This window comes from Streptomyces sp. CB01249 (assembly GCF_001905735.1).
Lineage (GTDB): Bacteria > Actinomycetota > Actinomycetes > Streptomycetales > Streptomycetaceae > Streptomyces.
Genome location: NZ_LISW01000005.1, coordinates 143,312 through 199,127, shown reverse-complemented (window position 1 = coordinate 199,127; position 55,816 = coordinate 143,312). Strand labels below are relative to the sequence as shown.

The 55,816-nt window shown below is 72.5% G+C and carries 55 protein-coding genes and 7 tRNA genes (2 of these 62 cut by a window edge); 45 read left to right on the top strand and 17 right to left on the bottom strand.

What is annotated here, in order from left to right:
* From argH to AMK18_RS23545, 4 genes are all read left to right on the top strand, one after another.
* Nucleotides 1-791: the 3' portion of an argininosuccinate lyase gene (gene argH / locus AMK18_RS23560; protein WP_241836631.1), read on the top strand. Its footprint begins 643 nt before the window's first position; the window shows 791 of its 1,434 coding nt (coding positions 644-1,434); its start codon lies off the left edge, out of view; it ends in the stop codon at nt 789-791.
* Between the two features lie 64 nt (nt 792-855).
* Nucleotides 856-1,827, top strand: coding sequence for an aldo/keto reductase (locus tag AMK18_RS23555; protein WP_073864394.1), 972 nt, complete (start codon nt 856-858; stop codon nt 1,825-1,827).
* A gap of 66 nt (nt 1,828-1,893) precedes the next feature.
* Nucleotides 1,894-2,445 (top strand): TetR/AcrR family transcriptional regulator, encoded by a 552-nt coding sequence (locus AMK18_RS23550; protein ID WP_073864393.1) that lies wholly within the window; start codon nt 1,894-1,896, stop codon nt 2,443-2,445.
* Nucleotides 2,442-3,986, top strand: a complete 1,545-nt coding sequence (locus AMK18_RS23545) for an MFS transporter (RefSeq protein WP_018103828.1) — start codon at nt 2,442-2,444, stop codon at nt 3,984-3,986. Before AMK18_RS23550 ends, AMK18_RS23545 begins: the two co-directional genes overlap by 4 nt.
* A 59-nt stretch (nt 3,987-4,045) precedes the next feature.
* On the opposite strand, the gene AMK18_RS23540 is transcribed toward AMK18_RS23545, so the two are convergent.
* Nucleotides 4,046-4,717, bottom strand: coding sequence for a lysophospholipid acyltransferase family protein (locus tag AMK18_RS23540; protein WP_026171616.1), 672 nt, complete (start codon nt 4,715-4,717; stop codon nt 4,046-4,048).
* Nucleotides 4,718-4,951: 234 nt separating this feature from the next.
* Here AMK18_RS23540 and AMK18_RS23535 point away from each other — a divergent pair, with 234 nt between their 5' ends.
* Together AMK18_RS23535 and AMK18_RS23530 are read left to right on the top strand one after the other, a co-directional pair.
* Entirely contained in the window at nt 4,952-6,127 is a 1,176-nt protein-coding gene (locus tag AMK18_RS23535) for a glycerophosphodiester phosphodiesterase (RefSeq protein ID WP_073864391.1), read from the top strand.
* Between the two features lie 204 nt (nt 6,128-6,331).
* Entirely contained in the window at nt 6,332-6,838 is a 507-nt protein-coding gene (locus tag AMK18_RS23530) for a GNAT family N-acetyltransferase (protein ID WP_018103831.1), read from the top strand.
* A gap of 24 nt (nt 6,839-6,862) precedes the next feature.
* Here AMK18_RS23530 and AMK18_RS23525 read toward each other — a convergent pair whose 3' ends face one another.
* Together AMK18_RS23525 and AMK18_RS23520 are read right to left on the bottom strand one after the other, a co-directional pair.
* Entirely contained in the window at nt 6,863-7,297 is a 435-nt protein-coding gene (locus AMK18_RS23525) for a hypothetical protein (RefSeq protein WP_018103832.1), read from the bottom strand.
* 2 nt (nt 7,298-7,299) lie between these two features.
* Complete coding sequence (locus tag AMK18_RS23520; RefSeq protein WP_018103833.1) at nt 7,300-7,659, bottom strand: hypothetical protein; 360 nt, start codon at nt 7,657-7,659, stop codon at nt 7,300-7,302.
* Between the two features lie 550 nt (nt 7,660-8,209).
* Here AMK18_RS23520 and AMK18_RS23515 point away from each other — a divergent pair.
* From AMK18_RS23515 to AMK18_RS23480, 8 genes are all read left to right on the top strand, one after another.
* Nucleotides 8,210-9,268, top strand: a complete 1,059-nt coding sequence (locus AMK18_RS23515) for a methionine ABC transporter ATP-binding protein (RefSeq protein WP_018103834.1) — start codon at nt 8,210-8,212, stop codon at nt 9,266-9,268.
* A complete protein-coding gene (locus AMK18_RS23510) occupies nt 9,265-9,933 on the top strand; it encodes a methionine ABC transporter permease (RefSeq protein WP_018103835.1) in 669 nt (222 codons plus the stop codon). Before AMK18_RS23515 ends, AMK18_RS23510 begins: the two co-directional genes overlap by 4 nt.
* Nucleotides 9,934-10,005: 72 nt before the next feature.
* On the top strand, nt 10,006-10,863 hold the full coding sequence (locus AMK18_RS23505) for a MetQ/NlpA family ABC transporter substrate-binding protein (RefSeq protein WP_018103836.1): 858 nt from the start codon (nt 10,006-10,008) through the stop codon (nt 10,861-10,863).
* Nucleotides 10,864-10,965: 102 nt separating this feature from the next.
* Complete coding sequence (locus AMK18_RS23500) at nt 10,966-11,643, top strand: GNAT family N-acetyltransferase (RefSeq protein WP_073864390.1); 678 nt, start codon at nt 10,966-10,968, stop codon at nt 11,641-11,643.
* Nucleotides 11,644-11,751: 108 nt separating this feature from the next.
* Nucleotides 11,752-12,990, top strand: coding sequence for a precorrin-6y C5,15-methyltransferase (decarboxylating) subunit CbiE (gene cbiE, locus AMK18_RS23495; protein ID WP_018103838.1), 1,239 nt, complete (start codon nt 11,752-11,754; stop codon nt 12,988-12,990).
* A gap of 331 nt (nt 12,991-13,321) precedes the next feature.
* A complete protein-coding gene (gene cobT / locus AMK18_RS23490; protein ID WP_073864388.1) occupies nt 13,322-16,495 on the top strand; it encodes a nicotinate-nucleotide--dimethylbenzimidazole phosphoribosyltransferase in 3,174 nt (1,057 codons plus the stop codon).
* A 280-nt stretch (nt 16,496-16,775) separates the two neighbouring features.
* Entirely contained in the window at nt 16,776-18,014 is a 1,239-nt protein-coding gene (gene cobA, locus AMK18_RS23485; protein WP_073864387.1) for a uroporphyrinogen-III C-methyltransferase, read from the top strand.
* Nucleotides 18,007-18,825, top strand: coding sequence for a TrmH family RNA methyltransferase (locus tag AMK18_RS23480; RefSeq protein ID WP_073864556.1), 819 nt, complete (start codon nt 18,007-18,009; stop codon nt 18,823-18,825). Before cobA ends, AMK18_RS23480 begins: the two co-directional genes overlap by 8 nt.
* A gap of 1 nt (nt 18,826) precedes the next feature.
* On the opposite strand, the gene AMK18_RS23475 is transcribed toward AMK18_RS23480, so the two are convergent.
* The gene (locus AMK18_RS23475; protein WP_073864383.1) at nt 18,827-20,116 is read right to left on the bottom strand and encodes a serine/threonine-protein kinase; all 1,290 of its coding nucleotides are present in this window, start codon (nt 20,114-20,116) and stop codon (nt 18,827-18,829) included.
* 205 nt (nt 20,117-20,321) lie between these two features.
* On the opposite strand from AMK18_RS23475, the gene AMK18_RS23470 reads away from it, so the two are divergent.
* From AMK18_RS23470 to AMK18_RS23455, 4 genes are all read left to right on the top strand, one after another.
* Nucleotides 20,322-20,582, top strand: coding sequence for a hypothetical protein (locus AMK18_RS23470; RefSeq protein WP_018103843.1), 261 nt, complete (start codon nt 20,322-20,324; stop codon nt 20,580-20,582).
* Nucleotides 20,583-20,768: 186 nt separating this feature from the next.
* The gene (locus tag AMK18_RS23465) at nt 20,769-20,960 is read left to right on the top strand and encodes a hypothetical protein (protein WP_026171618.1); all 192 of its coding nucleotides are present in this window, start codon (nt 20,769-20,771) and stop codon (nt 20,958-20,960) included.
* Between the two features lie 239 nt (nt 20,961-21,199).
* Complete coding sequence (locus AMK18_RS23460) at nt 21,200-22,165, top strand: phosphotransferase enzyme family protein (RefSeq protein ID WP_073864381.1); 966 nt, start codon at nt 21,200-21,202, stop codon at nt 22,163-22,165.
* 68 nt (nt 22,166-22,233) lie between these two features.
* Complete coding sequence (locus tag AMK18_RS23455) at nt 22,234-22,512, top strand: TFIIB-type zinc ribbon-containing protein (protein WP_026171619.1); 279 nt, start codon at nt 22,234-22,236, stop codon at nt 22,510-22,512.
* A gap of 50 nt (nt 22,513-22,562) precedes the next feature.
* Here AMK18_RS23455 and AMK18_RS23450 read toward each other — a convergent pair.
* The 5 genes from AMK18_RS23450 to AMK18_RS23430 all read right to left on the bottom strand — a co-directional run bounded on the left by AMK18_RS23450 (nt 22,563) and on the right by AMK18_RS23430 (nt 23,022).
* Nucleotides 22,563-22,634, bottom strand: a tRNA-Val gene (locus tag AMK18_RS23450).
* A 22-nt stretch (nt 22,635-22,656) separates the two neighbouring features.
* Nucleotides 22,657-22,728: transfer RNA gene (locus AMK18_RS23445), tRNA-Val, on the bottom strand.
* Between the two features lie 37 nt (nt 22,729-22,765).
* A tRNA-Val gene (locus tag AMK18_RS23440) sits at nt 22,766-22,837 on the bottom strand.
* A 1-nt stretch (nt 22,838) separates the two neighbouring features.
* A tRNA-Cys gene (locus tag AMK18_RS23435) sits at nt 22,839-22,912 on the bottom strand.
* Nucleotides 22,913-22,949: 37 nt separating this feature from the next.
* Nucleotides 22,950-23,022, bottom strand: a tRNA-Gly gene (locus tag AMK18_RS23430).
* A 163-nt stretch (nt 23,023-23,185) separates the two neighbouring features.
* Here AMK18_RS23430 and AMK18_RS23425 point away from each other — a divergent pair.
* The 3 genes from AMK18_RS23425 (at nt 23,186) to AMK18_RS23415 (ending at nt 25,942) form a co-directional block, all read left to right on the top strand.
* Nucleotides 23,186-24,223 carry a chorismate-binding protein gene (locus AMK18_RS23425; RefSeq protein ID WP_073864379.1) on the top strand — a complete coding sequence of 346 codons (1,038 nt, stop codon included), beginning with the start codon at nt 23,186-23,188 and terminating at the stop codon, nt 24,221-24,223.
* Nucleotides 24,220-25,041: an aminotransferase class IV gene (locus AMK18_RS23420; protein ID WP_073864378.1), complete on the top strand. Its 822-nt coding sequence runs from the start codon at nt 24,220-24,222 to the stop codon at nt 25,039-25,041. The genes AMK18_RS23425 and AMK18_RS23420 overlap by 4 nt, the downstream gene beginning before the upstream one ends.
* A 64-nt stretch (nt 25,042-25,105) precedes the next feature.
* Nucleotides 25,106-25,942 carry a GNAT family N-acetyltransferase gene (locus AMK18_RS23415; RefSeq protein WP_073864376.1) on the top strand — a complete coding sequence of 279 codons (837 nt, stop codon included), beginning with the start codon at nt 25,106-25,108 and terminating at the stop codon, nt 25,940-25,942.
* Between the two features lie 9 nt (nt 25,943-25,951).
* Here AMK18_RS23415 and AMK18_RS23410 read toward each other — a convergent pair whose 3' ends face one another.
* A complete protein-coding gene (locus AMK18_RS23410; protein WP_073864374.1) occupies nt 25,952-26,467 on the bottom strand; it encodes a DsbA family protein in 516 nt (171 codons plus the stop codon).
* 158 nt (nt 26,468-26,625) lie between these two features.
* On the opposite strand from AMK18_RS23410, the gene AMK18_RS23405 reads away from it, so the two are divergent.
* The 3 genes from AMK18_RS23405 to AMK18_RS34935 all read left to right on the top strand — a co-directional run bounded on the left by AMK18_RS23405 (nt 26,626) and on the right by AMK18_RS34935 (nt 28,608).
* A complete protein-coding gene (locus AMK18_RS23405) occupies nt 26,626-27,087 on the top strand; it encodes a hypothetical protein (RefSeq protein ID WP_073864372.1) in 462 nt (153 codons plus the stop codon).
* Between the two features lie 239 nt (nt 27,088-27,326).
* The gene (locus AMK18_RS23400; RefSeq protein WP_018103852.1) at nt 27,327-28,298 is read left to right on the top strand and encodes an acetylxylan esterase; all 972 of its coding nucleotides are present in this window, start codon (nt 27,327-27,329) and stop codon (nt 28,296-28,298) included.
* Nucleotides 28,299-28,452: 154 nt separating this feature from the next.
* Nucleotides 28,453-28,608 carry a hypothetical protein gene (locus AMK18_RS34935; RefSeq protein WP_018103853.1) on the top strand — a complete coding sequence of 52 codons (156 nt, stop codon included), beginning with the start codon at nt 28,453-28,455 and terminating at the stop codon, nt 28,606-28,608.
* Nucleotides 28,609-28,612: 4 nt separating this feature from the next.
* On the opposite strand, the gene AMK18_RS23395 is transcribed toward AMK18_RS34935, so the two are convergent.
* Nucleotides 28,613-29,188, bottom strand: coding sequence for a CGNR zinc finger domain-containing protein (locus tag AMK18_RS23395; protein ID WP_073864370.1), 576 nt, complete (start codon nt 29,186-29,188; stop codon nt 28,613-28,615).
* 195 nt (nt 29,189-29,383) lie between these two features.
* Entirely contained in the window at nt 29,384-29,797 is a 414-nt protein-coding gene (locus tag AMK18_RS23390) for an SsgA family sporulation/cell division regulator (protein WP_003959770.1), read from the bottom strand.
* 190 nt (nt 29,798-29,987) lie between these two features.
* On the opposite strand from AMK18_RS23390, the gene AMK18_RS23385 reads away from it, so the two are divergent.
* Together AMK18_RS23385 and AMK18_RS23380 are read left to right on the top strand one after the other, a co-directional pair.
* Nucleotides 29,988-30,479 (top strand): TIGR02611 family protein, encoded by a 492-nt coding sequence (locus tag AMK18_RS23385; protein WP_073864368.1) that lies wholly within the window; start codon nt 29,988-29,990, stop codon nt 30,477-30,479.
* Between the two features lie 66 nt (nt 30,480-30,545).
* Nucleotides 30,546-30,617: transfer RNA gene (locus AMK18_RS23380), tRNA-Val, on the top strand.
* A gap of 62 nt (nt 30,618-30,679) precedes the next feature.
* On the opposite strand, the gene AMK18_RS23375 is transcribed toward AMK18_RS23380, so the two are convergent.
* Entirely contained in the window at nt 30,680-33,151 is a 2,472-nt protein-coding gene (locus AMK18_RS23375; protein WP_241836630.1) for an SCO7613 C-terminal domain-containing membrane protein, read from the bottom strand.
* An 83-nt stretch (nt 33,152-33,234) separates the two neighbouring features.
* Between AMK18_RS23375 and AMK18_RS23370 the strand changes: the two genes are divergently transcribed.
* The gene (locus AMK18_RS23370; RefSeq protein WP_073864365.1) at nt 33,235-33,681 is read left to right on the top strand and encodes an SRPBCC family protein; all 447 of its coding nucleotides are present in this window, start codon (nt 33,235-33,237) and stop codon (nt 33,679-33,681) included.
* A 39-nt stretch (nt 33,682-33,720) separates the two neighbouring features.
* Nucleotides 33,721-33,792 (top strand) — tRNA-Val (locus AMK18_RS23365).
* 68 nt (nt 33,793-33,860) lie between these two features.
* Here the strand turns inward: AMK18_RS23365 and AMK18_RS23360 are convergent.
* Nucleotides 33,861-34,586, bottom strand: coding sequence for a 3'-5' exonuclease (locus AMK18_RS23360; protein ID WP_018103858.1), 726 nt, complete (start codon nt 34,584-34,586; stop codon nt 33,861-33,863).
* 189 nt (nt 34,587-34,775) lie between these two features.
* Between AMK18_RS23360 and AMK18_RS23355 the strand changes: the two genes are divergently transcribed.
* The 3 genes from AMK18_RS23355 (at nt 34,776) to thrS (ending at nt 38,758) form a co-directional block, all read left to right on the top strand.
* A complete protein-coding gene (locus AMK18_RS23355) occupies nt 34,776-35,342 on the top strand; it encodes a DUF4365 domain-containing protein (RefSeq protein WP_073864363.1) in 567 nt (188 codons plus the stop codon).
* Nucleotides 35,342-36,529: a hypothetical protein gene (locus tag AMK18_RS23350; protein ID WP_073864361.1), complete on the top strand. Its 1,188-nt coding sequence runs from the start codon at nt 35,342-35,344 to the stop codon at nt 36,527-36,529. Before AMK18_RS23355 ends, AMK18_RS23350 begins: the two co-directional genes overlap by 1 nt.
* A gap of 252 nt (nt 36,530-36,781) precedes the next feature.
* Nucleotides 36,782-38,758, top strand: coding sequence for a threonine--tRNA ligase (gene thrS / locus AMK18_RS23345; protein WP_073864359.1), 1,977 nt, complete (start codon nt 36,782-36,784; stop codon nt 38,756-38,758).
* A gap of 30 nt (nt 38,759-38,788) precedes the next feature.
* On the opposite strand, the gene AMK18_RS23340 is transcribed toward thrS, so the two are convergent.
* A complete protein-coding gene (locus tag AMK18_RS23340; RefSeq protein WP_073864358.1) occupies nt 38,789-39,472 on the bottom strand; it encodes a potassium channel family protein in 684 nt (227 codons plus the stop codon).
* A 66-nt stretch (nt 39,473-39,538) separates the two neighbouring features.
* Between AMK18_RS23340 and AMK18_RS23335 the strand changes: the two genes are divergently transcribed.
* The gene (locus tag AMK18_RS23335) at nt 39,539-40,099 is read left to right on the top strand and encodes an HIT family protein (RefSeq protein ID WP_073864357.1); all 561 of its coding nucleotides are present in this window, start codon (nt 39,539-39,541) and stop codon (nt 40,097-40,099) included.
* A gap of 68 nt (nt 40,100-40,167) precedes the next feature.
* Here the strand turns inward: AMK18_RS23335 and AMK18_RS23330 are convergent, their stop codons facing one another.
* Complete coding sequence (locus AMK18_RS23330; protein ID WP_018103864.1) at nt 40,168-41,838, bottom strand: hypothetical protein; 1,671 nt, start codon at nt 41,836-41,838, stop codon at nt 40,168-40,170.
* A 154-nt stretch (nt 41,839-41,992) separates the two neighbouring features.
* Nucleotides 41,993-44,203: an elongation factor G-like protein EF-G2 gene (locus AMK18_RS23325; protein WP_073864555.1), complete on the bottom strand. Its 2,211-nt coding sequence runs from the start codon at nt 44,201-44,203 to the stop codon at nt 41,993-41,995.
* 225 nt (nt 44,204-44,428) lie between these two features.
* On the opposite strand from AMK18_RS23325, the gene pgsA reads away from it, so the two are divergent.
* The 13 genes from pgsA to secF all read left to right on the top strand — a co-directional run.
* Entirely contained in the window at nt 44,429-45,079 is a 651-nt protein-coding gene (gene pgsA, locus AMK18_RS23320; RefSeq protein WP_018103866.1) for a phosphatidylinositol phosphate synthase, read from the top strand.
* The gene (locus tag AMK18_RS23315) at nt 45,076-46,023 is read left to right on the top strand and encodes a phosphatidylinositol mannoside acyltransferase (RefSeq protein ID WP_073864355.1); all 948 of its coding nucleotides are present in this window, start codon (nt 45,076-45,078) and stop codon (nt 46,021-46,023) included. Before pgsA ends, AMK18_RS23315 begins: the two co-directional genes overlap by 4 nt.
* Nucleotides 46,020-47,180, top strand: a complete 1,161-nt coding sequence (locus tag AMK18_RS23310) for a glycosyltransferase family 4 protein (RefSeq protein WP_018103868.1) — start codon at nt 46,020-46,022, stop codon at nt 47,178-47,180. The genes AMK18_RS23315 and AMK18_RS23310 overlap by 4 nt, the downstream gene beginning before the upstream one ends.
* A 37-nt stretch (nt 47,181-47,217) precedes the next feature.
* Nucleotides 47,218-47,766, top strand: coding sequence for a membrane protein (locus tag AMK18_RS23305; RefSeq protein WP_018103869.1), 549 nt, complete (start codon nt 47,218-47,220; stop codon nt 47,764-47,766).
* A 150-nt stretch (nt 47,767-47,916) separates the two neighbouring features.
* Complete coding sequence (gene pdxS / locus AMK18_RS23300; RefSeq protein ID WP_018103870.1) at nt 47,917-48,837, top strand: pyridoxal 5'-phosphate synthase lyase subunit PdxS; 921 nt, start codon at nt 47,917-47,919, stop codon at nt 48,835-48,837.
* Nucleotides 48,838-48,843: 6 nt separating this feature from the next.
* Entirely contained in the window at nt 48,844-49,437 is a 594-nt protein-coding gene (pdxT, locus tag AMK18_RS23295; protein ID WP_018103871.1) for a pyridoxal 5'-phosphate synthase glutaminase subunit PdxT, read from the top strand.
* A gap of 61 nt (nt 49,438-49,498) precedes the next feature.
* A complete protein-coding gene (locus AMK18_RS23290; RefSeq protein ID WP_026171624.1) occupies nt 49,499-50,251 on the top strand; it encodes a YebC/PmpR family DNA-binding transcriptional regulator in 753 nt (250 codons plus the stop codon).
* Between the two features lie 130 nt (nt 50,252-50,381).
* Complete coding sequence (gene ruvC, locus AMK18_RS23285; protein WP_018103873.1) at nt 50,382-50,951, top strand: crossover junction endodeoxyribonuclease RuvC; 570 nt, start codon at nt 50,382-50,384, stop codon at nt 50,949-50,951.
* Nucleotides 50,948-51,574: a Holliday junction branch migration protein RuvA gene (ruvA, locus tag AMK18_RS23280; RefSeq protein ID WP_018103874.1), complete on the top strand. Its 627-nt coding sequence runs from the start codon at nt 50,948-50,950 to the stop codon at nt 51,572-51,574. The genes ruvC and ruvA overlap by 4 nt, the downstream gene beginning before the upstream one ends.
* A 77-nt stretch (nt 51,575-51,651) precedes the next feature.
* Nucleotides 51,652-52,725, top strand: a complete 1,074-nt coding sequence (gene ruvB / locus AMK18_RS23275) for a Holliday junction branch migration DNA helicase RuvB (protein ID WP_073864353.1) — start codon at nt 51,652-51,654, stop codon at nt 52,723-52,725.
* A gap of 165 nt (nt 52,726-52,890) precedes the next feature.
* On the top strand, nt 52,891-53,358 hold the full coding sequence (yajC, locus tag AMK18_RS23270) for a preprotein translocase subunit YajC (protein WP_073864351.1): 468 nt from the start codon (nt 52,891-52,893) through the stop codon (nt 53,356-53,358).
* 148 nt (nt 53,359-53,506) lie between these two features.
* The gene (gene secD, locus AMK18_RS23265; RefSeq protein ID WP_073864349.1) at nt 53,507-55,261 is read left to right on the top strand and encodes a protein translocase subunit SecD; all 1,755 of its coding nucleotides are present in this window, start codon (nt 53,507-53,509) and stop codon (nt 55,259-55,261) included.
* A 1-nt stretch (nt 55,262) separates the two neighbouring features.
* Nucleotides 55,263-55,816 carry the 5' portion of a protein translocase subunit SecF gene (secF, locus tag AMK18_RS23260; protein ID WP_018103878.1) on the top strand. It continues 541 nt past the right edge of the window, so the window shows 554 of its 1,095 coding nt (coding positions 1-554); it begins with the start codon at nt 55,263-55,265; the stop codon falls past the right edge of the window.

Sequence of the window (55,816 nt, the reverse complement as noted above, 5' to 3'; positions counted from 1 at the left end):
GCCTCGACCCGGAGGCGGTCGCGGCCGACCTCGGCTTCGAGCGGGGCTCGGTGGGCAACTCGATCGACGGCACGGCGTCCCGGGACTTCGTCGCCGAGTTCGCGTTCGTCACCGCGATGATCGGCGTCAACCTCTCCCGGATCGCCGAGGAGATCATCATCTGGAACACGAAGGAGTTCTCCTTCGTCACCCTGCACGACGCCTTCTCGACCGGCTCCTCGATCATGCCGCAGAAGAAGAACCCGGACATCGCCGAGCTCGCCCGGGGCAAGTCGGGCCGGCTCATCGGCAACCTCACGGGCCTGATGGCCACGCTGAAGGCCCTGCCGCTCGCGTACAACCGCGACCTCCAGGAGGACAAGGAGCCGGTCTTCGACTCCTGCGACCAGCTGGAGGTCCTGCTCCCCGCCTTCACCGGCATGATGGCGACGCTCACCGTCAACCGGGAGCGCATGGAGGAGCTGGCCCCGGCCGGATTCTCGCTCGCCACCGACATCGCGGAGTGGCTGGTCAAGAAGGGCGTGCCGTTCCGCGTCGCCCACGAGGTCGCCGGTGAGTGCGTCAAGGAGTGCGAGCACCACGGCATCGAGCTGGACGAGCTGACGGACGAGCAGTTCGCGAAGATCTCCGAGCACCTGACCCCCGAGGTCCGCACCGTCCTCAACGTGGCCGGCGCCCTCGCCTCCCGCAGCGGGCGCGGCGGCACCGCACCCTCAGCCGTCGCCACCCAGCTGGCCGAGGTCAAGGCCGACCTGGCCGTGCAGCACGCCTGGGCGGACGCGCACAAGTAGTCGAAAGCGCATCGCGGGCTACGTTGAGGGTAGGCGCGTCCTGCCCGACGACGAGGAGCCCGCGATGCCGTTCGCCCGACTGTCCGAAGCGACCACCCCCACCGCCCACATCGGGCTCGGCCTGGCCGCCGTCGGCCGGCCCGGCTACATCAACCTCCACCGCGACCGCGACCTGCCCGGGGAGCGCTCGCCCGACGCCCTGCGCGACCGTACGCACGAACTCCTCGACGCCGCCTACGCGCAGGGCGTCCGCTACTTCGACGCCGCCCGCTCCTACGGGCGCGCCGAGGAGTTCCTGGCCGGCTGGCTGGCCGCGCACCCCGAGGCGGACGACGTGGTCGTCGGCAGCAAATGGGGCTACACCTACACCGCCGACTGGGGCCTCGACGCGGAGGTGCACGAGGTCAAGGACCACAGCCTCGCCGCGTTCGAGCGCCAGCGCGCCGAGACCGCCGCCCTGCTCGGTGACCGGCTCGACCTCTACCAGATCCACTCGGTGACCCCGGACAGCCCGGCGCTCGCCGACAAGGAGCTGCACGCCCGCCTCGCCGAACTGGCCGCGCAGGGCGTCAGCGTCGGCATCTCCACCAGCGGCCCCGCGCAGGCCGAGGCGATCCTCGCCGCCCTCGCCGTCACGGTCGACGGCGCCCCCCTCTTCCGTACGGTCCAGGCCACCTACAACGCACTGGAGACCTCGGCGGGACCCGCGCTTGCCGAGGCGCACGCCGCCGGGCTCACCGTCATCGTCAAGGAGGGCATGGCCAACGGCCGGCTCGCCGGTGACCAGGCGCCCGCCGTCGTGCGGGAGATCGCGGACGAGGAAGGGCTCGGGAGCGACGCGGTCGCCCTGGCCCTGGTGCTCCACCAGCCGTGGGCCGGCGTCGTGCTCTCCGGCGCGGCCACCGTCGCCCAGCTCTCCGGCAACCTCCACGCGGCCGTCCCCGTCCTCGACGAGGAACGGCGGACCAGGCTGGAGGCCCTGGTCGAGGAGCCGGAGGCGTACTGGCGGCACCGCGCCTCGCTGCCCTGGAGCTGACCGGCGGAATGGGACGCCACTCACCCGAATGAGACGTTGATGTCTCATTCGGGTTAGTGTTGTCCCATGACTCTTGATCGTGAGCAGGTGCTGCGCAGTGCCGCCGCCCTGCTGACCCGTAAATCCACCGCGACCATGGACGAGGTCGCCAAGGCGGCCGGGATCGGGCGCGCCACCCTGCACCGCCACTTCGCCGGGCGGGACGCCCTGGTCAGGGCGCTGGAGGAGTTGGGCATCCAGGAGTTCGAGGCCGCGCTCGACGCCGCCGCGATGGACGAGGGCACGAGCGAGGAGGCGCTGCGCCGGTTCGTCGTCGCCGTCGAGCCGAGCGCCGGACTGCTCTCGTTTCTCGTGACGGAGAACCAGCTCTGGGAGGACGGCGACCAGAACGCCGGCTGGGACCGGCTGGACGCCCGTGTCGCCGCCTTCTTCCGGCGCGGCCAGGAGCGCGGCGAATTCCGCATCGACCTGACCCCGGCCTGGCTGACCGAGGCGCTGTACGGGCTCATCGGCAGCGGGGCGTGGGCCGTTCAGGCGGGCCGGGTGGCCGCCCGGGACTTTCCGTACATGATCGCCGAGTTGCTGCTCGGCGGCGCACGCCGGAGCGTGGAGCAATGAGCAGCGTCGAAGAGCACCCGGAGCCCCCCGTCGATCCGTACCGCCCCGGGCGGTGGATCGCGCTGGCCGTCCTCGTCCTCGCCGTGCTGCTCGTGGCCGTCGACGCGACCGTGCTCGGCCTGGCGACCCCCTTCCTCAGCGAGGACCTGGAGCCGACCGGCACCCAGCTGCTCTGGATCGGTGACGTCTACTCCTTCGTGATCGCCGGACTCCTGGTCTCCATGGGCAGCCTCGGCGACCGCATCGGCCGCAAGAAGCTGCTGCTCTGCGGTGCCACCGCCTTCGGCGCGGTCTCGGTGCTCAACGCCTACGCGCACACGCCCGAGATGATGATCGTGGCGCGGGCCCTGCTCGGCGTCGCGGGCGCCACCCTGATGCCGTCCACCCTCGCGCTGATCCGCAACCTCTTCCACGACCCTCGCGAGCGCAGCCTCGCCATCGGCATCTGGGGCGCGATGGCCTCGGCCGGTGCCGCCGTCGGGCCCGTCGTCGGCGGATTCCTCCTCGAACACTTCTGGTGGGGCTCGGTCTTCCTGATCAACCTGCCCGTCATGGCCGTGCTCGTGGTGGTCGGCATCAAGATGATCCCGGAGTCCAAGAACCCGGCGCCCGGGCCCTGGGACCTGCCGAGCGTGGGCCTCTCGCTGGTCGGCATGATCGGGGTCGTCTACGCCATCAAGGAGATGGCCGCGCACGGCGTGGGCTGGACCCCCGCCCTGGTGGGCGTCGCCGGGCTGCTGGCGCTGATCTGGTTCGTACGCCGTCAGTTCCGGCTCCCCGCCCCGCTGCTGGACATGCGGCTCTTCCACCACCGGGGCTTCTCCGGCGCGGTCCTCGCCGACCTGCTGACCATCCTCGGCCTGTCCGGGATCGTCTTCTTCCTCTCCCAGTTCCTCCAGCTGGTCCAGGGCCGCGGCCCTCTGGAGGCCGGGCTCGCCGAACTGCCCGCCGCCATCGGCGCCGTCACCGCGGGCCTGCTGGCGGGCACGGTCGCCCGGCGGTTCACCGTACGGACCGTGGTGGCCGGCGGGCTCGGCGCGATCGGCCTGGCGCTGGCCGCGGTCGCCGCCGTCCACCGGGACACGGCCTACCCGCTGATCGGGGCGCTGCTCCTGATCGTCGGCGTGGGCGCGGGCTTCGCGTTCACCGTGACGTCGGACGTCATCCTGTCCAGCGTGCCCAAGGAGCACGCGGGCTCCGCCTCCGCGGTCTCCGAGACGGCGTACGAGCTCGGCGCGGCGCTCGGCATCGCGCTGCTCGGCTCCATCGTGACCGGCGCCTACAAGAGCTTCCAGGCCCCGCCCGGCACCCCGTCCGCCGTCTCGGACGCCGCGCACGAATCGCTGGGCGGCGCCGTGGAGTCCTCGCACCTGCTGCCGCCGCACGAGGCCCACGAGCTGGTCTCCTCGGCGCAGGACGCGTTCGTGGACGGGCTGCACCTCGCCTCCGTCGTCGGCGCGGTCGTCCTCGTGGCGACGGCCGTAGCCGCCTGGTTCCTGCTGCGCGGCCAGGAGCTGGAGGAGGGCATCGTGCACGACTGACACACGCGTGAGGGCCCGCCCCCGGACCGGGGGCGGGCCCTCACGTATGCGTCAGCGAATCAGGCGGCCTTCGCCTTGGTCGCGTACATGTCCACGTACTCCTGGCCGGACAGCCGCATCACCTCGGCCATCACGGAGTCGGTCACCGCGCGCAGCACGTAGCGGTCGCGGTCCATGCCCTCGTAGCGCGAGAACTCCATCGGCTCACCGAAGCGCACCGTCACCTTGCCCGGACGGGGCAGACCGGAGCCGCCCGGCTGGAGCTTGTCCGTGCCGATCATCGCGAACGGCACCACCGGCGCGCCCGTCATCAGCGTCAGCCGCGCGATGCCCGTACGGCCCCGGTACAGGCGGCCGTCGGGGGAGCGGGTGCCCTCGGGGTAGATCGCGAACGCCTTGCCCTCTTCGAGGATCCGGCGCCCCGTCATCAGCGCCGCGACACCGCCGCGCCCGCCGTCCCGGTCCACCGGGATCATGCCGACGCCCGTGAAGAACCAGGCCATCAGGCGGCCCTTGAGCCCCTTGCCCGTCACGTACTCGTCCTTGCCGATGAAGTAGACCGGACGGTCGCAGCAGATCGGCATGATCATCGAGTCGATGAACGTCAGGTGGTTGCCCGCCAGGATCACCGGCCCGCTGCCCGGAATGTTCTCGATGCCCTCCATCCGGGGACGGAACATCAGGCGCAGGATCGGTCCGAGCACTGCCTTGATGAGTGCGAGACGGGACAACGCTTCCTCCGGTGTAGTGGCCGGGCCGGCCGGGGCGACGGATTGTAAAGGTCCATGCAGGTGAGGACGATACTCGCGGGTACCGGCCGATCGCACATCGGGTTCACACACCGGATACGCCGTGTTGACATGTGTTCGCGCCATGTTCGTCCAGGTGCCGCCCTCAGGACCGTACCCCTGCCTACGCTCGATCCTCGCTCGACAGGTGCCGTACATCACATGCGAGGAGCATTCATGACAGAGCGTGCGCAGGCCGCGCCGGGACGCCGGACCGTCATCGGGGCGGGGGCCGCCGTCCTCGGAACCGCCGCCCTGGGCGTCACCACAACGGCGCAGGCGGCCGACCGCAACGGCGGACACGGGGACCACGGCGGCCACCGCCTCGACCTGCCCGTCCCCACGGTCATCGGCCACCGGGGCACCAGCGGCTACCGCCCCGAACACACGCTGGGCTCCTACCAGCTCGCCCTGGACATGGGCGCGCACATCATCGAGCAGGACCTCGTCCCCACCCGCGACGGCCACCTCGTCTGCCGCCACGAGAACGACATCACCGCCACCACCGACGTCTCCGCGCACCCCGAGTTCGCGAACCGCAGGACCACCAAGAGCGTCGACGGCGTCTCCCTCACCGGCTGGTTCACCGAGGACTTCACCCTCGCCGAGCTCAAGACGCTCCGCGCCAAGGAGCGCATCCCGGCCAACCGCCAGAAGAACACGCTGTACGACGGCCGCTGGGAGATCCCCACCTTCGAGGAGGTCCTGCGCTGGGCCGACCGCGAGGGCCGCCGCCGCGGCAAGCCCGTCTGGCTGTACGTCGAGACCAAGCACCCCACCTACTTCCGGGGCCTCGGGCTCGGCCTGGAGGAACCGCTCGCCAAGCTGCTGCGCCGGTACGGACGCCACCGCGCCCAGTCCCCGGTGATCCTCCAGTCGTTCGAGCCCGGCAGCGTCCAGCGGCTGGCCCGGCTCGTCGCGACCCCGCGCATCGTCCTGCTCTCCGGCACGGGCACCAAGCCCTGGGACTTCGAGGTGTCCGGCGACCCGCGCACCACGGACGACCTGGTGAAGCCGGCCGGCCTGAAGTGGATGGCCTCCTTCGCACAGGGCATCGGTCCCACCCTGGACCTGATCATCCCCAAGGACGCCGCCGGCCGGCTCACCGAGCCCACGACCCTGGTGCGCGACGCCCACGCGCAGGGCCTCGTCCTCCACCCGTACACGATGCGCAACGAGAACACCTTCCTGCCCGCCGACTTCCGGCGCGGCAGCGATCCCAACGCATACGGGGACGCGTTCGGCGCGTTCTCCGCGTACTTCGCGACCGGGATCGACGGCATCTTCTCCGACAACCCGGACACCGCCCTGCTCGCGGCGGCGGACTTCACGGCGAAGAAGGCGACGAGGTAACGCGGCGGGCCCGACTCCCCGTCAGCCCCCCGCTTCCGTCACATCGCAGGGGAGTTGGCTATGTCACAGGGGAGTTTGGGCCCCATCCGTTCCCGATGCCTTGGATGTCTGCGCAGAATGCTCGCGGCGGAGGTTGTCGCTCCTGAACCGTGGGAAAGGAGCGGGAGACAACCGGCGGATCAGGTGAGCGGGAGGCATGCGCACATGGGCATGAGCGTGACCATCTCGGCGGCGGACGTGCGGGACGCCGAAGAGATTCTGAAGCTGCAGTACCTCTGTTTCCAGAGCGAGGCGGAGTTGTACGGCAATTACCGCATCGACCCGCTCGTCCAGACCCTCGACTCGGTGCGCGCCGAGATCGCGGAGAACCTGGTCTACGTGGCGCGCCTCGGCGACGAGGTCGTCGGCTCGGTGCGGGGCTCGACCGACGAGGAGGGCACCGGCCAGATCGGCAGGCTCTGCGTCCACCCCCGCCTGCGGGGCCACGGCCTCGGCGCCCGGCTGCTGCGCGCGGCGGAGTCCGGCCTCGCCGACGAGCGCGCCGCCACCCGCTTCCGGCTGCACACCGGCCACCGCAGCGAGGGCAACCTGAGGCTCTACCAGCGCGCGGGCTACGCCGCCGTGGGCAACGCCCCGGGCAACGACGGGGTCATGATGATCCTGCTGGAGAAGGAGGCCCCGGCGCCGGCCGCGTACGTGGCAAGCGCCTAGGGGTACGGGTGCCGCGCCCCGCCGTTACGCGGTCCGGGCGCGGCGCAGCCACATCATCCCGGTCACCGGCAGGATCACCGGGATGAACAGGTAGTCCCGGCCGCAGTACGACCACACGGTCGCGTCGGCGAACGCGGACGGCTCCACCAGCGTCCACGTCCCCACGATCAGCACCCCGGCCAGCTCGGCGGCGCAGCACACCAGCGCCGTCCGGCGCGCCCGCTCACCGCCGCGCACCAGCGAGTACGTGATGAAGCCGTAGACGAGCGCGGCGACCGCCGACAGCACGTAGGCCAGGGGCGCGCGGCCGAAGTCCAGGATCATCTGGACGATCGAACGGGACGCCGCCGCCACGGTGAACACGCCGTAGAACCAGACGAGGACCCGGCCGGGACCGGTGCCGAGGTCGAAGGGCCGCTTCTCGCCGGCCGTCGCCTGCGTGGTGTCGGTGTCGGTCACGGTCAGCTTCCCCAGATGTCGTAGAGCCGTACTTCGAGGACGGCCAGGACGACCGCGCCCGCCGCCACCGTCACCGAGCCCCAGCGGGTCCGCTCGCTCAGCGACAGGAACCCCGCCGCCGGTACGGCGAGGAACGCCCCGGCGAGGTACGCGATGAAGATGGTCATGCCCTGCTCGGGCCGCTCGCCCCGGGCCAGCTGCACGATCCCCGTCACCAGCTGCGCCAGGGCCAGCAGCGAGACGACGGCCATGCCGATGAAGTGCCAGTCCTTGGTGGGCTGGTCCCGGTAGGCGGCGTATCCGCACCAGGCGGCGAGGGCGAGGGCGGCCACGGCGACCGCGACCGTCAGGGCGTCGAGCATGAGCCGAGGGTATTACGGCGCGCCGGGCCCGCCGCCCTCGCCCCCGGTTCGCCGGGGATCGTGGCCTTGACCACAGGGCGCGCTGCTCCCGGGTGCCGGGGGAGTGGCGGAGCCGGGGCCACCACGGGTGCATCACCGCAGGTCAGAGCCGTATGGCTGGAAAGTTTCGGCCGATACGAGACCGTCGCAGCACCCCATCCATGACTGTCCGCTATCCGGACAACCGGTCCGGTGGTGAACTCACGTCTGTTTTACTTGTGCCCATGACCACGACGAGCAGCCGCATCCTTGCGACCGAGGCGATCACGACGCCCGGTGCTCGTTGTATGGGTCGAATGCGCGCCTTCTGAGGGCCCACGACCGAGCCTCGCGCCCCGAAGCGAGATCCTTCCCGGCCGCCCGTACGGGCCCGGCCCGCGGTGACCGCCGCGCCCGGACGCCCCGGGAATCCGCTCGGAACGTCCGATCGAAATCGTCCGGATCACCCCCGGACGCATGCCCCGTGCCCGGCGGACACCGCGCCGCGCACTCGACAGTGACGGAAACCCCTGTGATCACCACGACGGGCCTCACGAAGGTCTACCGTTCGCGCGACCGCGAGGTCACCGCCCTGGACGGCGTCGACCTGCACGTACGCGAGGGCGAGGTGTACGGCGTCATCGGCCGCAGCGGCGCCGGCAAGTCGTCCCTCATCCGCTGCGTCAACCTCCTGGAACGCCCCACCTCCGGCACCGTGACCGTGGCCGGCCAGGACCTCACCGCCCTCGCGGGCCGGGGCCGCCGGGCCGGCAAGGAGCTGCGCGAGGCACGCAGCCGCATCGGCATGGTCTTCCAGCACTTCAACCTGCTGGCCTCCCGCACCGTGCAGCGCAACGTCGAACTCCCCCTGGAGATCCTCGGCGTCACCGGCCGCGAACGCACCCGCAAGGCCCTCGAACTCCTCGACCTGGTCGGCCTCGCCGACAAGGCCAAGTCCTACCCGGGCCAGCTCTCCGGCGGCCAGAAGCAGCGCGTCGGCATCGCCCGCGCCCTCGCCGGCGACCCCAAGGTGCTCCTGTCCGACGAGGCGACCTCCGCCCTGGACCCCGAGACCACCCGCTCCATCCTCCAGCTCCTGCGCGACCTCAACCAGCAGCTCGGGCTCACCGTCCTGCTCATCACGCACGAGATGGACGTCGTCAAGACCATCTGCGACTCCGCCGCGCTGATGCGGGGAGGCCGGGTGGTCGAGTCCGGCACCGTCGGCGAACTGCTCGCCACCCCCGGCTCCGAACTGGCCCACGAGCTGTTCCCCGTCGGCGGCACCGCCTCCGCGCCCGACCGCACCGTCGTGGACGTCACCTTCCACGGCGAGGCCGCCGCCCGCCCGGTGATCTCGCAGCTCTCCCGTACGTACAACATCGACATCTCGATCCTCGGCGCCGCCATGGACACCGTCGGCGGCCGGCAGATCGGCCGCATGCGCATCGAACTGCCCGGCCGGTTCGAGGAGAACGTCGTCCCGATCGGCTTCCTCCGCGAACAGGGCCTCCAGGCCGAGCTCGTCGATGGCGCAGACGCCGCCCCCGTGTCCGTCCCCGCACCGCTCACCAAGGAGGTGGCGAAGTGACCTGGTCCGAAATGCAGCCGCTGCTGACGCAGGGCACCGTCGACACCCTCTACATGGTGCTCTGGTCCGCCCTCGTCACCGTCCTGGTCGGACTGCCCCTCGGCGTCCTGCTCGTCCTCACCGACAAGGGCGGACTGCTCCAGAACACCCCGGTGAACAAGGTCGTCGGCGTGATCGTGAACATCGGCCGCTCGCTGCCGTTCATCATCCTGCTGATCGCCCTGATCCCGTTCACCACCTGGGTCGTCGGCACCTTCATCGGCCCCACCGCGATGATCGTGCCGCTCGCCGTCGGCGCCATCCCGTTCTTCGCCCGGCTGGTCGAGACGGCGGTGCGCGAGGTCGACCACGGGCTCGTGGAGGCCGTCCAGTCGATGGGCGGATCGATCCCGACGATCGTCCGCAAGGTGCTGCTCCCGCAGGCCCTGCCGTCCCTGGTCTCGGGGATCACCACCACCGTCATCGTGCTCATCGGCTACTCCGCGATGGCCGGCGCGGTCGGCGGCGAAGGGCTCGGCTCCAAGGCCGTCACCTACGGATTCCAGCGCTTCGACAACCGCTTCATGCTGATCACGGTCGCGCTCCTGATCGTCATCGTGACCCTCGTCCAGCTGATCGGCGACCTCGCCGGCCGCCTGCTGGCCCGCCGGGGCCGCACCTCCTGACTTCCCTTCCCCACCAAGCCCGCACTCCTTGTCCGGGCGCTCCACCATCACCACCTGAAAGAGGCACTTTTCGTGCGTACCAGCATCAAGATCACCGCCGCCGCCGCGGCCACCACCGCCCTCGCCCTCGGCCTCACCGCCTGCGGCACGGACTCCGACCCGTCCGCCAAGAGCGGCGGCAACACCGACACCTCCAAGACCCTTGTCGTCGCCGCGTCCCCGACGCCGCACGCCGACATCCTCGGCTTCGTCAAGAAGAACCTCGCCGAGAAGGCCGGGCTCAAGCTGGAGGTCAAGGAGTTCACGGACTACGTCCTGCCGAACACCGCCACCGAGACCGGCCAGGTCGACGCCAACTTCTTCCAGCACCAGCCCTACCTGGACGACTTCAACCAGAAGAACAACACCCACCTGGTCTCCGTCGGCACCGTCCACCTGGAGCCCCTCGGCCTCTACTCCAAGAAGGTCAAGAGCCTCGACGCCATCAAGGCCGGCCAGACCATCGCCGTCCCCAACGACACCACCAACGAGGGCCGCGCGCTCCAGCTGCTCGCCGAGAACGGCCTCATCACCCTCAAGTCCGGCGTCGGCACCAGCGCCAAGCTGAGCGACATCACCGACAAGAAGGGCCTGGAGTTCAAGGAGCTGGAGGCCGCCACGGTCCCGCGCGCCCTCAACGACGTGGACGCCGCCGTCATCAACGGCAACTACGCCATCGAGGCCAAGCTCAAGCCCGCGAAGGACGCCCTCGTCCTGGAGAAGGCCGACGGCAACCCGTACGCCAACATCATCGCCGTGAAGAAGGGCAACGAGAAGGACCCCCGCGTCCAGAAGCTCGTGAAGCTCCTCCACTCCGACGAGGTCAAGAAGTTCATCGAGGACACCTACCAGGGCTCGGTCGTCCCGGCCTTCGGTGACGCCAAGTCCTGACCCGTACGCGGCACTTGCGCCAGGAGCCCCGCACACCCCGCCCGGGGGGTGCGGGGCTCCGCCGTACCCACCCGGCCATGCACGCGCCCCCCGCGATGCTGCATGCTGTGCATTTACACGGTCTTCGGCATGGAGCTGCGCATGACTTCCACCTTCCCGGACATCTCCATCAGCACGGACCGGCTGGTGATGCGCCCATTCGACATGGCGGACCTCCCCGCGTACATCGAGATGATGAACGACGAACTGGTCACCGCCTGGACCGACGCCCCCCACCCCTACACCCAGGTCGACGCCGAACGGTGGGTGCGCAGAATCGCTCCGGCACACCGCACCAAGGGCGACGGGATCGCCCTGGCCGTCACCGAGTTCCTCACCCAGCGCCTCGTCGGCTCCGTACGGCTCCACAACACCGACTGGCGCACCCTGTCCACCGAGGCCGACTACATCACCGCACCCTGGGCCCGCGGCGAGGGCTACGCCACCGAGTCCGTGCTCGCCGTCGCCCAGTGGCTCTTCCGCGACCAGGGCTTCGAGCGCATCGAACTGCGCACCGCCGCCGACAACACCGCCTCCCAGCAGGTCGCCCAGAAACTCGGCTGCATCAGCGAGGGCGTCCTGCGCAACGCCCGCATAGCGCGTTCCCAGACCGAGGACGGCGGGTGGACCGACATCCGCACCGACCTCATCGTCTGGGGCCTGCTCCCCGAAGACCTCGAAGGCGTCGCCGAACAGCTCGCCGACGCCGGCGGCTACGGCACCTACAACGACTGGAACTGACCGGCGACGGGGCCCCGGTGCCCCGTGGGAGGCGACCCGGTAACCTCACCCTGCCTGCTCCCGGGCAACCCGCCCCGCCTGCGACGACTCCAGGAGAATGACACCAAGATGGCCGACCGGGTCACAGTGATCGGCTGGGACGGTTCGCCGCTGACCAGAGCGGCCACCGCAGCGCTCTCGGCCGCGACCCTGGTCGCCGGAGCCGCCCACCACCTCGCGCTGCCCGAAGTCCCCCGGAGCGCCGAACGCATCCGCCTCGGCTCCGTCGACCTCGCGGCCCGCCGCATCGCGGGCCACCGCGGCAGCGCCGTCGTCCTCGCCGACGGCGACCCCGGCTTCTTCGGCGTCGTCCGCACCCTGCGCGCCCCGCAGCACGGCCTGGAGGTCGAGGTCGTCCCGGCCGTCTCCTCCGTCGCCACCGCCTTCGCCCGCGCCGGCATGCCCTGGGAGGACGCCCAGACGGTCGTCGCCCACCCCCGCACCCTGCGCCGCGCCGTGAACGTCTGCCGCGCCCACCACAAGGTCGCCGTCCTCACCTCGCCCGGCGCCGGACCCGCCGAACTGGCCCTGCTCCTCGAAGGCGTCCACCGCACGTTCGTCATCTGCGAGGAACTGGGCACCGACCGCGAACAGGTCACCGTCGTCACCTCGGACACCGCCGCCGACCACGTCTGGCGCGACCCCAACGTCGTCATCGTCATCGGCGGCGGCCCCGAACAGCAGGCCGAGGGCGCCTGGATCGCCGGCCGCCACCCCGCCTACCCGCAGGGCGTACGGGGATGGGCCCTGCCCGCCGGCGCCTACCCGGACCCCGGCGCCCGCCCGGCGGGGGAGAGCGGCGAGGGCGAGGGCCCCGTCCTGCGCGCCGCCCAGCTCGCCCACCTCGGCCCCCGCACCGGCGACCTCGTCTGGGACATCGGCTCCGGGGGCGGCGCGCTGGCCGTCGAGGCGGCCCGCTTCGGCGCGGCGGTCCTGGCCGTGGACAGCGACCCCGACGCCTGCGCCCGCACCACGGCCGCCGCCCGCGCCTTCGGCGTCCAGCTCCAGGTGGTCGAGGGCCGCGCCCCGCACGTACTGGAACGGCTGCCCGAACCCGACGTCGTACGCATCGGAGGCGGCGGTGTCCCCGTCGCCACCGCCGTCGCGGACCGTCGCCCGGAGCGGATCGTCACACACGCCTCCACCCGCGACGAGGCCGAGGCACTGGGTGCCGCACTGGCCGGAAACGGCTACACGGTCGACTGCTCGCTCCTCCAGTCCGTCGAACTCGACACGACCGCCTGGTCGGAGCGCGAACGCACGGTCGTCTTTCTGCTTTCCGCACTTCGTTCGGACCTTGCCCCCTGACCCGTCGGCAAGCGGTGCGAGGTAGGCTGGCCGATCGTCGCACCGCTCCCGGACGTTCGTCGCTTCGTTCGTCAATGTCCGGAAAAGGGGACCGTTTTGGTCCCCGTTGTGGTACGGCAGAACCCTGGGACGCGCAACGTGGCGCAGTCCACAGCGGGCCGTGGCGAAATGAGCTGCCGCGGCGGCGAACGACCGCGAGAATGCAGGATGTCCGCGACCGATTCGTGCCGCGCGGCGCGCCCGCTCGTTCCACCGGACGAGCACCGCGTGCCGTGTCCGGGCGTCCCGGGCGAAGGGCCGAAGGAGCACTGACGATGGGCGAGGGGAACGCATGAGTGACACCGGCCGGATCCCGGGCGAGGGACTGCCGGAGAACGCGGGCACGGTGGAGCAGCCGGGCGTCCCCGCGCCTGACTCCTACACCTACCTCGAACCCTCCGCGCACACCCCCGAGGACGACGACCTCCTCCTGATGCCGAGCGCCCAGGGCGCCTGGGGCGAACCCCAGCCGACGGCACCGGCGACGGACCCCTACGCGGACCCCGCCTCGCAGGGCGCGTACCAGCCGCTCTTCCACCCCCAGCCCGCCGACCCGGCGCACGCCCAGGGGCCCGTCCAGCTCCAGGAGCAGGCCCCCGCGTACGCGATGCACCAGGCCGCCGCCGCGCCGCTGCCCGAGACCGGGCCCGGCGCGCACGAGTCCGGAGGCCGCGACTCCGGCTCCGTCGACCTCGGCGCCGTCCGCATCCCCGCCCCCGCCGCGCAGCCCCCCGCGCGCCGCCCGCTGCACCGCGGCCCGGCCTCGCCCGAGCCGTCCTACGGCGGTACGTCGGGGGCCGGCGTGGTCCGGTCCCTCGCCGACCGCGGCCCGGCCGGGGCGCCCCCCGCCCGCCACGCGGGCCCGGCCACGGCCGAACCCGAGTACTTCGACCCGCAGCCCGCGGACCAGCCCCTCCCGGGCCCCCAGCTGGGCGAGATCCCGCCGCAGACCGCCCACCAGTGGACGGCCCCGGCGGCGCCGGAGGAGCCCGTCGCGGAGCCCGCGCCCGTGGCCCCGGCGACCGAGGCACCGGCCCCCGCACCGGAACCGGCCCCCGAGGTGCAGGAGCCCGTGGCACCGGTCGCCGAGCAGCCGGTGGCGGAGCCCGAGCCGGTGGCCGTGGAGGAGCCCGCCCAGGTCGTCGCGCCGGAGCCCGTCGCCGTGGCGGAGCCCGTGGCGGCCCCCGAGGCGCAGCCCGTACCGGCCGCCGAACCGGAGCCCGTACCGGCCGCCGAGCCGGTGGCGGAGCCCGTGCAGGCGGCCGAGCCGGAGCCCGTTCCGGCCGTGGAGCCGGAGCCGGTGGCCGTGGCGGAGCCCGTACAGGCCCCTGAGCCGCAGCCCGTGGCGGTCCCCGAGCCGCAGCCGGAGCCCGTCGCCGTGGTGGAGCCCGTGGCGGTCCCCGAGCCGCAGCCCGTACCGGCCGCCGAACCGGAGCCCGTAGCGGTGGCAGAACCCGTACCGGCCCCCGAGCCGCAGCCCGTCGCGGTGGAGGAGCCCGCCCCGGCCCCCGAGGCCGCGGTCGAGCCCGCCCCGGCCCCCGAGCCGGAAGCCGCCCCCGTTCCCGAGCCGGAGGCCATCGCCCCGGTCGCCGAACAGCCGATACAGCCCGAGGCCCCCGCCGCCGCACCCGAGCCGGAGGCCGAGGCCGGCCCCGAGGTCATCGAGACCCCGGACCTGAGCGACGAGGCCGAGCCCGTACAGCAGGAGCAGGCCCCCGAGGCGGCGCCCGCCACGCCCCCCGCACCCGGCTACGACGACGCCGAGCGCGAGGCCGTCCTGCGCGTCATGCGGGAGCGCCGCGACATCCGCAACGGCTTCCGCAGCGACCCCATCCCGCACGAGGTGCTGCTGCGCGTTCTGGAGGCCGCGCACACGGCGCCCAGCGTGGGCCACTCGCAGCCCTGGGACTTCGTGGTCATCCGCTCCGCCGAGACGCGCCGCTCGATGCACGAGCTGGCGCAGCAGCAGCGGGAGGCGTACGCCAAGTCGCTGCCGAAGGCGCGGGCGAAGCAGTTCAAGGAACTGAAGATCGAGGCGATCCTCGACACCCCGGTGAACATCGTCGTGACCGCCGACCCCACGCGGGGCGGCCGCCACACGCTCGGCCGCCACACACAGCCGCAGATGGCCCCGTACTCGTCGGCGCTCGCCGTGGAGAACCTGTGGCTGGCGGCACGCGCCGAGGGCCTGGGCGTGGGCTGGGTGAGCTTCTTCGACGAGCGCGAGATGGTGCGCGCGCTCGGACTGCCGGAGCACCTGGAGATCGTGGCGTACCTCTGTGTGGGGTACGTGGACGAGTTCCCCGAGGACCCGGAGCTGATGCAGGCCGGCTGGTCGAAGCGGCGCCCGCTGTCGTGGGTCGTCCACGAGGAGACGTACGGCCGCCGCGCCCTGCCCGGCGAGGCACCGCACGATCTGCTCCAGGAGACGATCTCCAACATCCGCCCGCTGGACGCCAAGGCGCTCGGCGAGGCGTGGGAACGCCAGAAGCGGATGACGAAGCCGGCCGGTGCGCTCGGCATGCTGGAGATCATCTCGGCGCAGCTGGCCGGGCTCTCCCGGATGTGCCCGCCGCCGATCCCCGAGCCCGCCGCCGTCGCGGTGTTCGCGGGCGACCACGGGGTGCACGCGCAGGGCGTCACGGCGTGGCCCCAGGAGGTCACCGGCCAGATGATCGCCAACATGCTCGGCGGCGGCGCGGTGTGCAACGCGTTCGCGGCGCAGGTGGGCGCCGAGGTGTGCGTGGTCGACGTGGGCGCGGTCGCGGAACTGCCCCCGATGCCGGGCCTGCTGCCCCGGAAGGTACGGGCGGGCACGGCGGACTTCACCACGGGACCTGCGCTCACCCGCGAGGAGGTCCACGCGGCGATCGAGGTCGGCATCGAGACCGCCCGCGACCTGGTGGCGGCGGGCAACAAGGGCCTGCTGACCGGTGAGATGGGCATCGCGAACACGACGGCGTCGGCCGCCCTGATCTGCGTGTACACCGGCATGGACCCGGCCGAGGTGACGGGCCGGGGCACCGGCATCAACGACGAGATGCACGCCCGCAAGATCGACGTGGTGCGGCGCGCCCTGGAACTCCACCAGCCGGACCCGGCGGACCCGATCGGCGTGCTGGCGGCCGTCGGCGGCCTGGAGCACGCAGCGATGGCCGGCTTCCTGCTGGGCGGCGCGTCGCTTCGTACGCCGGTGATCCTGGACGGCGTCAGCGCGGGCGCGGCGGCCCTGGTGGCCCGCGCGATCGCCCCGGAGGCCCTGGCCGCCTGCATCGCCGGCCACCGCAGCGCGGAGCCGGGCCACGTGGCCGCGCTCAACAAGCTGGGCCTGCGCCCGCTGGTCGACCTGGACCTCCGCCTCGGCGAGGGCACGGGGGCGTTGCTGGCGCTGCCGATCGTCCAAAGTGCCGCGCGTGCGATGCACGAGGTGGCGACGTTCGACTCGGCGGGCGTGACGGAGAAGTAGCGCGGCTGGTCGCGGGGGCGCTGCCCCCGTACCCCCGCTCCTCAAACGCCGGAGGGGCTTATAGGTAGCCCCGCCGGCGTTTGAGGCGCGGGGTCCGGGGCGGAGCCCCGGTTTCGGGAAGGGGCGGGGAGGGGAACAAGGCACGCCGCAGGCGCCCCCCGCCCCGCCCACCGCACACCGTGGCCCCCGGGCCACCCCGTATCGTGAACACCACCCACCACGCCGCTCCACCGCCGCAGCGGCCCGCGCTTCCGCCCCGCCCCGAGGAGCCCGCACCACCATGGCCACGCACGCCGATCGCCCCGCCTACCCCGTCGGACTGCGCCTCAACGGGCGCCGCGTAGTCGTCGTCGGCGGCGGCCAAGTCGCGCAGCGCCGCCTCCCCGCCCTCATCGCGGCCGGAGCCGACATCGTCCTCGTGTCGCCGTCCGCCACCCCCTCCGTCGAGGCGATGGCGGATTCCGGCGAGATCCGCTGGGAGCGCCGCGGGTACGTCGACGGCGACCTCACCGACACCTGGTACGCGCTCATCGCGACCGACGACGACGCCGCCAACGAGGCCGCCTCCGCCGAGGCGGAACGCACCCGCACCTGGTGCGTCCGCAGCGACGACGCCGAAGCGGCCACCGCCTGGACGCCCGCCACCGGCCGCAGCGAGGGCGTCACCGTCGCCGTGCTCACCGCCGGCGCCCACGGCCGCGACCCGCGCCATTCCGCCGCCGTCCGCGACGCGATCGTGGAGGGCCTGCGCGACGGCAGCATCGCCGCCCCGCACCACCGCACCCGGACCGCCGGCGTCGCCCTGGTCGGCGGCGGCCCCGGCGACCCGGACCTCATCACCGTCCGGGGCCGCCGCCTCCTCGCCGAGGCGGACGTCGTCATCGCCGACCGCCTCGGCCCCCGCGACCTGCTGGACGAGCTCCCGCCGCACGTCGAGGTCATCGACGCCGCGAAGATCCCGTACGGCCGCTACATGGCCCAGGAGGCCATCAACAACGCGCTGATCGAGCACGCCAAGGCCGGCAAGGCGGTCGTCCGGCTCAAGGGCGGCGACCCGTTCGTCTTCGGCCGGGGCATGGAGGAGGCGCAGGCGCTCGCCGCCGAGGGCATCCCGTGCACCGTCGTGCCCGGCATCTCCAGCTCCATCTCGGTCCCCGGCGCGGCCGGCATCCCCGTCACCCACCGCGGCGTCGCCCATGAGTTCACCGTGGTCAGCGGGCACGTCGCCCCCGACGACGAGCGCTCCCTGGTCGACTGGGCCGCCCTCGCCCGGCTGCGCGGCACCCTGGTGCTCCTGATGGCCGTCGACAAGATCGGCGCCATCGCCCGCACGCTCGTGGAGCACGGCCGCTCGCCCGAGACCCCGGTCGCCCTCGTCCAGGAGGGCACCACGGCCGCCCAGCGCCGCGTGGACGCGACCCTCGCCACGGTGGCCGAGCGGGTGGCCGCCGAGGACGTCCGCCCGCCCGCCGTCATCGTGATCGGCGCGGTCGTGGAAGTCGGTGCGGACCGTGGCTGAACCCGTCACCATCGACACCCCCGACGACCCCCGCCTCAGCGACTACGTCAGCCTCACCGACGTGGAACTCCGGCGCAGGAAGGAGCCCGCGGAGGGCCTCTTCATCGCCGAGGGCGAGAAGGTGATCCGCCGCGCCCTGCAGGCCGGGTACGAGATGCGCTCCATGTTGCTCTCGGCGAAGTGGGTCGACCAGATGCGGGACGTCATCGAGGAGAGCGACGCCCCCGTCCACACGGTCGCCCCGGACCTCGCCGAACGCGTCACCGGCTACCACGTGCACCGCGGCGCCCTCGCCTCCATGCAGCGCAAGGCCCTCCCGGCCGCCACCGAACTCCTCCGCACGGCCCGCCGCGTGGCCGTCATGGAGGCGGTCAACGACCATACGAACATCGGGGCGATCTTCCGCAGCGCCGCCGCCCTCGGGATGGACGCCGTCCTGCTCTCCCCGGACTGCGCCGACCCGCTCTACCGGCGCTCCGTCAAGGTGTCGATGGGCGCGGTCTTCTCCGTACCGTACGCCCGCCTCGACGCCTGGCCGCAGGGGTTGGAGACCGTACGCGAGGCCGGGTTCACGGTGCTCGCGCTGACGCCCGCCGACAAGGCCGTCAGCATCGAGGAGGCGGCGCCGCACCGGATGGACCGGGTCGCCCTGATGCTCGGCGCCGAGGGCGACGGGCTCTCCGCCCGGGCCCTCGCCGCCGCCGACCGGTGGGTGCGCATCCCGATGGCCCACGGCGTGGACTCGCTGAACGTCGGCGCGGCGGCCGCGGTCGCCTTCTACGCGGTGGCCACCGGCCGTCCGGAGAGCTGAACTACGGCCTGACCTGGCCCTGGCTCCGGCTGTGCCCGAGGTCCACGCCCAGCCCCCGGGCCGGACCCTGGCAGCCCTGCGCCGCCGCGATCCCCAGCGCCACCAGCAGCGTCACCACCACGAAGACGACGAGCCGCTGCCGCAGCAGCTTCGGATTGGCCGGGCGCCGCCCCGTCGAGGTCGTCCGGGTCCCGGGCCGGGTGCCCGGCCTGCCGTTCGTCCCGTTGGTGCCCTGCGGACGCCTGGCCGGACGCGCCGTTCCGCGCGGCGGCTGCTGCACCGGCCGGCCACCACCGGTGCGGGCGGGGGCGGAACGTGCCGCCGACGGCCTGTTCTGCGGGCGCGACCCCGGCGCCGGACCGGCCGCCCGGCGGGTCTGCTGCTCGGTGTACGGGCCGTCCAGCCGACCGGTCGGGCGGTCCGCCTCCTGGGCCGAACGCTGGACCGGCGGCCGGCTCTCGTGCAGCCCCTGCGCCTCGCGCGCCGCGATCTCCTTGAGCCGCATCGACAGTTGGAGCGTGCTCGGCCGCTCCTCCGGGTCCTTCGCGAGGCAGGCGCTCACCAGCGGTGCCAGCGCGTCGTGCACATCGAAGAGCTGGGGCTCCTCGTGCACCACGCGATACAGCATCACCTCGGAACTGCCGTGCCCGAAGGGCGAGTCGGCCATCGCCGCGTACGCCAGCGTCGCCCCGAGCGAGAACACGTCCGTCGCGGGCGTCACCGCCGCGCCGCGCACCTGCTCGGGCGCGAGGAAGCCGGGCGAGCCCACCGCCGTACCGACGTGCGTCAGCGTGGACGCGCCCGTCGACCAGGCGATGCCGAAGTCGATGATCCGGGGGCCCTTGGGGGAGAGGAGGATGTTCGACGGCTTCAGGTCCCGGTGGACCACCCCGGCCTCGTGCACCGCGACCAGGCCCTCGGAGAGCGCCGCCCCGATCGAGGCCACCTCGGCGGCCGACAGCGGGCCCTCCTCGGCCACCTTGTCGTGCAGCGAAGGCCCCGGAACGTACTGCGTGGCGAACCAGGGGCGGTCCGCCTCCAGATCGGCGGCGACCAGCCGGGCCGTGCAGCCGCCGCGGATCCGCCGGGCGGCGGACACCTCGCGCGCGAACCGCGAACGGAACTCCTGATCCTCCGCCAGGTCCGGGCGGATCACCTTCAGCGCGACGCGCTGGCCCCGCCGGTCCGAACCCAGGTAGACGACGCCCATCCCGCCGGCCCCGAGCCGCCGGTGCAGCCTGAACGAGCCGACGACACGCGGGTCCTCGCGCCGGAGCCGCATCATCGCCATGTCTGCCCATCCCCGCTGCCTGGTACGCCTGACGAGGCACAGCTTACGTACCCGCCGCCCGGGGTGCTCAGAGGCCGCGCCCTCCGGGGAGATTCGATTGTCAGTGGCGGGTGGGAGACTTGAGGAGTGGTCAGGGAGCCGCGGATCCAGGCGACCCGGCCCGTGCGAGATCTCAAAGGTCCGTCGCAGAAGGGGGATTGGATCAGTGAAGGGCGATCGAGTCGAGATAGTGGTGGACGCCGGGGACAGCACCCGGACCTACGAGGTGGTGGCCTCCCGGGCAGGCCGCAGGGTGGAGACCGCGGTCCGCCGAGGGGTGGTCGAAGTGAGTGAAGTCACCCGGAACGGGTCCGTGGTGCGCACGGCCCGCTTCATGGCGACCAGGGTCCTCGCCCTGGTCGAACAACCGGTCCCCAGGGAGGACGGCTCCGAGCGTCCCCTCCGGGAAGACCCCAACCCCGCGTAGCCCGGTCTCCACCCAGGGGAGTACGCCGACCGAGCACGGCTCATCCTCCGGGAGGCCCGGGATTCGGTACGCGGGCATGACGCCGCCCGCTCCCCGGATCCCTAATGTTGAGTCCAAGCGGCGGGCGTCGCACTCGTCCCCCGAGGTCAAACGCCCGTCGCCCCACATCAGGTCAGGAGAGGAACCATGGCTGACACGGCAGCACGGACGGTGGTCCGCACGCGGTCCCGCGGCTCGTCCGCCGCGTCCGGCCGCCGCCACCCGCTGGTGGCGACCGCCATGGTCCTTCCCCTGGCGGCCCTGCTGGTCGTCGTCTTCGGCGGCTGGGAAGCAGTGGTCACACAGGCGTCGTCCGTGGGCGTGATGCTGGGGCGCTGAGCGGCGCCCCGGGTCCGGAAGAGCGGTCCGGACCGGGACATCCGGCCAACAACCCCGTGGGGACGGGGGTGCGGCGGACGGCAGCGTTTGTCCGGTCAGCTGGGGAGCTGACCGGACATCGCGCTTTCCGGGGGCGGAATCCCTCCGGCCGCCACGGCCCGGAGCTCCGGCACCGCCCCTCCGCGTACGCTCTGCCCGGGCCGTGTCCACCGGCCCGTTCCGCGCCACCGGGGGAGACCGTGACCACCGCACTCGTACGCGCGCTGGGGGATCTCGCCCACCGGGCGGTCCACCCGGCCGGCTGCGGTCCCCGCGCCTGCCCGCCCCCGTCCGTGCTCGCCGAACGCGAGGACGGGACCGTCGTCCGCAGCGGCCCCGTCGTCGCCAAGGCGCACGCCGCCGACACGGACACGGCCGCTCTGGCCGCGCGGCTGCGGCTGGCGGCCGGACCGGGGCAGGACGGCATCCTGCTGGCGCCCCTGCCCGTGGCGCCCGGCGCCCACCTCACCGAGTTGGACGGCCGCCCCGTCACCCTCTGGCCCCACGGCGAGCCCGTCGATCCCGGCGACCCGGACGCGGCGCCCTGGGAGGAGGCCGGGGCGCTCCTGGCCCGGCTGCACCGCACCGGGGTCCCGGGGCCGCTCCCCGCCATGCGCGGGCGCGTGAAGGCCGCGCTCGCCGTGGCCCGGATGCGCACCGCCCGCCCCGGCGACCCGGCCGTCGCGCCCGTGCTCGCCGCCTGGCGCGGGCTGCCGGGCTGGGCGCGGGGCGAGGCGGCGCCCCCGGCCGACCGGGGAACGTACCTCTGCCACGGAGACCTCCACCTGGGCCAGCTCGTACGCCACCCCGCCCCGCGCGGCCCCTGGCTGCTCATCGACGTCGACGACGCGGGCCTCGGCGACCCCGCCTGGGACCTCGCGCGCCCCGCCGCCTGGTACGCCGCCGGGCTGCTCCCGCCGGACGTCTGGCTCCGCTTCCTGGACGCCTACCGGGCGGGCGGCGGCCCCGCCGTACCGGCCGACGGCGACCCCTGGCCCGCCCTCGACGTGCCGGCCCGCGCGCTGACCGTGCAGACCGCCGCGCTCGCCTGGGCCAAGTCGTCGGCGGAGGGCCGGGCTCCGGATGAGGTGGAACAGGTGATGATCGACGCCTGTGCCCGAATTGCCTCGCTCCCGCCCGAGTTGGCGGCCCAGCACACGTCGTAGGGTGAACCGACCGTCGGCGGGCATGCATTCCGGCGACGGCGAACCGACGGCGAGGAGTGAGCCCGAACATGCAGTGTCCCAAGTGCCACGCACAGATGCACACGTACAACCGCAACGGCATTCAGATCGAGCAGTGCAGCGGCTGCCGGGGGATATTCCTGGACTACGGCGAGCTGGAGACGCTGACCCGCATCGAGTCCCAGTGGACGCAGCAGGCCCCGCCGCCGGCCGCCCCGCCGCAGGCCTACCCCTCCGCCCCCGCGCCCGCCTGGGGCGCCCCGCACCACGGCGGCCACCATGGCCACTACCGGCAGAAGAGCTTCGGGCGGATGCTCTTCTCCTCCTGACCGAGCACGACGAAGCCCCGGTCGCCGAGACGACCGGGGCTTCGTGACAGTGCGCGATACTGGGATTGAACCAGTGACCTCTTCCGTGTCAGGGAAGCGCTCTCCCGCTGAGCTAATCGCGCAGGTGAACCTGCGTGTACTGCGTGCGCGATACTGGGATTGAACCAGTGACCTCTTCCGTGTCAGGGAAGCGCTCTCCCGCTGAGCTAATCGCGCGGGTGATCCTTGCGGACCGGAGATCCTTGCGGATCAGTGGACGATACTGGGATTGAACCAGTGACCTCTTCCGTGTCAGGGAAGCGCTCTCCCGCTGAGCTAATCGTCCGTGGAGGTGGAGACGGGATTTGAACCCGTGTAGACGGCTTTGCAGGCCGTTGCCTCGCCTCTCGGCCACTCCACCAGGGGTGGGAGACCGGTGAAGATCCCCACCTTCTGCGAGCGGACGACCAGGTTCGAACTGGCGACCTCAACCTTGGCAAGGTTGCGCTCTACCAACTGAGCTACGTCCGCTTGTCTTTCCCGGTCCGCTTGCGCGTCCCGGCGACGTGTTGAACTCTAGCGGATTCCCGGGCCAGTACAAAAACGCGTTTGTGCAGCGTGCTGAGGTGCGCTCGCCCCGGCGCGGGTCACCGTGCGCCGTCCTACACTCACGGACGTGCACGACCTCGCTCCCATGGCCCGCTTCGGCGGCCTCGTCGCCTCCGGTCTGCGGGATGTGACCAGTGATCCCGCCGCCCTCGACTCGTCCGGCTTCTGGGCCGTCTGCGCGGGCTTCGAAGGTTCCCTGACCTGCGCCCGCTTCGACACCGTGCGCCCCGCTCCCGTGCCCGCCCCGGTCCCCGGCGCCTGGCGCGGCCCGGGCACCGGCGACTGGACCTCCTCGCTCGACCGGGAGGCCTACACCGAAGGCGTACGGCGCATCCGCGCGTACATCGCAACCGGCGAGGTCTACCAGGCCAACCTCTGCCGGGTGCTGACCGCACCGCTGCCCGGGCCGGGCCCGGCCGACGTGGACGCCCTCACCGCACTGCTGGCGCGCGGCAACCCCGCCCCGTACGCAGGAACGATTCGGCTCCCCGCGCACGGCGTCGAGATCGCCACCGCGTCCCCCGAGCTCTTCCTGCGCAGGGACGGCCGCACGGTCGAGTCCGGACCCATCAAGGGCACCGGGCGCACCGAGGCGGACCTGCTGGAGAAGGACCACGCCGAGAACGTGATGATCGTGGACCTGGTCCGCAACGACCTGGGCCGGGTCTGCGCCACCGGCTCGGTCACCGTCCCCGACCTCTGCGCCGTCGAGAAGCACCCGGGCCTCGTCCACCTCGTCTCCACCGTGCGCGGCCGCCTCGCCGAGGGCGCCGGCTGGCCGGAGATCCTCGCCGCGGCCTTCCCGCCCGGCTCGGTCACCGGCGCCCCCAAGTCCAGTGCGCTGCGGATCATCCGCGAACTGGAGACCGCCCCGCGCGGCCCGTACTGCGGCGGCATCGGCTGGGTGGACGCCGACCGCGGGACCGCCTCGCTCGCCGTCGGCATCAGGACCTTCTGGACCGACCGCACCGGACCCGCCCCCCTCCTGCGCTTCGGCACCGGGGCCGGGATCACCTGGGGCTCCGATCCGGAACGCGAATGGGACGAGACCGAACTCAAGGCGTCCAGGCTGCTCGCTGTAGCGTCGGGCGCATACGAAGCAACCGGAAGGACCGCACCATGAGGATCTGGGTCAACGGCGAGCTGCGCCCCGCCGACGACGCCCGGGTGTCCGTGCTCGACCACGGCCTCACCGTCGGCGACGGCGTCTTCGAGACGCTCCGGGTCTCCCACGGCCGCCCCTTCGCCCTCACCCGCCACCTCGACCGCCTGGCCCGGTCCGCCCAGGGCCTCGGCCTGCCCGCCCCCGACCTGGACGAGGTGCGCCGCGCCTGCGCCGCCGTCGTGGAGGCCAACCCGGTCGGGCTCGGACGGCTCCGGATCACGTACACCGGAGGCATCTCGCCCCTCGGCTCCGACCGGGGCGACGCGGGCCCCGGCCTCGTCGTCGCCCTCGGTGAGGTGAGCCGCCGTCCCGACACCACGGCCGTCGTCACCGTGCCCTGGACCCGCAACGAGCGCTCCGCGCTCACCGGCCTCAAGACCACCTCGTACGCGGAGAACGTCGTCGCCCTCGCCCGTGCCCACGAGCAGGGCGCGTCCGAGGCGCTGTTCGCCAACACCGTCGGCCGGCTCTGCGAGGGCACCGGGTCCAACGTCTTCGTCGTCCTGGACGGGCAGCTCCACACCCCGCCCGTCGCCTCCGGCTGCCTGGCCGGCATCACGCGGGCGCTCACCGCGGAGTGGACCGGCGCGCAGGAGACCGACCTGCCGTTCGACGTCCTGGACCGGGCCGACGAGGTCTTCCTGACCTCCACCCTCCGCGACGTGCAGGCCGTCCACCGGATCGACGGCCGGGAGCTGCCGGGCGCACCGGGGCCGGTCACCGCCAAGGCGATGCGGATCTTCGAGGAGCGCGCGGCCGACGACCTCGACCCGTGACGGCAACGGCCCGTCCGCGCAAATACGGGTGACGGGCCCGCGCGCAGGGGATAGAAACCACCTGATGACGACGACACTGCGGCCGGCCGGGCCGATCCAGTCAGGCGCCGACGGCGCACAGCGGCGCGCGTACGACGTGTGCGACAACGGGCGCCCCGTCGGCTCCGTCGCGCTCGCCGTCGAGCCGGGCGCGGGCGGGGCGACGGGCCTGATCAGAGCCCTGCGGATCGACGAGGCCGTCCGCAGGCGCGGCCGGGGCACCATCGCCGCCCTGGCCTCCGAGGAGATCCTGCGCGGCTGGGGCTGCTCCCAGGTGTGTACGGAGGTGGCCGCCGGGGACCCCGCGGGGCAACGCCTTGCCGCCGCGCTCGGCTACACGGAGCGCAGCCGCAACATGGTCAAGACGCTGCCCGAGGAGCCCCCGGCCCTCCCGGACGGGCTCACCGCCCACCCGATGACGCCCGAGGAGTTCGCCGTCTGGGAGCGCGACGCCATCGCCGCGTACACGGAGAACCTGGTGAGCCGGGGCGTCCCGCGCGAGGCGGCCCCGGCCGCGGCCCGCGCCTCCCACGCCCGCCACCTCCCGGACGGCCTCGCCACCGAGGGGGTGCGGCTGGACCACCTGCGCCGCGAGGGTGAGACGGTCGGCCATGTCTGGGAGGCGCCGTTCGAAATGCATCCCGGGATGCGCATCGGCTACGTGTTCGACGTGGAGGTGGCGGAGCCGTACCGGGGGCGCGGCTACGGGCGGGCCCTGATGCTCCAGGCCGAGCGGATCGCGCTGGCGGCGGGCGAGACGCGGATCGGGCTGCACGTCGTCACAGCCAACACCCCGGCCCTGCGGCTGTACGAATCGCTCGGTTACGAGCCGACCCAGCACAACCTGGCCAAACCGCTGTAGCCGTGCCCCTCAGCCCCGTTCGGCCAGGAGCCGGTCGGCGATCTCCTCGATCCGCGCGCGCAGCCCGTCCTGGCTCTTGCCGCCGTCCAGGCGCTCCCCGCCGATCACGTACGTAGGCGTGCCGGTGACCCCGATGGCCTTGCCCTCGGCCTGGTCCGCGTCCACGATCAGCATGTGGCGGCCGTCGATGAGCGCGGTGTCGAACTCCTCCGCGTCCAGCCCCAGCTCCCCGGCCACCTCGACCAGCAGCTTCTCGCCCCGCGCCCCGAGGTCACCGGTGCGCGCGAGCACCGCCTCGATGTACGGCCAGCCGCTTCCCTGGACCACGGCTTCCTCGGCGGCCTGCGCGGCGGCGTAGGCGTGCTTGTGCTTCTCCAGGGGGAAGTGCCGCAGCCGGATCTCCAGCCGGTCGCCGTACCGGGCCCGCAGGGCGTGCACATCGGTCAGGGCGTGGTGGCAGTCGGGGCACTGGAGCTCGCACCAGACGTCGAGGACGACCGGTGCGGCGGGGGTGGAATCGCTCATGGGGCCAGTCTCGCAGGGTGCACGGCCGGGCGGCCGCCCGGCACCTGGGGAGGAGCCCGGCCCCTGAGATCTCCCTGATACGGGCCCGGGGCATGGCCGCCCGCCCGGTGTCCGGTGCAGGATGGAAGGGACGTATCCCCCTGCGCCAGGAGGCACCGATGCTTGCCGAGACCATTTGTTCCGCGGTGTCCGCGGCGGGCCTGGGCATCGCGGCCGTCACCGCGTACCGCAAGCGGTTCCTCACCGCGACGAGGATCGCCGCCTACTCGCTGGTGCCGGTCGGCCTGGTGCTGACGGGTGTCGTGAAGTGGGTGTCGGACATCGCCTTCAAGCCGAGCGTCTGGCTGGGCTTCGGCCTGCTGGGCGTGGCCTGGCTGCTCTTCATGCTCACGCGCGCGGTCGAACGCCGGGGCGGCGGCAGCCGCAAGGAGCGCCGGGGCGCGGCCCGGGCCGCCCGGGGCGAGGCCGTGGAGCCGGGCGCTTCCGCCCCTTCGCTCGGCGCGGGCTCCTCCCCGGCGGCCACGCGTACGCGCGGTAAGCAGGGCAAGCAGTCCGCCTCCTCCGGCACCGGCGACGACTTCAGCGACATCGAGGCCATCCTGAAGAAGCACGGCATCTGACACCGGGAGCCGTCCGGACCCACGGGCCCCGTCGCAGCACGCGGCGGGGCCGCCCCCGTCTCACCAGGTGAATCGTTTCGCCCGGGCCTCCCGGGATTCCTTGACCCTGCCCGGCGGCGCCGCATAGCGTCCCGCTGGGCCGCGCACGTATGCGTTCGAGGCCCATGACACCGGGGGCGGGACGCGTGGACCTGTGCGGCGCACGCCGCCCCCTTCCGCGTGCCCGAAACGGAGAAGCGATGGCCCTGTTCGACCTGCCCCTGGACCAGCTGCGCGGCTACCGGCCCGACCCCGACGAGCCGGAGGACTTCGACGCCTTCTGGCAGCTCACCCTGGACGAGGCCGCCGCCCACCCGCTGGACGCCGAGTTCGCGCCCTACGACGGCGCGCTGGCCGCCGTCGACTCGTACGACGTGTCGTTCGCGGGCTGGGGCGGGCACCGGATACGCGCCTGGCTGAACGTCCCCGCGGGCGCCGAGGGCCCCCTGCCGACCGTCGTGCACTACCTCGGCTACAGCGGCGGGCGCGGGCTGCCCCACGACCACCTGGTGTGGCCCTCGGCCGGCTGGGCCGCGCTGATCGTGGACACGCGCGGCCAGGGCGCGGTCAACCACCACTCGGCGGGCGCCACGCCGGACCCGTACGGCGCCGCCAACCCGCAGGCGCCCGGCTTCATGACCAACGGCATTCTCGACCCGGAGACGTACTACTACCGCCGGGTCTTCACCGACGCGGTGCGCGCCGTCGAGGTGGCCCGCAGCCACCCGGCCGTCGATCCCGCCCGCATCGTCGTCAACGGCGCCAGCCAGGGCGGCGGCATCTCCCAGGCCGTGGCGGCCCTCAGCCCGCACGTGCAGGCCGCCTTCGTGGACGTGCCGTTCCTGACGCACTTCCGGCGGGCCGTCGAGATCACCGATGAGGACCCGTACCAGGAGATCGTCCGGTTCCTGGCCACCCGGCACGGCGCGGACGCCCAGGTGTTCCGCACCCTGTCGTACTTCGACGGCGTCAGCTTCGCCGCCCGCGCGACCGTGCCCGCCCTCTACTCGGTCGCCCTGATGGACGCGATCTGCCCGCCCTCCACGGTCTTCGCCGCGTACAACCGCTGGGCCGGGCCCAAGGAGATCGAGATCTACCCCTGGAACGGCCACGAGGGCGGCACCGGCGTCCAGCGCCAGGTCCAGCTGCGGAAGCTGCGCGAGCTGAGCTGAGCCGCCGGGACCGCAGGGGGAGCGGGGGTTAGGAAATGCGCTGGGCGCTCGCACGCCGGAGCGATTAACGAGGCCCCCATGACGAGTGAACTCCCGTCGTGAAGAGGCATGTTGGTACGGAGCACCCCCGGGACTGCGTCATGATCGTCCCGAAATGGTGGACACCTCTCGGGGCGACGCCCCCGCACCCCCTGGCGAAGAGCCGCGCGGCTGCCTCTTCGCGCTTTCCCAGCCCCCTCTGATGATCTTCCTCACGGTCGTCGGCAGCCTGCTGCTGATGGCCGCGTTGCACGATCTCTTCCTGCTGTGAGCCGTCAGCCGGCCGCTTCCCGGCGGCGCGCCCGGTACGCGGCCACGTGCAGGCGGTTACCGCAGGTGCGGCTGGAGCAGTAGCGGCGGGAGCGGTTGCGCGAGAGGTCCACGAAGGCGTTCCGGCAGTCCGGCGCCTCGCACCGCCGCAGCCGCTCCGTCTCGCCCGCCACGATGATGAAGGCGAGGGCCATGCCGCAGTCGGCCGCCAGATGGTCGGCGATCGAGGCGTCCGGCGAGAAGTAGTGCACATGCCAGTCGTAGCCGTCGTGGGCGGTGAGCTGCGGCGTGGTGCCCGCAGCGGCCACCAGGGCGTTCACCAGCCCGGCGGCGGTGCGCGCGTCCCCGGCGGCGAAGACCTCGGCGAACCGGGCGCGCACGTCGTGCACGGCCTTCAGGTCCTGCTGGTCGAGCTCGCCGATCCCGCTCACGCGGTGGCGTACGGCGAAGGCGTGGAGGGCCGTGACGTCGGCGAGCCCGTCGGCCGGTGCCCCGCCCCCTTCCGGCTCGCTCTCCGGCGCGGTGTTCACCAGATCGACCACTAGGTCGAGGGCGATCCGGGTGTCGTGGGGGATCAGCACGCTTTCGCTCCCTGGCCTCCGGCGTGCGGGCGCCCGCCGATGCCGGACGACTCTACTGGCTCGGGCCGGACGCGGACCGGCGCCGGTCACCGCGGTGGATCCGCGGTCACCGGCGCCGGTATCAGCCGTATGAGGCTTGTCCGCGCGACGCCGTCTCCCCGAGTCGGACGGCGTCGTGCAGCTCTCGGGCCTGGCTCAGCTCTCGGCCAGGATGTGTGAGAGCTCCGTATCGAGGTCGAAGTGACGGTGTTCGGTGCCCGGTGGAACCGCGGCGTCGGTCCGCTTCAGGAACGACTCCAGGGCCCGTGCCGGGGCCTCGAGCAGTGCTTCGCCCTCTGGGGAGCTCAGCGCGATGCAGACGACGCCCTGGCCGTGACTACGGGATGGCCAGACACGTACGTCTCCGGTGCCGGTGGGCCGGTGCAGCCCCTCGGCAAGGAGGTCGCGGGCGAAAACCCACTCGACCGTCTCCTCCGCTCCGGTGTGGAAGGTGGCGTGCACGGCATACGGATCGGCCGTGTCATACCGCAGGCCCGCGGGTACAGGCAGTGAGGACTCGCTCGACACAACGAGGCGCAGGTGCAGCTCGCAGCTGACCGTGGTGTTCATAAGCGCCAGGGCCTTTCGCTCAGTGTGCGCTCGGGGATTCGCACGTCGGCGAAATCGACATGCCACCTACGGTGGCGTTGTAAACCCCTCTGACCGTTTTGAGATGCTTCGGGTAGCTCGTACAGCGGTGTGTAACTTTGCGTCATGCGGCCATTCAAGTGAACGGGAGCCGGTCCGGTAGGTTGGATCCATGAATGCGGAGAGTGACGAGCGGGACGGTGCCGCCGCGGCGAAGACACCGGCTCCCGCCGCGGGGGAAGCGCCCCGCGACGCGACGGGGGACGTCATACCGGGAGTGACCAAGGAGGACCCGTCGCTCGGCTCCAGAGCGCCGGGCTTCATCAAGGCGTCCCGGGCCCTGCACATCAGCTGGCAGGTCGGCGTCTTCGTCGTCGGCCTCGCCGTCGTCGTGGCCGGCATCATCATGCTGCCGCTGCCGGGCCCCGGCTGGCTGGTGATCTTCGGTGGAATGGCGATCTGGGCGACCGAGTTCGTCTGGGCCCAGCTGGTGCTGCGCTGGACCCGGCGCAAGGTCACCGAGGCCGCCCAGCGGGCGCTCGACCCCAAGGTCCGGCGGCGCAACATCATCCTCACGGTGATCGGACTCGTGATCATCGCGGTGCTCGTCGGGATCTACGTGTGGAAGTTCGGGATAGTCATGCCCTGGAAGATCCACGAGTGACCCCCGGGCGGTCCCGGGGATGGTCGGGGGACGCCGCTGACATGGGGTAATGTTTGCGGTGCGCCCGGGCGATTAGCTCAGTGGGAGAGCGCTTCGTTCACACCGAAGAGGTCACTGGTTCGAACCCAGTATCGCCCACCCCGGACCGACGGCCCGGAAGCTCCAAGAGCTTCCGGGCCGTCGGCGTTCCCGCCCTCACCTCACCGCATCCGCCCCAGCGCCTCCTTCAGCCGCCGGGCGTCCCGCAGCCGCTTCTCGTACGTCGCACCCACCACCAGCAGCAGCACCCCGGCCAGCGCCGGCGCCACCCACCGCGGCAGCGCCCCCGCCACCTGCACCACGTACGGCGCCAGCTCGTGCAGCGCGTCCAGCGCCAGCACCGCGCCGCCCAACACCAGCAGCGCCTGGAGCCGCAGCCGTGCCCCCGCCAGCGTGATCCCCAGGGCCGCCACCCCCAGCAGCAGCGGACGCGTCCAGTGCGGGTCCGTCCAGGCGGCGCCCAGCGACGGCACCAGCGTCACCGCGAGCCCCGCCCCGTACGCCGCCCACGACGAGGCCGACGGATCGCGGCGACGGCGCAGCACCCCGACCACCAGCGCCGGAACGGTGACCGGCAGGGTGTACGCCTCCGGGGCCGACACCCCCGACACCGCGAGCCGCACCCACGCCGCCAGCACGAACAGCCCCGTCGCCAGGTACCCCGCGAGCGGCCGCCGCTCCGGGCGCAGCGCCGTCCCCGCCGCGAGCACCCCGCACAGCGCCAGCACCAGCGCCAGGAACCGCGCGTCGTCCACCGCCATGGCGACCGCCACCACACCCGCCGCCGCACCGGTCACCTCGACCGGCACCGCCACCGGGTGACCCTTCAGCCGCGCCCCCACCAGCACCGTCGCCGTCGGCACCGCCAGCAGGGGCACCGCCGCCTCGTACACCGCGAGGCCCAGCGAGGACCCCAGCGCGGCCACCGGCACCACGGCGCACGCCACCGCCGCACAGGCCGCCGCCGACACCGCCGGCGGCGAGACGCCCTCCTGCCGGTCCAGGGCCACCGCCAGCGCCACGAACACCACCACCAGCAGACCGAACGCCGTGTACGTGGCCGCCTCCGTCGCCAGCGCCAGCAGACCCGCGCCCACCGCACCGGCCACCCCGACCGCACCGGCCGTCACCGCCACGGCCCGCGCCCCGGCCCGCAGCCCGGCCACCGCCAGGCCGAACGCCGCCACGGCCAGGACCAGCTGCCCCGCCTGGGCCGCCGCGAAGGACAGGTCCAGCGCGGCCGGCAGCACCATCAGCCCCGCCCAGCCCAGCGCCACCCCGGCCGCCCCCGCCGCACCCCGCCACGCGGGCCCGGGCACGAGCACCGGCCCGGCCCACCGGAGCAGACCGTCCCACCGGCGGAACGCGGCGCCCAGCGCAACGGCCACCAGCAGCAGCACCACCGGCGCGGACGCCATCGCGTCCCACGGCAGGTCCGTCGCACCCACCGCGCCCCGCGCCCCGCCGCGCGGCGCACCGGACCACACCGCGCCCAGCCGCGTCACCGGGCCCGCCGCGACCACCGTCACCGGCACCAGCGACACCAGCACCGCGCCGGCCGCCACGACCGCCGACGCCCACGCGAGCCCCCGCGCCGCCGCGACGCCCAGCGGAGCGCGTACGGAGAACAGCACCGCCCCGGCGCACAGCAGGTACGCCAGGACCCGCCAGCCGTCCGGCACCCCGGCCGCCGGCACCCCGCCCACGGCTGCCACGGCCCCGAGACCGGCCACCACGCCGCCGGCCGTCGCGAACGGCACCGGAGCCCGGCGCGCCCCCGCCAGGGCGAGCGCCGCACCGGCCAGCAGCAGCGCCCCCGGCGCCACCGCACCGGCGGGCCCGGCCGCCGTCAGCGACTCCACGAGCGCCACCAGCAACCCCGCCCCGCCCGTCGCGCACAGGGCGACGCACGCCACCACGCGTACCGACGCCCGTCCGACGGTCAGCGCCACCACGCCGTCCAGCGCGGCCGTCACCAGCAGCGCCCCCGAGAACCACAGCGGCCCGCCGTCCGCCGCCCACACCCACAGCACCAGCGGCAGCTGCGCCGAGACGACCGCCAGCGGCAGCGGCAGCCGCAGCTTGCCCAGGAGCAGCCCGTAGGTCGTCCACAGCAGCGCGAGCACCGCCGCCGCCGTCCCCGTGTACGCCGCGCCGCCCGCGTCCGGCAGCGCCACCGCGTACACCGCGTACGCGTCGAGCACCATCAGCACCGACGCCACCGCCACCAGCGCCTCCGCCGTCGCGGCCAGACCCCGGCGCAGCAGCGTCGCCGGAGCGGCCAGCGCCCCGGCCGTCACCGCGGTCAGCACCGCGCTGCGCCCGCCGATGCCCAGGTCGCCCCAGCTGACCAGGGTGAACGCGAGGGCGGCGACCGCGAGGAGCAGCCCGCCGAGGATCAGCAGCACGTTCTGCACACTGCGCTTCGAGGCCGGACGCGCCGGGCCGAACCCGCCGGGGCCCCAGGGCGTGACAGAGGCCTGGGGCGGCCCCCAGGGGGCGGGGCCGGTGGCTTCCAGTGCCCGCAGCAGCCAGGTGCGGCGGGTCAGCAGCTGGGCCCGGCGGGCGTCCAGCCGGGCCAGTTCACGATCGAGGAGCGCCAATTCCTCGGCGGGCGGCGGCACATGTTCCATGAACGCGAGTGTGCTGCGCGCCACGCGACCGAACATGCGTCCAGGTACTCAGATGCCCGTCTGAGTACGCGCATCCTGGGGTCATGAACTGGAACCACTACCGATTCGTCACCGTATGGGAGTTCCGGGCGCCGCCCGAGGCCGTGTACGCCGCGCTCGAACGCGTCCAGGACTATCCGCGGTGGTGGCCGCAGGTCCGCGAGGTCACCCGGTCCGGCAGCGAGTCCGGCACCACCCGGATCCGTTCCCTCCTCCCGTACGACCTCGTCACGACCGTGCGTGAACGGCGCCACGACCCGGCGCACGGCGTCCTCGAAGCCGCGCTCGGCGGCGATCTCGACGGCTGGGTCCGCTGGACGGTCGCACCGCACGGCTCCGGCACCCGGGCCGTCTACGAGCAGGAGGTCGAGGTGCGCCGGAGGCTGCTGCGGGTCCTCGCGGTGCCCTGCCGGCCGGTGTTCCGCGCCAACCACGCCCTGATGATGCGGGCCGGGCGGCGCGGACTCGCGGCCCGGCTGGAAGCGGTTTGAACCACGGCCGTCCGGCCCTGTATGGTTCAACCCGTTCCCGGGCGATTAGCTCAGTGGGAGAGCGCTTCGTTCACACCGAAGAGGTCACTGGTTCGAACCCAGTATCGCCCACCCCGGAGAAGCCGGTCCGTCAGCACCACCGACGGACCGGCTTTCGCATGTCCGGCCACTCCTTCGCCTCACGCGGCCGTGCGCAGCTCCGGGCGCAGCGGCCAGGCCGGGTCCACCGTCTCCGGCGTCCCGCTCCGCGCGAACCACGCCTGGAGCCCCCGCGCCTGAGCGGCGTGCCAGACCGCTTGGAGCGTGTGCAACTCCGCCGGGGTCAGCCGTTCGAGCCGGGCCGAGAAGCGGCGCCCCACCGCCCGGACCAGCTCCAGCGAGGCGGCCGCGTCAGCCGCCGCGTCGTGCGCCCCGTCCAGCAGCACGCCGTACAGCTCGCAGAGATCCGTCAGCGTGCGACGGCCCTTGCGGTAGCGGTCCAGGTGCTTGTCCAGCACCCGGGGGTCCAGCACGCACAGCGGCGACCGCTCCAGGTACGCGCCCAGCGACGACGCCCGGTGCCGCTTCAACTCCCGGTCCAGCAGCGTCAGATCGAACGGCGCGTTCATCACGACGAGCGGCCGCCCCGCCGCGCACTGCTCGGCCAGCGCCCGTGCCATCTCCTCGATCGCGGGCGCCGGCCAGCGGCCGTTGCGCTGGAGGTGGTCGTCGGTCAGCCCGTGGATCTCCGTCGCACCCGGAGGGACCGGCACCCCCGGATTCACCAGCCAGCGGGTGACGCGCACCGGCCCGTCCGACCGGTCCTGGATCACCAGGGCGGCCGAGACGATCCGGTCCTCCTCGACGTCCACACCCGTCGTCTCCGTGTCGAAAGCGGCCAGCGGCCCTTCGTACCAATGAGTCATCCCCGAACTCCTCGCGCACGCACGGCAGATGGCGGGATTCCTCTGCCCGGTTCGGTGATACCCGCGCCCTTTGCCTGATACGCCGTTTGCGCACGGTCCCGTGCGGTGACAACACAAGTACCGGCAGCGGAAGTTGACCGCCCGGTACACCTCATCCCCATTGGTACGGCCCGGAAGGCTTACGGAGCCATGGCGCTCGCGCAGCCCGAACCGAGCGGGCTGCTGCCCCAGCGGACCGCACCGCTGCGCGGCGGACTCGCCACCACCGCCTGCATGGAGACCCTCCAGGTGGGCTACCTCCACGCCGTCGCCGCGGCGGCGGGCTGCTCGCTGTCGCAGCCCTTCCCCGACAACGGCATCGACTGGCACGTCAGCCACGGTTCCCCCGGTCACCTCGTGGACGACGAGGTGACCATCAAGGTCCAGCTGAAGTGCACCTACCAGATACCGGCCCGGCCGCCCGGCCCGACCTTCGCCTTCACGCTGGACAACGCCCACCTGGTGAAGCTCGCCCGGACGCCCGTGTCCGTGCACAAGATCCTGGTCGTGATGCTCGTGCCGCGCAGCCAGGACGACTGGCTGCGGGCCGGCCCGGACAGCCTCGACCTGCGGCACTGCTGCTATTGGACCAATCTGGCCGGACACCCCGTGACCGGCCGCCACCGGACCACCGTGCGGCTCATGACCTCGCGCGTCTTCGACGACCGGGCGCTCTGCGAGATCATGAACCGCGTCGGGGCGGGAGGGAGACCCTGATGCACGAGTCCGTACGCGTCCACGGCGAGGCCGTGCCGGATGCCTGGGGCCTGCCCGACCCGGCCCGCGTCGACCCCGCCGATCTCGGCGCCCTGCTCGCCCGGCACGGCTGGCAGCGTCGCGGCACCGACGGAGGCCCCTACAGCCGCTGGACCCCGCCCGGCGGCACCACCAGCCTCCTCGTGCCCCGCACCAGGACCTTCCCCGACAGCGAGGACCTGCTCGCCGAGGCCCTGACCGCGCTGGCCCGCAGCGCCGCCCCCTCCGCCCGGGAGATCCTGGTCGCCCTCGCCGTCCCCAGCGACGAGATCCGCTGGCACCGCGAGGTCCCCGAACCCGCCGCCGGTGCCGTCGACTGGCTCGGCGCGGAGCAGCTGCACGGAGCCGCCCGCCAGATCCTGCTGGCCGGAGCCCTCGCCCTCCGGGGCCCGGCCGGCTACCACGGCGCCCGCCGCCGCAGCCGCGCCCTGGCCGCCCTCGGCCCCGTGCTCACCGGCCCCGGACCCGGCGGCCGCTCCCTCACCGCGTTCGTCCCGGTCGACCCGGGCCGCCCCGTCGCCGTCCGGCTCCATCACGCCCTGCACGCCACCCGAGAGGCGGTGGACTACCAACGGGCCACCGGTGGCATGGAAGCCTTCGACAACGCCGTCGCGGCGGGCGTCAGCCGGGAGCTCACCGAGGCGGTCGTCGCCCTCGTCCGGGGCTCGGAGGGCGCCGCCATCGCGCTGGACTGGGCGCCCGCCGCCGGAACCCCCGCCGGCTGCCCCGCCCGCCCCGAACCCGTTGAGTTCTCCCCGGGCGACCTGCCCGCCCTGCGCCGGGCCGGGGCGCGCTACCTCCGCGACGAGCCAGCCGTCGCCGTACGGATCACCGGGGCCGTCGTCCGGCTGCGGCGGTCCGGGCCGCGCGGGGCCGGGACCGTACGGCTGCGGGTGCTGGCCGGGGCCGAGGTGCCGCACGTCCGGATCGAGCTGGACGAGGAGGCGTACCGGATCGCGGGCCAGGCCCATCTGGTCGGGCTGCCGGTCCGGGTGGAGGGGCGGCTGGAGAGCCGGGGCGGCTTCCGGCGGCTGACCGGGGCCTCGCAGGTCGTCCCCGTACAGGTGGACGACGAGGAACGGGACCGGCTCATGAAGTCGCTCCAGGAGAACGTGGACTTCTTCGAGGAGGCGTGCACGGGGGAGTAGGGCCTTCCCTTTGGGTCAGGCCGGATCAGGGAGCGGGCTCTGGTGCCGTGCATCGCAAGGCGGAGGATTGAGGCAACGCGGAGCGTTGGTGATTGACGACAACGCCGCGAGGTGCGGTGCCAGAGCCTGCGAGCCCGGCATGACCCAAAGGGAAGGCCCCAGGGCCTTTCGCAATGGGGGCCCTCGGCTCGGTACGATTCCTTCTGCACGCGCCAGAGGAGTGCGGTGCGCCCCCTGAGTCAGGAGAGACCGGTGTCAGACGTCCGTGTGACCATCCAACGCGATTCCGAGCGGGAAGAGCGCGTGGTGACGACGGGCACTACGGCTGCCGAGCTCTTCCCCGGTGAGCGCACCATCGTCGCCGCCCGCGTCGGCGGCGAGCTGAAGGACCTCGCGTACGAGCTCAAGGACGGCGAGACCGTCGAGCCCGTCGAGATCTCCTCCGAGGACGGCCTCAACATCCTGCGCCACTCCACCGCGCACGTCATGGCGCAGGCCGTGCAGGAGCTGCACCCCGAGGCCAAGCTCGGCATCGGCCCGCCGGTCAAGGACGGCTTCTACTACGACTTCGACGTCGAGAAGCCGTTCACGCCCGAGGACCTCAAGGCCATCGAGAAGAAGATGCAGGAGATCCAGAAGCGGGGCCAGAAGTTCTCCCGCCGGGTCGTGACGGACGAGGCCGCCCGCGAGGAGCTGGCCGACGAGCCGTACAAGCTGGAGCTCATCGGCATCAAGGGCTCCGCCTCCTCGGACGACGGCGCGGACGTCGAGGTGGGCGGCGGCGAGCTGACCATCTACGACAACCTCGACCCGAAGACCGGCGACCTGTGCTGGAAGGACCTCTGCCGGGGCCCGCACCTGCCGACGACCCGGTTCATCCCGGCCTTCAAGCTGATGCGGAACGCCGCCGCGTACTGGCGGGGCAGCGAGAAGAACCCGATGCTCCAGCGCATCTACGGCACCGCCTGGCCCACCAAGGACGAGCTGAAGGCGCACCTGGAGTTCCTGGAGGAGGCCGCCAAGCGCGACCACCGCAAGCTCGGCAACGAGCTGGACCTCTTCTCCTTCCCCGACGAGATCGGCCCCGGCCTCGCCGTCTTCCACCCCAAGGGCGGCGTCATCCGCCGGGCCATGGAGGACTACTCGCGCCGCCGGCACGAGGAGGAGGGCTACGAGTTCGTCTACTCGCCGCACGCCACCAAGGGCAAGCTCTTCGAGAAGTCCGGCCACCTGGACTGGTACGCCGACGGCATGTACCCGCCCATGCAGCTGGACGACGGGGTGGACTACTACCTCAAGCCCATGAACTGCCCGATGCACAACCTGATCTTCGACGCGCGCGGCCGTTCGTACCGTGAACTGCCCCTGCGTCTCTTCGAGTTCGGCACGGTGTACCGGTACGAGAAGTCGGGCGTCGTGCACGGCCTGACCCGCTCGCGCGGCTTCACGCAGGATGACGCGCACATCTACTGCACCCGTGAGCAGATGGCCGAGGAACTGGACCGGACGCTCACCTTCGTCCTGAACCTGCTCCGCGACTACGGGCTCACCGACTTCTACCTGGAGCTGTCCACCAAGGACCCGGAGAAGTTCGTCGGGTCGGACGATGCCTGGGAAGAGGCCACCGAGACCCTGCGCCAGGTCGCCGAGAAGCAGGGCCTGCCCCTGGTCCCGGACCCGGGCGGGGCCGCGTTCTACGGCCCGAAGATCTCGGTGCAGTGCAAGGACGCCATCGGCCGGACCTGGCAGATGTCGACCATTCAGCTCGACTTCAACCTGCCGGAGCGGTTCGACCTGGAGTACACCGGTCCGGACGGCTCCAAGCAGCGCCCGGTCATGATCCACCGCGCCCTGTTCGGCTCCATCGAGCGCTTCTTCGCGGTGCTGCTCGAGCACTACGCGGGTGCGTTCCCGGTGTGGCTGGCCCCGGTCCAGGCGGTCGGCATCCCGATCGGCGACACGCACATCCCGTACCTCCAGGAGTTCGCGGCCAAGGCCCGCAAGCAGGGGCTCCGGGTGGACGTGGACGCCTCCTCGGACCGCATGCAGAAGAAGATCAGGAACCAGCAGAAGAACAAGGTTCCGTTCATGATCATCGCGGGTGATGAGGACATGGCCAACGGTGCCGTCTCCTTCCGCTACCGCGACGGTTCGCAGGAGAACGGGATCCCGGTGGACGAGGCCATCGCCAAGATCGCCAAGGCCGTCGAGGACCGCGTCCAGGTCTGATCCGAGCCGTTCCAGGAGCCCCCGGCCGAGCTACCCGCTCGCCGGGGGCTCCTTCTCGTCCTCCCTGCGGAACACCTGGATCAGCCACGACGAGAACGAGCCCGTCACCGCCCCCAGCAGCCCCAGGCCGCACGCCATCAGGCCCGCCGCGATGATCCGGCCGCCCGCCGTCACCGGCACGACGTCCCCGTAACCCACCGTCGTCAGCGTCTCGCACGCCCACCAGACCGCGTCCCCGAACGTGCGGATCGAGGTGCCGGGGGCGTCGTGCTCCCAGTGGTACACGCTGAGGGCCGCCGAGAAGCCCAGCAGGACGGCGGTCATTCCGGCGTACGAGATCACCCGCGCGTACAGGCCGAGGCGCGGGCGGTCCTGCTTCTCCTGGACCGCCGTGTAGACCTGCACCATGCGCAGCGGGCGCAGCAGCGGGAGGACCAGGACCAGGGTGTCGAGCCAGTGGACGCGGATGAAGCGGAGGCCCGGGCCGAGGCCGCTGAGCCGCACGCGTACCGCGTAGTCGAGGACGAAGAGCAGCCAGGTCGCGCCGACGAGGGCGAGGGAGAGGTCGTGCCAGGGCTGGGCGTCGTGCGGGGCGAGGACGCGGAACGCGTAGCCGGCGAGGAAGACCAGGGCTGCGGCGAGGAGCGGGACCTCGGTGCGCTGCTCCCAGCGGGTGAGGGCGGGAGGGGGCGGGGCCGGAGTGCGCGCGCTCATCGGCCCAGCATCGCGGTGCCTGTACGGGATCGGCCCCGGCGACACGCTCCGCACAGGTGAAGCAATATGCTGGCCGGCATGACGACTGAGCCGGAGCAGCAGATCGGAGTGGGGACGCCCGACGCGTTCCAGCGCCTGTGGACGCCCCACCGGATGGCGTACATCCAGGGCGAGAACAAGCCGACCGGCCCGGAGGCGGGGGACGGCTGTCCGTTCTGCGGGATTCCGGAGAAGTCGGACGAGGACGGGCTCGTCGTCGCGCGCGGTGCGAAGGTGTACGCCGTGCTGAATCTGTACCCGTACAACGGGGGCCACCTGATGGTGGTGCCGTACCGGCACGTCGCGGACTACACGGAGCTGGACGGTCCGGAGACGGCGGAGCTGGCCGATTTCACGAAGCGGGCGATGCGCGCGCTGCGGGCGGCCTCGGGTGCGCACGGGTTCAACATCGGGATGAACCAGGGTGCGGTGGCGGGGGCGGGCATTGCCGCGCATCTGCATCAGCACCTGGTGCCCCGGTGGGGTGGGGACGCGAACTTCATGCCGGTGGTGGGGCACACCCGGGTGCTGCCGCAGCTGCTGGCGGACACGCGGAAGATGCTGGCGGACGCCTGGCCGGTCGACTGATTCGCTCGCTCGACGCGTGGGGCGTCCCGGAGGTTCTCTCCGGGGCGCCCCTTTCGCGTACCCGGGGGTCACGCGTCGTAGAGGTCGGCCTTGCCGGGGCTGGGCTGCTGGACGAGGCCGCTGAGGACCGACGAGCGGCTGTTGAAGCGCTCGGTGTCCACGCCGTGCTCCTCCAGGACCTTGATGGCGGCGTTGTGCACGACGCGCAGGACGGGGGTGGCGGCGCGCATGGCGTCGTCGGCCATGAAGCGGTGGCGCCAGGGCTTCTCGGCCCAGGCGTGGCGGAGGCCGAAGGGCTCGGGCAGGGCGATCTTGCCGCCGAGGTAGTCGAGGAGCGGCGGATACCAGGTGAAGGGGGCGCGCAGGGCGAGTCGGGTGACCTCGTGGGCGTCGACGAGGGCGAGGGTGATGTCGCGGGTCTCCCAGAACCGGACGGTCTTGTTGACGGTGCGGGTCTTCGCGGCGGGCTTGGAGGTGAAGAGGGAGTGGACGGGGCCGAGGGCGTGTCCGGTGACCTCGATGCGCAGGGTCTCGTAGAGGACGGTGACGGTGATCATCATGGTGATGACGAGCTGGCCGTCCCAGAGGGTGAACTGCACGCCGAGGTAGTGGCGGTTGCCGCCGCCGAACTGCTGGTGGTTGCAGATCCGCTGTATCTCGTGGGGCTTGATCTGGTAGGTGGCGACGTCCTCGCCCTGGGGGCGGGTGACGGCGTCGGCGTTCTCCCCGATGGGGGTGACGATCCAGTGGTTGACGGAGGGGGTGGGGAATCCGCCGGTGTTCAGCGGGCCGCGTTCCAGCAGTTTGAGCTGGTCGTGGATGACGCGGACGACGTCCCAGCTGCGGAACTGGTGGATCTCCTTGCCGGGCTCCTTGGGGACGAGGTCCTCGGCGAGCTGCCAGCTGCCCCAGCGGGTGCCCATGCCGAGGATGCCCTTGGGGCCGGCGTAGAAGACGGAGTTGGACTGCTGTTCGGCGGAGAGCTTCTCCAGGCCCTGGCGCAGGGCCTCGCGGGCTGTCTCGCTGGGGTTCTTCGGGACGGACTCGGGGATCTTGGCGGTGACGCCGCCGCCGGAGAGCAGGCCCTCCCAGCGGGCGCGCATGTCCCGGGCGGAGCTTTCGGCGATCCGTTTGGCGATGTACCAGCCGATGACGGGGGCGACGAGCATGGCGCGGAGGTAGAGGGCGAGGAGTCCGGTCAGGGGCAGCCGGATCATCAGCACGACGACGCCGATGCCGACGAGGGGCAGCAGGCTGTTTCCGAGGGTGGTGAGGAGCCTGTCCTTGGTCTTGGCGAAGCCGTCGCGGAGCCGGAAGACGATGACCCACAGCAGCATGCCCGGCAGGAAGAGGAAGCCGAACAGCACGGTGACGGCGGTGAGCCGGGTGTCGCGCTGCTTGCGGAGGCTGTTGGCGGAGAGGCAGTGTTCGACCACGGTCTGCGGGTCGGTGCCGAAGGACTGGATGAGGTCCTTGCGGGCGCCGCCGAGCATGCGCTCCTGCACGGCGCGGGCGAACGCCTCGCCGAGGTTGGGCTTGAAGTAGTCGGACTTGAGGAAGCCGGAACGGCCCGCCTTCACCTCGGACTTGTGCCACTCGCTGTTGGCTTTGAGGATCTCCTCCACCGGGCTGTCGCGGTACGCGGCGGAGGCGAGGGCGTTGGTCGCCACCGCCGCGCCTGCCGACCCCTGGAGCGGAATCTGCGCTCCGGGTGAGAAATCGAATCCGTTGCTGGCCACTGTCGCCCCCACTCGCCACCGAGGAACCGCTCCTGCGGCTGTTTCCCAACTGCCGTGCCCGGCACACTTTCTGAGCTGGGGTCTCAGCGTATCGTCCGGATACGTCCGCCGTCCGGCCCTGTGGACAACGTGCGGGGGAGTGGCCCGTTCCGCGTCACCCCTGGGGGGCGTGGACGCGGTCGGCGAGCTGTGGGGGCATGGGTTCGTGGCGGGCGTACGTGCGGTCGAAGCGGCCGGTGCCGTGGGTGAGGGCGCGCAGGTCCACCGCGTACCGGCCGATTTCCAGTTCGGGGACGTCGGCGCGGACGAGGGTGCGTCCGGAGGCGGACTGCTCGGTGCCGGTGACCCGGCCCCGGCGGCCCGAGAGGTCGCTCATGACCGGGCCCACGTAGTCGTCGGGCACCAGGACGCTGACCTCGGCGACGGGTTCCAGGAACCGGACGTGCGCCTCGGCGGCGGCCTCGCGCAGGGCCAGGGCGCCGGCGGTCTGGAAGGCGGCGTCCGACGAGTCCACGGAGTGGGCCTTGCCGTCGCGAAGGACGACCCGGATGTCGACCAGGGGGTGTCCCGCGGCGACGCCCCGGGCGGCCTGGGCGCGGACGCCCTTCTCGACGGAGGCGATGAACGGGCGGGGTACGGAGCCGCCGACGACCCGGTCCACGAATTCGACGCCGGAGCCGGCGGGCAGGGGTTCGACGTCGATCTCGCAGACCGCGTACTGGCCGTGGCCCCCGGACTGCTTGACGTGGCGGCCGCGTCCGGTGGCCGGTCCGGCGAAGGTCTCGCGGAGGGCGACGCGGTGCGGGACGGTGTCGACCTGGACGCCGTAGTGGTCGCGGAGCCGGTCCAGGGCGACGTCCAGGTGGGCCTCGCCCAGGCACCACAGGACGAGCTGTCCGGTGTCCGGGTTCTGTTCGAGGCGCATGGCCGGGTCCTCGGCGACGAGGCGGGCCAGGCTGTGCGAGAGCTTGTCCTCGTCGGCCTTGCTGTGGGCCTGGACGGCGAGCGGGAGCAGGGGGTCGGGGGTGGTCCAGGGTGCGAGGAGGAGGGGGTGGCCGGTGCCGGAGAGGGTGTCGCCGGTTTCGGCGGTCTCCAGTCGGGCGACGCAAGCCAGATCGCCGGCGACGCACGCGTCGAGGGGCCGCTGCTGCTTCCCGAAGGGTGAGGTGAGGGCGCCGACGCGGGTGCGCGCCTCGTGGCTGGGCCGGTCCTCGTGTGCGGGGGAGTCGAGGCCGTGGCCGTGGACGTGCACGGTGTCGTCGGGGCGCAGGGTGCCGTTGAAGACGCGGACGAGGGAGAGCCGGCCGACGTAGGGGTCGGAGGACGTCTTGACGACCTCGGCGACCAGGGGGCCCTCGGGGTCGCCGTCGAGGGCGGGGAGCGGGGCGCCGTCCGGGGTGGTGACGGCGGGCAGCGGGTGTTCGAGGGGGGTCGGGAAGCCGCCGGTGATCAGGTCGAGGAGTTCGACGGTGCCGATGCCCTGGCGGGCGCCCTCGGCGGCGGGGGCGGCGGCGAGGACGGGGTGGAAGGAGCCGCGGGCCACGGCGCGTTCGAGGTCGGTGATCAGGGTGCCGGTGTCGATGGTCTCGCCGCCGAGGTAGCGGTCCATCAGAGTCTCGTCCTCGCTCTCCGCGATGATGCCCTCGATGAGGCGGGCGCGCGCCTCGGCCAGGGGCGCCCGCTCGTCGTCGGACGGGGGGTGTTCGGCGCGCTCGCCGCCGGAGTAGTCGAAGACGCGCTCGGTGAGCAGGCCGGTGAGGCCGGTGAGCGGGGCGTGCCCGTCGGCGGCCTCGGGGCCGAGCACGGGCAGGTAGAGGGGGAGTACGGCGTCGGGGTCGTCGCCGCCGAAGAGCTCCCCGCAGATCCGGGTCATCGCGTCGAACGGGGTGCGGGCGGTGTCGAGGTGGGTGACCACGAGGGCGCGGGGCATGGCGACGGCGGCGCACTCCTCCCACAGCGCCCGGGTGGTCGCGGCGACGGCCTCGGGTTCCTGGGCGGCCGAGACGACGAAGAGGGCCGCGTCCGCCGCGCGCAGCCCGGCCCTGACCTCACCGACGAAGTCGGCGTACCCGGGGGTGTCCAGCAGGTTGATCCGGTGCCCGTCCCAGTCCACGGGGACCAGGGAGAGCTGGACCGACCGGTTCTGGCGGTGCTCGATCTCCGCGTGGTCGGAGACGGTCGTGCCGTCCTCGACCCGGCCCGCCCGGCCGAGGGCGCCCGCGGTCTGCGCGAGCGCCTCGACCAGCGTGGTCTTGCCGGAGCCGCTGTGGCCGACCAGTGCCACGTTGCGCAGGGCGCGGGGGTGGTGGCCGGCCGCCGGTGTCCCTCCGGCGGCTCCGGTGCGTGCGTGTGCCTTGTCGCCCATGATCATGCCTCCCGTCGGTGGCGCACGGGCACGCGCTCAGGGCCGACGCGGCGGCAGCGGCGACGCCCGCGGTATTCCGAGCTTGGCACTGCCTCGGCACCGCGTCCATAGCTCACGCCCGCACCGGCACGGGGTGCCCGGACGGTGGACGCCGCAGAGCGTGACTACGATGGGTCAGCCGGTGGCCGACGGGGTCGCCAGGCCCAGCTACCCCTCGGGAAGGCCATGCTGAACAAGTACGCGCGTGCCTTTTTCACGCGTGTCCTCACGCCGTTCGCCGCACTGCTCCTCCGTCTCGGTGTGAGCCCGGACGCGGTCACCCTGATCGGTACGGCCGGGGTGATGGCCGGTGCGCTGGTCTTCTTCCCGATGGGGGAGTTCTTCTGGGGCACGATCGTCATCACGATCTTCGTGTTCTCGGACCTCGTCGACGGGAACATGGCGCGCCAGGCGGGCATCTCCAGCCGGTGGGGCGCGTTCCTGGACTCCACGCTCGACCGGGTCGCCGACGGTGCGATCTTCGGCGGCTTCGCCCTCTGGTACGCGGGCAGCGGCGACGACAACGTCCTGTGCGCGGTGGCGATCTTCTGCCTGGCGAGCGGCCAGGTCGTCTCGTACACGAAGGCGCGCGGTGAGGCGATCGGGCTGCCGGTGGCGGTCAACGGGCTCGTGGAGCGTGCCGAGCGCCTGGTGATCTCGCTGGTGGCGGCCGGTTTCGCGGGTCTGCACAAGTTCGGGGTGCCGGGCATCCAGGTGCTGCTGCCGATCGCGCTGTGGATTGTCGCCGTCGGCAGCCTCGTGACGCTGGTCCAGCGGGTCGTCACCGTGCGCCGCGAGTCCGCCGAGGCGGACGCGGCGGACGCGGCCGGGCAGTGAGCGTGGCCGGCGCCGACGCGCGGCCCGGCGCGAAGGAGCGGCTGAGCGACGCGCTGTACGGGCTGGGCTGGGCGGCGGTCAAGACGCTGCCCGAACCGGCCGCCCGGGCCCTCTTCCGTACCCTCGCCGACCAGGTGTGGAAGCGCCGCGGCAAGAGCGTGCTCCGCCTGGAGGCCAACCTCAAGCGGGTCGTGCCGGACGCCGACCCGGCGAGGCTCGCCGCCCTGTCGCGGGCCGGCATGCGTTCGTACATGCGCTACTGGATGGAGTCGTTCCGGCTGCCCACCTGGAGCCCGGAGCGGATCAAGGCGTCGATCGACGTCACGGACGCGCACCGGCTGACGGACGGGCTCGACTCGGGGCGCGGGGTGATCCTCGCCCTGCCGCACCTGGGGAACTGGGACCTGGCCGGGGCGTGGGTGACGACGGACCTGAAGGTGCCGTTCACGACGGTCGCCGAGCGGCTGAAGCCGGAATCGCTGTACGACCGGTTCGTCGCCTACCGCGAGGGCCTGGGCATGGAGGTGCTGCCGCACACCGGCGGTGCCGCGTTCGGGACGCTGGCCCGGCGGCTGCGGTCGGGCGGTCTGGTCTGCCTGGTCGCCGACCGCGATCTGTCCTCGTCGGGCATCGAGGTGTCGTTCTTCGGCGATACGGCCCGGATGCCGGCCGGGCCCGCGCTGCTCGCCCAGCAGACCGGCGCGCTGCTGCTGCCGGTGACGCTCTCGTACGACGACACGCCGGTGATGAAGGCGCGCATCCATCCGCCGGTCGAGGTGCCGGAGTCAGGTGACCGGGCCGGGAGGACGTCTGTGATGACGCAGGCCCTGGCCGACGCGTTCGCCGTGGGCATCGCCGAGCACCCGGAGGACTGGCACATGCTGCAACGGCTCTGGATCGCCGACCTCGAACCCCGTGCGGACCGGAGCGGAGACCCGACGTGAAGATCGGCATCGTCTGCCCGTACTCCTGGGACGTTCCCGGCGGAGTGCAGTTCCACATCCGCGACCTCGCCGAGCACCTGATCCGGCTCGGCCACGAGGTGTCCGTGCTGGCCCCGGCCGACGACGAGACGCCGCTGCCGCCGTACGTGGTCTCCGCGGGCCGGGCCGTGCCGGTCCCGTACAACGGCTCGGTGGCCCGGCTGAACTTCGGGTTCCTGTCGGCGGCGCGGGTGCGGCGCTGGCTGCACGAGGGCACGTTCGACGTCATCCACATCCACGAGCCGACCTCGCCGTCGCTGGGGCTGCTGACCTGCTGGGCGGCGCAGGGGCCGATCGTCGCCACGTTCCACACGTCCAACCCGCGCTCCCGGGCGATGATCGCCGCGTACGCGATCCTGCAGGCGGCGCTGGAGAAGATCAGCGCGCGGATCGCGGTCAGCGAGTACGCCCGCCGGACCCTGGTCGAGCACCTGGGCGGGGACGCCGTGGTCATCCCGAACGGGGTGGACGTCGACTTCTTCGCGCGGGCCGAGCCCCGGCCCGAGTGGCAGGGCGGCACGATCGGCTTCATCGGCCGCATCGACGAACCCCGCAAGGGCCTGCCCGTCCTGATGCGCGCGCTGCCCGCGATCCTGGCCGCCCGGCCGGACACCAGGCTGCTGGTGGCGGGCCGGGGCGACGAGGAGGAGGCCGTCGCCTCGCTGCCGAAGGAGATGCGCTCGCGCGTGGAGTTCCTGGGCATGGTGAGCGACGAGGACAAGGCGCGGCTGCTGCGCAGCGTCGACCTGTACGTGGCGCCCAACACCGGGGGCGAGAGCTTCGGGATCATCCTGGTCGAGGCCATGTCGGCGGGCGCGCCGGTCCTCGCCAGCGATCTGGACGCCTTCGCGCAGGTCCTGGACCAGGGCGCGGCGGGCGAGCTGTTCGCCAACGAGAACGCGGACGCGCTGGCCGAGGCGGCGATCCGGCTGCTGGGCGACCCGGAGCGGCGCGCCGGGCTGCGCGAGCGGGGGAGCGCCCATGTCCGGCGCTTCGACTGGTCGACGGTCGGGGCGGACATCCTCGCGGTGTACGAGACGGTGACGGACGGCGCCGCCTCGGTGGCGGCCGACGAACGCACCGGGCTGCGCGCCCGGTTCGGGCTGGCCCGGGAGTAGCCGGGGCGGGGCCCGTTCCCCGGTAGCCTTGCCGCCCGTGACCGTAACCCTCATCATCTGGGCCGTCGTGGTGCTCGTCGCGATCGGCCTGTACCTCAGCTGGACCGCCGGCCGCCTCGACCGGCTGCACACCCGCATCGACGCGGCCCGGGCCGCCCTCGACGCGCAACTCCTGCGCCGGGCCTCGGTCACCCAGGAGCTCGCCACCTCCGGCGTCCTCGACCCGGCCGCGTCGATCGTGCTGTACGAGGCCGCGCACGCCGCGCGGCAGTCGCCCGAGGACCACCGCGAGGTCGCCGAGAGCGAGCTGAGCACCGCTCTGCGCGCGGTGTTCGGCGAGAGCGCGCAGGTGGAGGCGGTACGGGAGATCCCCGGGGGCCAGGAGGCGGCGTCCGAGCTGGCGGCGGCGGTGCGGCGGGTGCCGATGGCGCGCCGCTTCCACAACGACGCGGTCCGGGCGGCGCGGGCGCTGCGCCGCCATCGCACGGTGCGGTGGTTCCGGCTGGCCGGGCACGCGCCGTTCCCGCTGGCCTTCGAGATGGACGACGAGCCGCCGGTGGCCCTCGCGGACCGGCCGGGCAGCTGACGGACAGTGCCCCGCCCCCGTACGCGGGGACGCAGGCGAAAACGATCCACCGGCCTCCTATTGGCCCTTGCTGTGGACTGGTGCGGGGGAGTTTGCTCGGGAGTGCGTCATTCGGCGCGTCCGCATCCGCTCCCCCCAGTGAGGTCATCCGTGTCCACGCTTCCCAGCACCCCGCAGTCCGCCGACGCCCCGGCCACCGGCACCGCCCGCGTCAAGCGCGGCATGGCCGAGCAGCTCAAGGGCGGCGTGATCATGGACGTCGTCAACGCCGAGCAGGCGAAGATCGCCGAGGACGCGGGCGCGGTGGCCGTCATGGCGCTGGAGCGGGTGCCGGCGGACATCCGCAAGGACGGCGGCGTGGCCCGGATGTCGGACCCGAACATGATCGAGGAGATCATCGAGTCGGTGTCCATCCCGGTGATGGCCAAGTCTCGCATCGGCCACTTCGTGGAGGCGCAGGTCCTGCAGTCCCTCGGCGTCGACTACATCGACGAGTCCGAGGTCCTGACCCCGGCCGACGAGGTCAACCACAGCGACAAGTTCGCCTTCACCACCCCCTTCGTCTGCGGCGCCACCAACCTGGGCGAGGCGCTGCGCCGTATCGCCGAGGGCGCGGCCATGATCCGCTCGAAGGGCGAGGCGGGCACCGGCAACGTCGTCGAGGCCGTTCGCCACCTGCGCCAGATCAAGAACGAGATCGCCCGGCTGCGCGGCTACGACAACAACGAGCTGTACGCGGCCGCCAAGGACCTGCGCGCCCCCTACGAGCTGGTCAAGGAGGTCGCGGAGCTGGGCAAGCTGCCCGTCGTGCTGTTCTCCGCGGGCGGCGTCGCCACCCCGGCCGACGCGGCGCTGATGCGCCAGCTCGGCGCCGAGGGCGTCTTTGTCGGCTCCGGGATCTTCAAGTCCGGCGACCCGGCCAAGCGCGCCGCCGCCATCGTGAAGGCCACCACCTTCTACGACGACCCGAAGATCATCGCGGACGCCTCCCGGAACCTGGGCGAGGCCATGGTCGGCATCAACTGCGACACGCTGCCCGAGGCCGAGCGCTACGCCAACCGCGGCTGGTAGTCACCGATGAACGACACCCCTGTGATCGGTGTCCTGGCCCTCCAGGGCGACGTACGGGAACACCTGATCGCCCTGGCCTCGGCGGACGCCCTGGCCAGGCCGGTCCGGCGTCCCGAGGAGCTGGCCGAGGTGGACGGCCTGGTCCTGCCCGGCGGCGAGTCCACCACCATGTCCAAGCTGGCCGCCCTCTTCGGCATGCTGGACCCCCTGCGCGAGCGCATCGCGGCCGGGATGCCGGTCTACGGCACCTGCGCCGGGATGATCCTGCTCGCCGACAAGATCCTCGATCCCCGGTCCGGCCAGGAGACGCTGGGCGGCATCGACATGATCGTGCGCCGTAACGCTTTCGGGCGGCAGAACGAGTCCTTCGAGGCGGCCGTCGAGGTCGCCGGGATCGACGGCGGGCCGGTCGAGGGCGTCTTCATCCGGGCCCCCTGGGTCGAGTCGGTGGGCGCCGGGGCGAAGGTGATCGCGGAGCACGGCGGGCACATCGTGGCCGTACGCCAGAACAACGCCCTCGCCACCTCGTTCCACCCGGAACTGACCGGGGATCACCGGCTCCACGCGTACTTCACCGAGATGGTGCGCGCGGCCGGGTGACTCGATCCCGGTAGGATCTCTCGGGTTCGTACGGAATTTGGTGACGCGAAGGAGAAGGCAGATGTCCGGCCACTCTAAATGGGCTACGACGAAGCACAAGAAGGCCGTGATTGACGCCAAGCGCGGCAAGCTCTTCGCGAAGCTGATCAAGAACATCGAGGTCGCGGCCCGCACCGGCGGTGTGGACCCCGAGGGCAACCCGACCCTCGTGGACGCGATCCAGAAGGCGAAGAAGAGTTCGGTCCCGAACAAGAACATCGACTCCGCGGTCAAGCGCGGTGGCGGTCTCGAAGCGGGCGGCGTCGACTACCAGACGATCATGTACGAGGGTTACGGCCCCAACGGTGTCGCGGTGCTCATCGAGTGCCTCACCGACAACCGCAACCGTGCCGCGTCCGACGTACGGGTCGCCATGACCCGCAACGGCGGTTCGATGGCCGACCCGGGTTCCGTCTCGTACCTCTTCAACCGCAAGGGCGTCGTCATCGTCCCCAAGGGCGAGCTGACCGAGGACGACGTGCTCGGTGCCGTTCTCGAGGCGGGCGCCGAGGAGGTCAACGACCTCGGCGACTCCTTCGAGGTCGTCAGCGAGGCCACCGACATGGTCGCGGTCCGCACCGCGCTCCAGGAGGCGGGCATCGACTACGACTCGGCCGAGGCCAACTTCCTGCCCACCATGCAGGTCGACCTGGACGAAGAGGGCGCGCGCAAGATCTTCAAGCTGATCGACGCGCTGGAGGACAGCGACGACGTGCAGAACGTCTTCGCCAACTTCGACGTGAGCGACGAGGTCATGGCGAAGGTCGACGCCTGAGCCGCGTCCGACACAGCTGTTGCGGCGGGCCGGCGGGGACACACCCCCGCCGGCCCGCCGCATTGTCGGTGCCGACCGATAGCCTGCTGAAACACTGGAACAGTTGACCGATCGGCAGGGAGGGGCGACCGTGCGCGTGCTCGGCGTGGACCCGGGACTGACCCGGTGCGGGGTCGGCGTGGTCGAGGGCGTCGCGGGCCGCCCGCTCACCATGCTCGGCGTGGGCGTCGTGCGCACCCCCGCCGACGCGGAACTCGGCCACCGCCTGGTCGCCGTCGAGCGCGGCATCGAGGAATGGCTCGACGAGCACCGCCCCGACTGCGTCGCCGTGGAGCGGGTCTTCGCCCAGCACAACGTGCGTACGGTGATGGGCACCGCCCAGGCCAGTGCCGTCGCCATGCTCTGCGCGGCCCGGCGCGGCCTCCCCGTCGCCCTGCACACGCCCAGCGAGGTCAAGGCCGCCGTCTCCGGCAGCGGGCGCGCCGACAAGGCGCAGGTGGGAGCCATGGTGACCCGGCTCCTGCGGCTGGACGCCCCGCCCAAGCCGGCCGACGCCGCGGACGCCCTGGCGCTCGCCATCTGCCACATCTGGCGCGCCCCCGCCCTCAACCGCCTCCAGCAGGCGCACGCGGCGGCCGCCGCCCGCACCCCGCGCGTCCCGCGCACCGCAGCCGTACCCGTCCGGAAGGTCCCCCGATGATCGCCTTCGTCACCGGCCCCGTCGCCGCGCTCGCCCCGACCACGGCCGTCATCGAGGTCGGCGGCATCGGCATGGCCGTCCAGTGCGCCCCGAACACCCTGGCCGCCCTGCGCATCGGCCAGGAGGCGAGGCTCGCCACCTCGCTCGTCGTCCGCGAGGACTCGCTGACCCTCTACGGCTTCGCCGACGACGACGAGCGGCAGGTCTTCGAGCTCCTCCAGACCGCCAGCGGCGTCGGCCCCCGGCTGGCCCAGGCCATGCTGGCCACGCACACCCCGGACGCCCTGCGGCTCGCCGTGGCCACCGGCGACGAGAAGGCGCTCACCGCCGTCTCCGGCATCGGCAAGAAGGGCGCCCAGAAGCTCCTGCTGGAACTGAAGGACCGGCTCGGCGAGCCGATCGGCTCCCACGCCCCCGGCCAGGGCATCGGCACCGCCGTCTCCGCCTCCTGGCGCGACCAGCTCCAGGCCGCCCTGATCGGCCTCGGCTACGCCACCCGCGAGGCCGACGAGGCGGTCGCCGCCGTCGCGCCCCAGGCCGAGGAAGCCCTCGCCGCCGGAGGCCAGGCACCCGTGCCACAGCTGCTGCGCGCCGCCCTGCAGACCCTCAACCGGGCGCGCTGAGCGGCACGGGCCCCCCTTCTCCGCCCGGCCGGCCACCCCCGGCCCGGGCACCGATACATCCGAGGCGGACAGACGAGATGAACTGGGACGACACCGGAGCCGGCATGGACGACCGGCTCGACGAGCGGCTGGTCGACGCCGGCGCGGACGGCGACGACACCGCGGTCGAGGCCGCGCTGCGCCCCAAGGACCTGGACGAGTTCGTCGGCCAGGAAAAGGTCCGCGAACAGCTCGACCTCGTCCTCAAGGCCGCCCGCGCCCGCGGCGCCACCGCCGACCACGTCCTGCTCTCCGGCGCGCCCGGCCTCGGCAAGACGACGCTCTCCATGATCATCGCGGCGGAGATGAACGCCCCGATCCGCATCACCTCCGGCCCCGCCATCCAGCACGCCGGCGACCTCGCGGCGATCCTCTCCTCGCTCCAGGAGGGCGAGGTGCTGTTCCTGGACGAGATCCACCGCATGTCCCGGCCCGCCGAGGAGATGCTGTACATGGCCATGGAGGACTTCCGGGTCGACGTCATCGTCGGCAAGGGCCCCGGCGCCACCGCGATCCCGCTGGAGCTGCCCCCCTTCACGCTGGTCGGCGCCACCACCCGGGCCGGGCTGCTGCCGCCCCCGCTGCGCGACCGCTTCGGCTTCACCGGGCACATGGAGTTCTACGCCCCCGCCGAGCTGGAACGGGTGATCCACCGCTCCGCCCGCCTGCTCGACGTCGAGCTGGACGCCGAGGGCGCCGCCGAGATCGCCGGGCGCTCCCGGGGCACGCCCCGTATCGCGAACCGGCTGCTGCGCCGCGTGCGGGACTACGCCCAGGTCAAGGCCGACGGCCGGATCGACCGGGAGATCGCGTCGGCGGCCCTCGGGGTGTACGAGGTCGATGCCCGGGGTCTGGACCGGCTGGACCGGGCGGTGCTCGGGGCGCTGCTCAAGCTGTTCGGCGGGGGTCCGGTGGGCCTGTCCACGCTCGCGGTCGCCGTGGGGGAGGAGCGCGAGACCGTCGAGGAGGTCGCCGAGCCCTTCCTCGTACGGGAAGGGCTGCTGGCCAGGACGCCGCGCGGACGGGTCGCCACCCCGGCCGCCTGGGCCCACCTGGGAATGGTCCCGCCGCAGCACGGCGTAACGGGACAACAGGGCCTGTTCGGGGCGTGATGCGTCACAGGTTGACCGGAAGCGGAACCACGGTGCCATGCTGGGCGTTGTTCCATCGATGCGGACTCGCTTAGACTCCGCCGATGCCGCCCGTAACGGGTCGGTGTATCCACCCCCGTAGACCAGGCCGTTCTCCAGTGCGGTCGTGCGAAGGAAACTCGTCCCGTGAATCCGTCCCTTCTCCTCCCCTTCATCGTGCTCATCGGGGCCATGTTCCTGATGACGCGGTCCGCCAAGAAGAAGCAGGCCGCGGCCGTTGCCATGCGCAACGAGATGCAGCCCGGCACCGGTGTCCGCACGATCGGGGGCATGTACGCCACCGTCAAGGAGCTTCACGACGACACGGTCCTCCTTGAGGTCGCTCCCGGCGTCCACGCCGTGTACGCGAAGAACGCGATCGGCGCCGTCCTCGACGACGCGGAGTACAACCGCATCGTCCATGGCGACGACCCGGAGCTCGACGTCGACGCCGCGGTCGTGCCCGACGACGCCTCCTCGCTGACCGAGGCCGACGACGCCAAGACCGACCTGGTCAAGAAGACCGACTCGGACGACGACGTCGAGGCCGACGCCGAGGCCGCGGACGACAAGAAGTCCGAGGGCAAGACCGACGGCGAGGCCGACGCGAAGTAGCACACCGCGACCCGGGGATGCCGTGAGAGCCCACAGGCGTCCGGCCCCCGGTGCGTGCGTGCCTTCGCGGGGGCGGGTCCCCACTTAACTTCGTGGCCGCTTGGGCGCATACCCGGCGCGGGGCGGTTGGACAGGGAGAATCAACAAGGTGGCAGCACCGAAGAAGGGCCGAGGCGCGGCCGGCGGTCAGGGGAACCCAGTGCGTTCCCTGGCGCTGATCCTGATCGCCATGGTCGCCCTCACGGGCGGGATGTTCCTGGCCCACCAGCCGACGCCGCGACTCGGCATCGACCTGGCGGGCGGCACCTCCATCACGCTGGAGGCCAAGGCCGAGCCGGGCCAGGAAAAGGCGATCAACAAGACCAACATGGACACTGCGGTCGACATCATGAACCGCCGTGTCAACGGTCTCGGGGTCAGCGAGGCCGAGGTCCAGACCCAGGGCAACAGCAACATCATCGTCAACATCCCCAAGGGCACGAACTCCGCCCAGGCCAGGGAGCAGGTCGGCACCACCGCCAAGCTGTACTTCCGGCCGGTGCTGACCGTCGCCGAGGGCACGCCCACCCCGGACCCCAGCGCCTCGCCCTCCGGCAAGGCCAGCAGCTCGCCCTCGCCGAAGGCCTCCGCCTCCGAGAAGGCGACGGACGGCGACAAGGCCACCAGCCCCTCGGACAAGCCGTCCGCGTCCGCCACCACCCAGGGCCGCGCGGTCACCGGCGCCCTGAAGGCCGACTCCTCGCCGTCGCCGAAGGCCAGCGCCACGCCGAAGGCCAGTGAGTCCGCGTCCGCCGAGGACCAGGCCGCCGCCGCCAAGCTCCAGGAGCAGTTCGCCTCGCTCGACTGCTCCAGCAAGGCGTCCCGCTCCAAGGCCGCCCTGGGCAGCAAGGCCGGCGACACCGTCGTGGCCTGCAGCCAGGAAGGCGACGCCAAGTACGTGCTCGGCCCGGCCGAGGTCTCCGGCACCGAGGTCAAGACCGCCAAGGCCGCCTTCGACCAGCAGCGCGGCATGTGGATCGTCCAGATGGAGTTCAGCGGCAAGGGCTCCAAGCAGTTCCAGACGATCACCAAGAAGCTCTCCACGCAGCAGCAGCCGCAGAACCAGTTCGCCATCGCGCTGGACGGCGAGGTCGTCTCCGCCCCCCGCGTCAGCGAGCAGCTGAGCGGCAGCGCCGAGATCTCCGGCAGCTTCAACCAGGAGTCCGCCGAGGCCCTGGCCAACCAGCTCTCCTACGGTGCGCTCCCGCTCTCCTTCAAGGAGCAGAGCGTCACCACCGTCACCGCCGCGCTCGGCGGCGAGCAGCTGAAGGCCGGGCTCATCGCCGGCGCCATCGGCCTCGCCCTCGTGGTCATCTACCTGGTGGCCTACTACCGCGGTCTGGCGTTCATCGCCCTGCTCAGCCTCCTGGTCTCCGGCATCCTCAGCTACACGATCATGTCGCTGCTCGGCCCGGCCATCGGCTTCGCGCTGAACCTGCCGGCCGTCTGCGGTGCCATCGTGGCCATCGGTATCACCGCCGACTCGTTCATCGTGTACTTCGAACGCGTACGGGACGAGATCCGCGAGGGCCGTACGCTGCGCCCCGCCGTGGAACGCGGCTGGCCGCGCGCCCGGCGCACCATCCTGGTCTCCGACTTCGTGTCGTTCCTCGCCGCCGCCGTGCTCTTCGTGGTCACCGTCGGCAAGGTCCAGGGCTTCGCGTTCACGCTGGGTCTCACCACCCTGCTCGACGTCGTCGTGGTCTTCTTCTTCACCAAGCCGCTCATGACGATCATGGCCCGCAAGAAGTTCTTCGCCAGCGGCCACCCGTGGTCCGGTCTGGACCCGAAGCGCCTCGGCGCGAAGCCGCCGCTGCGCCGCTCCCGTCGTGTCAACGCCCCCACCGAACCGAAGGAGGCGTGAGATGTCGCGACTCGGGAATCTCGGCGCCCGTCTCTACCGAGGCGAGGTCGGCTACGACTTCATCGGCAAGCGCAAGATCTGGTACGGCGTCTCCGTCCTGATCACCATCACGGCCATCCTCGGCCTGGTGGTCAGCGGCCTGAACATGGGCATCGAGTTCAAGGGCGGTGCCGTCTTCACCACCCCGAAGACGAGCGTGTCCGTCTCCGAGGCTGAGGACCTGGCGTCCGACGCCTCCGGCCACCAGGCCATCGTCCAGAAGCTCGGCAACGGCGGTCTGCGCATCCAGATCACCGAGGTCGACACCGCGAAGTCCGACCAGATCCAGGACAAGCTCGCCAAGGACCTCGACGTCCCGCGCGAGAAGATCGCGGCCGACCTCGTCGGTCCCAGCTGGGGCGAGCAGATCGCCAACAAGGCGTGGACCGGCCTCGGCGTCTTCATGATCCTGGTCGTGATCTACCTGGCCATCGCCTTCGAGTGGCGGATGGCCGTCGCGGCCCTGGTCGCGCTGATCCACGACATCACCATCACGGTGGGTGTCTACGCCCTGGT

Bases quoted from the DNA above. Each gene is read 5' to 3' on its own strand.
- AMK18_RS23555 (WP_073864394.1), top strand. From the start codon at position 856: ATGCCGTTCGCCCGACTGTCCGAAGCGACCACCCCCACCGCCCACATC.
- AMK18_RS23550 (WP_073864393.1), top strand. From the start codon at position 1,894: ATGACTCTTGATCGTGAGCAGGTGCTGCGCAGTGCCGCCGCCCTGCTG.
- AMK18_RS23545 (WP_018103828.1), top strand. From the start codon at position 2,442: ATGAGCAGCGTCGAAGAGCACCCGGAGCCCCCCGTCGATCCGTACCGC.
- AMK18_RS23535 (WP_073864391.1), top strand. From the start codon at position 4,952: ATGACAGAGCGTGCGCAGGCCGCGCCGGGACGCCGGACCGTCATCGGG.
- AMK18_RS23530 (WP_018103831.1), top strand. From the start codon at position 6,332: ATGGGCATGAGCGTGACCATCTCGGCGGCGGACGTGCGGGACGCCGAA.
- AMK18_RS23520 (WP_018103833.1), bottom strand. From the start codon at position 7,659: ATGCTCGACGCCCTGACGGTCGCGGTCGCCGTGGCCGCCCTCGCCCTC.
- AMK18_RS23500 (WP_073864390.1), top strand. From the start codon at position 10,966: ATGCTGTGCATTTACACGGTCTTCGGCATGGAGCTGCGCATGACTTCC.
- cbiE (WP_018103838.1), top strand. From the start codon at position 11,752: ATGGCCGACCGGGTCACAGTGATCGGCTGGGACGGTTCGCCGCTGACC.
- cobT (WP_073864388.1), top strand. From the start codon at position 13,322: ATGAGTGACACCGGCCGGATCCCGGGCGAGGGACTGCCGGAGAACGCG.
- cobA (WP_073864387.1), top strand. From the start codon at position 16,776: ATGGCCACGCACGCCGATCGCCCCGCCTACCCCGTCGGACTGCGCCTC.
- AMK18_RS23475 (WP_073864383.1), bottom strand. From the start codon at position 20,116: ATGGCGATGATGCGGCTCCGGCGCGAGGACCCGCGTGTCGTCGGCTCG.
- AMK18_RS23465 (WP_026171618.1), top strand. From the start codon at position 20,769: ATGGCTGACACGGCAGCACGGACGGTGGTCCGCACGCGGTCCCGCGGC.
- AMK18_RS23455 (WP_026171619.1), top strand. From the start codon at position 22,234: ATGCAGTGTCCCAAGTGCCACGCACAGATGCACACGTACAACCGCAAC.
- AMK18_RS23425 (WP_073864379.1), top strand. From the start codon at position 23,186: ATGGCCCGCTTCGGCGGCCTCGTCGCCTCCGGTCTGCGGGATGTGACC.
- AMK18_RS23420 (WP_073864378.1), top strand. From the start codon at position 24,220: ATGAGGATCTGGGTCAACGGCGAGCTGCGCCCCGCCGACGACGCCCGG.
- AMK18_RS23415 (WP_073864376.1), top strand. From the start codon at position 25,106: ATGACGACGACACTGCGGCCGGCCGGGCCGATCCAGTCAGGCGCCGAC.
- AMK18_RS23410 (WP_073864374.1), bottom strand. From the start codon at position 26,467: ATGAGCGATTCCACCCCCGCCGCACCGGTCGTCCTCGACGTCTGGTGC.
- AMK18_RS23405 (WP_073864372.1), top strand. From the start codon at position 26,626: ATGCTTGCCGAGACCATTTGTTCCGCGGTGTCCGCGGCGGGCCTGGGC.
- AMK18_RS23400 (WP_018103852.1), top strand. From the start codon at position 27,327: ATGGCCCTGTTCGACCTGCCCCTGGACCAGCTGCGCGGCTACCGGCCC.
- AMK18_RS34935 (WP_018103853.1), top strand. From the start codon at position 28,453: ATGGTGGACACCTCTCGGGGCGACGCCCCCGCACCCCCTGGCGAAGAG.
- AMK18_RS23390 (WP_003959770.1), bottom strand. From the start codon at position 29,797: ATGAACACCACGGTCAGCTGCGAGCTGCACCTGCGCCTCGTTGTGTCG.
- AMK18_RS23385 (WP_073864368.1), top strand. From the start codon at position 29,988: ATGAATGCGGAGAGTGACGAGCGGGACGGTGCCGCCGCGGCGAAGACA.
- AMK18_RS23375 (WP_241836630.1), bottom strand. From the start codon at position 33,151: ATGGAACATGTGCCGCCGCCCGCCGAGGAATTGGCGCTCCTCGATCGT.
- AMK18_RS23370 (WP_073864365.1), top strand. From the start codon at position 33,235: ATGAACTGGAACCACTACCGATTCGTCACCGTATGGGAGTTCCGGGCG.
- AMK18_RS23360 (WP_018103858.1), bottom strand. From the start codon at position 34,586: ATGACTCATTGGTACGAAGGGCCGCTGGCCGCTTTCGACACGGAGACG.
- AMK18_RS23355 (WP_073864363.1), top strand. From the start codon at position 34,776: ATGGCGCTCGCGCAGCCCGAACCGAGCGGGCTGCTGCCCCAGCGGACC.
- AMK18_RS23350 (WP_073864361.1), top strand. From the start codon at position 35,342: ATGCACGAGTCCGTACGCGTCCACGGCGAGGCCGTGCCGGATGCCTGG.
- AMK18_RS23340 (WP_073864358.1), bottom strand. From the start codon at position 39,472: ATGAGCGCGCGCACTCCGGCCCCGCCCCCTCCCGCCCTCACCCGCTGG.
- AMK18_RS23335 (WP_073864357.1), top strand. From the start codon at position 39,539: ATGCTGGCCGGCATGACGACTGAGCCGGAGCAGCAGATCGGAGTGGGG.
- AMK18_RS23325 (WP_073864555.1), bottom strand. From the start codon at position 44,203: ATGGGCGACAAGGCACACGCACGCACCGGAGCCGCCGGAGGGACACCG.
- pgsA (WP_018103866.1), top strand. From the start codon at position 44,429: ATGCTGAACAAGTACGCGCGTGCCTTTTTCACGCGTGTCCTCACGCCG.
- pdxT (WP_018103871.1), top strand. From the start codon at position 48,844: ATGAACGACACCCCTGTGATCGGTGTCCTGGCCCTCCAGGGCGACGTA.
- AMK18_RS23290 (WP_026171624.1), top strand. From the start codon at position 49,499: ATGTCCGGCCACTCTAAATGGGCTACGACGAAGCACAAGAAGGCCGTG.
- ruvA (WP_018103874.1), top strand. From the start codon at position 50,948: ATGATCGCCTTCGTCACCGGCCCCGTCGCCGCGCTCGCCCCGACCACG.
- ruvB (WP_073864353.1), top strand. From the start codon at position 51,652: ATGAACTGGGACGACACCGGAGCCGGCATGGACGACCGGCTCGACGAG.